This is a genomic window from Streptomyces sp. NBC_00207 (genome assembly GCF_045160965.1).
Taxonomy (GTDB): Bacteria; Actinomycetota; Actinomycetes; order Streptomycetales; family Streptomycetaceae; genus Streptomyces.
Genome location: NZ_CP130715.1, coordinates 338,459 through 393,692 on the forward strand (window position 1 = coordinate 338,459; position 55,234 = coordinate 393,692).

58 protein-coding genes, 1 tRNA gene and 2 pseudogenes (1 of these 61 only partly in view) are annotated in these 55,234 nt (G+C 69.0%); 32 read left to right on the forward strand and 29 right to left on the reverse strand.

The window, feature by feature from the left end; genetic code table 11:
* On the forward strand, positions 1-75 hold the 3' end of the coding sequence (locus OG472_RS01720; protein ID WP_405827179.1) for a hypothetical protein. It extends 87 nt beyond the left edge of the window; 75 of the gene's 162 nt are visible here — the last part of the coding sequence; the start codon falls outside the window, past its left edge; its stop codon occupies positions 73-75.
* A gap of 292 nt (positions 76-367) precedes the next feature.
* Here OG472_RS01720 and tgmC read toward each other — a convergent pair whose 3' ends face one another.
* From tgmC to OG472_RS01735, 3 genes are read right to left on the reverse strand one after another with little or no spacing between them, the layout of a single operon-like run.
* The gene (gene tgmC / locus OG472_RS01725) at positions 368-1,567 is read right to left on the reverse strand and encodes an ATP-grasp peptide maturase system methyltransferase (RefSeq protein ID WP_405940728.1); all 1,200 of its coding nucleotides are present in this window, start codon (positions 1,565-1,567) and stop codon (positions 368-370) included.
* Positions 1,545-2,543 (reverse strand): ATP-grasp ribosomal peptide maturase, encoded by a 999-nt coding sequence (tgmB, locus tag OG472_RS01730; protein WP_405827181.1) that lies wholly within the window; start codon positions 2,541-2,543, stop codon positions 1,545-1,547. Before tgmB ends, tgmC begins: the two co-directional genes overlap by 23 nt.
* Positions 2,544-2,546: 3 nt before the next feature.
* Positions 2,547-2,813, reverse strand: coding sequence for a putative ATP-grasp-modified RiPP (locus tag OG472_RS01735; RefSeq protein ID WP_405827183.1), 267 nt, complete (start codon positions 2,811-2,813; stop codon positions 2,547-2,549).
* A gap of 157 nt (positions 2,814-2,970) precedes the next feature.
* Between OG472_RS01735 and OG472_RS01740 the strand changes: the two genes are divergently transcribed.
* The 4 genes from OG472_RS01740 to OG472_RS01755 all read left to right on the forward strand — a co-directional run bounded on the left by OG472_RS01740 (position 2,971) and on the right by OG472_RS01755 (position 7,821).
* A complete protein-coding gene (locus tag OG472_RS01740) occupies positions 2,971-4,341 on the forward strand; it encodes a Tat pathway signal protein (protein WP_405827185.1) in 1,371 nt (456 codons plus the stop codon).
* A 13-nt stretch (positions 4,342-4,354) separates the two neighbouring features.
* On the forward strand, positions 4,355-4,645 hold the full coding sequence (locus OG472_RS01745; RefSeq protein ID WP_405827186.1) for a DUF6087 family protein: 291 nt from the start codon (positions 4,355-4,357) through the stop codon (positions 4,643-4,645).
* Between the two features lie 195 nt (positions 4,646-4,840).
* Positions 4,841-5,338: a hypothetical protein gene (locus OG472_RS01750; RefSeq protein ID WP_405827188.1), complete on the forward strand. Its 498-nt coding sequence runs from the start codon at positions 4,841-4,843 to the stop codon at positions 5,336-5,338.
* A gap of 233 nt (positions 5,339-5,571) precedes the next feature.
* A complete protein-coding gene (locus OG472_RS01755) occupies positions 5,572-7,821 on the forward strand; it encodes a tetratricopeptide repeat protein (RefSeq protein ID WP_405827190.1) in 2,250 nt (749 codons plus the stop codon).
* A gap of 331 nt (positions 7,822-8,152) precedes the next feature.
* Here OG472_RS01755 and OG472_RS01760 read toward each other — a convergent pair whose 3' ends face one another.
* Positions 8,153-8,347 (reverse strand): DUF6959 family protein, encoded by a 195-nt coding sequence (locus OG472_RS01760; protein ID WP_405834729.1) that lies wholly within the window; start codon positions 8,345-8,347, stop codon positions 8,153-8,155.
* Between the two features lie 665 nt (positions 8,348-9,012).
* On the opposite strand from OG472_RS01760, the gene OG472_RS01765 reads away from it, so the two are divergent.
* The 6 genes and pseudogenes from OG472_RS01765 to OG472_RS01790 form a co-directional block, all read left to right on the forward strand.
* Positions 9,013-9,087: transfer RNA gene (locus OG472_RS01765), tRNA-Ala, on the forward strand.
* A 190-nt stretch (positions 9,088-9,277) separates the two neighbouring features.
* On the forward strand, positions 9,278-9,973 hold the full coding sequence (locus OG472_RS01770; RefSeq protein ID WP_405827192.1) for a hypothetical protein: 696 nt from the start codon (positions 9,278-9,280) through the stop codon (positions 9,971-9,973).
* 550 nt (positions 9,974-10,523) lie between these two features.
* Positions 10,524-11,285 carry a hypothetical protein gene (locus OG472_RS01775; protein ID WP_405827193.1) on the forward strand — a complete coding sequence of 254 codons (762 nt, stop codon included), beginning with the start codon at positions 10,524-10,526 and terminating at the stop codon, positions 11,283-11,285.
* Positions 11,286-11,486: 201 nt separating this feature from the next.
* Positions 11,487-12,253, forward strand: a protein-coding gene (locus tag OG472_RS01780) for an IS5 family transposase (RefSeq protein ID WP_405834731.1) whose coding sequence is annotated in 2 segments (ribosomal slippage) — positions 11,487-11,789 and positions 11,792-12,253 — 765 coding nt in all. Because the reading frame shifts where the segments join, the coding sequence is not laid out codon by codon here.
* A 65-nt stretch (positions 12,254-12,318) separates the two neighbouring features.
* Positions 12,319-13,503, forward strand: a complete 1,185-nt coding sequence (locus OG472_RS01785) for an IS701 family transposase (RefSeq protein ID WP_405940729.1) — start codon at positions 12,319-12,321, stop codon at positions 13,501-13,503.
* An 891-nt stretch (positions 13,504-14,394) separates the two neighbouring features.
* Positions 14,395-14,939 (forward strand): annotated as a pseudogene (locus OG472_RS01790) (IS5 family transposase); the annotation flags it as partial.
* 14 nt (positions 14,940-14,953) lie between these two features.
* On the opposite strand, the gene OG472_RS01795 reads toward OG472_RS01790, so the two are convergent.
* From OG472_RS01795 to OG472_RS01830, 8 genes are all read right to left on the reverse strand, one after another.
* Positions 14,954-15,688, reverse strand: a complete 735-nt coding sequence (locus OG472_RS01795) for a hypothetical protein (protein ID WP_405827197.1) — start codon at positions 15,686-15,688, stop codon at positions 14,954-14,956.
* A 150-nt stretch (positions 15,689-15,838) separates the two neighbouring features.
* The gene (locus OG472_RS01800) at positions 15,839-16,252 is read right to left on the reverse strand and encodes a hypothetical protein (RefSeq protein ID WP_405827199.1); all 414 of its coding nucleotides are present in this window, start codon (positions 16,250-16,252) and stop codon (positions 15,839-15,841) included.
* 259 nt (positions 16,253-16,511) lie between these two features.
* Positions 16,512-18,353, reverse strand: a complete 1,842-nt coding sequence (locus tag OG472_RS01805; RefSeq protein WP_405827201.1) for a hypothetical protein — start codon at positions 18,351-18,353, stop codon at positions 16,512-16,514.
* The gene (locus tag OG472_RS01810) at positions 18,350-18,832 is read right to left on the reverse strand and encodes an ABC-three component system middle component 2 (RefSeq protein WP_405940730.1); all 483 of its coding nucleotides are present in this window, start codon (positions 18,830-18,832) and stop codon (positions 18,350-18,352) included. Before OG472_RS01810 ends, OG472_RS01805 begins: the two co-directional genes overlap by 4 nt.
* Complete coding sequence (locus tag OG472_RS01815; RefSeq protein WP_405940731.1) at positions 18,829-19,875, reverse strand: ABC-three component system protein; 1,047 nt, start codon at positions 19,873-19,875, stop codon at positions 18,829-18,831. The genes OG472_RS01810 and OG472_RS01815 overlap by 4 nt, the downstream gene beginning before the upstream one ends.
* Before the next feature lie 520 nt (positions 19,876-20,395).
* Positions 20,396-22,135, reverse strand: coding sequence for an IclR family transcriptional regulator C-terminal domain-containing protein (locus OG472_RS01820; protein ID WP_405827206.1), 1,740 nt, complete (start codon positions 22,133-22,135; stop codon positions 20,396-20,398).
* Between the two features lie 17 nt (positions 22,136-22,152).
* The gene (locus OG472_RS01825) at positions 22,153-22,839 is read right to left on the reverse strand and encodes an RNA polymerase sigma factor (RefSeq protein ID WP_405827208.1); all 687 of its coding nucleotides are present in this window, start codon (positions 22,837-22,839) and stop codon (positions 22,153-22,155) included.
* Positions 22,833-23,042 (reverse strand): hypothetical protein, encoded by a 210-nt coding sequence (locus OG472_RS01830; RefSeq protein ID WP_405940732.1) that lies wholly within the window; start codon positions 23,040-23,042, stop codon positions 22,833-22,835. Before OG472_RS01830 ends, OG472_RS01825 begins: the two co-directional genes overlap by 7 nt.
* A 402-nt stretch (positions 23,043-23,444) precedes the next feature.
* Here OG472_RS01830 and OG472_RS01835 point away from each other — a divergent pair, with 402 nt between their 5' ends.
* The 5 genes from OG472_RS01835 to OG472_RS01855 all read left to right on the forward strand — a co-directional run bounded on the left by OG472_RS01835 (position 23,445) and on the right by OG472_RS01855 (position 27,701).
* A complete protein-coding gene (locus tag OG472_RS01835) occupies positions 23,445-23,678 on the forward strand; it encodes a hypothetical protein (RefSeq protein ID WP_405827212.1) in 234 nt (77 codons plus the stop codon).
* Entirely contained in the window at positions 23,678-23,938 is a 261-nt protein-coding gene (locus OG472_RS01840) for a hypothetical protein (RefSeq protein WP_405940733.1), read from the forward strand. Before OG472_RS01835 ends, OG472_RS01840 begins: the two co-directional genes overlap by 1 nt.
* Positions 23,939-24,140: 202 nt before the next feature.
* Positions 24,141-24,719 carry a hypothetical protein gene (locus OG472_RS01845; protein WP_405827215.1) on the forward strand — a complete coding sequence of 193 codons (579 nt, stop codon included), beginning with the start codon at positions 24,141-24,143 and terminating at the stop codon, positions 24,717-24,719.
* A 258-nt stretch (positions 24,720-24,977) separates the two neighbouring features.
* Entirely contained in the window at positions 24,978-25,286 is a 309-nt protein-coding gene (locus OG472_RS01850; protein ID WP_405827217.1) for a hypothetical protein, read from the forward strand.
* Positions 25,287-26,837: 1,551 nt separating this feature from the next.
* Positions 26,838-27,701, forward strand: a complete 864-nt coding sequence (locus OG472_RS01855; protein ID WP_405940734.1) for a hypothetical protein — start codon at positions 26,838-26,840, stop codon at positions 27,699-27,701.
* Between the two features lie 796 nt (positions 27,702-28,497).
* Here the strand turns inward: OG472_RS01855 and OG472_RS01860 are convergent.
* The 4 genes from OG472_RS01860 to OG472_RS01875 all read right to left on the reverse strand — a co-directional run bounded on the left by OG472_RS01860 (position 28,498) and on the right by OG472_RS01875 (position 30,025).
* Positions 28,498-28,755, reverse strand: a complete 258-nt coding sequence (locus OG472_RS01860) for a hypothetical protein (RefSeq protein ID WP_405827220.1) — start codon at positions 28,753-28,755, stop codon at positions 28,498-28,500.
* Positions 28,745-28,981, reverse strand: coding sequence for a hypothetical protein (locus tag OG472_RS01865; protein WP_405827222.1), 237 nt, complete (start codon positions 28,979-28,981; stop codon positions 28,745-28,747). Before OG472_RS01865 ends, OG472_RS01860 begins: the two co-directional genes overlap by 11 nt.
* A 118-nt stretch (positions 28,982-29,099) precedes the next feature.
* Positions 29,100-29,690, reverse strand: coding sequence for a hypothetical protein (locus tag OG472_RS01870; RefSeq protein WP_405827223.1), 591 nt, complete (start codon positions 29,688-29,690; stop codon positions 29,100-29,102).
* Positions 29,691-29,806: 116 nt separating this feature from the next.
* Positions 29,807-30,025 carry a hypothetical protein gene (locus tag OG472_RS01875; RefSeq protein WP_405827224.1) on the reverse strand — a complete coding sequence of 73 codons (219 nt, stop codon included), beginning with the start codon at positions 30,023-30,025 and terminating at the stop codon, positions 29,807-29,809.
* Positions 30,026-30,156: 131 nt separating this feature from the next.
* On the opposite strand from OG472_RS01875, the gene OG472_RS01880 reads away from it, so the two are divergent.
* Both OG472_RS01880 and OG472_RS01885 read left to right on the forward strand, forming a co-directional pair.
* On the forward strand, positions 30,157-30,330 hold the full coding sequence (locus OG472_RS01880) for a CsbD family protein (protein ID WP_109779112.1): 174 nt from the start codon (positions 30,157-30,159) through the stop codon (positions 30,328-30,330).
* A gap of 446 nt (positions 30,331-30,776) precedes the next feature.
* Entirely contained in the window at positions 30,777-31,364 is a 588-nt protein-coding gene (locus tag OG472_RS01885) for a hypothetical protein (protein WP_405827226.1), read from the forward strand.
* A gap of 226 nt (positions 31,365-31,590) precedes the next feature.
* Here the strand turns inward: OG472_RS01885 and OG472_RS01890 are convergent.
* Positions 31,591-31,725 (reverse strand): annotated as a pseudogene (locus OG472_RS01890) (IS5/IS1182 family transposase); the annotation flags it as partial.
* Between the two features lie 51 nt (positions 31,726-31,776).
* A complete protein-coding gene (locus tag OG472_RS01895) occupies positions 31,777-32,367 on the reverse strand; it encodes a hypothetical protein (protein WP_405940735.1) in 591 nt (196 codons plus the stop codon).
* Between the two features lie 763 nt (positions 32,368-33,130).
* On the opposite strand from OG472_RS01895, the gene OG472_RS01900 reads away from it, so the two are divergent.
* The 3 genes from OG472_RS01900 (at position 33,131) to tpg (ending at position 36,319) form a co-directional block, all read left to right on the forward strand.
* Positions 33,131-33,421 carry a hypothetical protein gene (locus OG472_RS01900; protein WP_405827234.1) on the forward strand — a complete coding sequence of 97 codons (291 nt, stop codon included), beginning with the start codon at positions 33,131-33,133 and terminating at the stop codon, positions 33,419-33,421.
* A gap of 231 nt (positions 33,422-33,652) precedes the next feature.
* Positions 33,653-35,761: a telomere-associated protein Tap gene (gene tap, locus OG472_RS01905; protein ID WP_405940736.1), complete on the forward strand. Its 2,109-nt coding sequence runs from the start codon at positions 33,653-33,655 to the stop codon at positions 35,759-35,761.
* A 3-nt stretch (positions 35,762-35,764) separates the two neighbouring features.
* Entirely contained in the window at positions 35,765-36,319 is a 555-nt protein-coding gene (gene tpg / locus OG472_RS01910) for a telomere-protecting terminal protein Tpg (protein ID WP_405827236.1), read from the forward strand.
* A gap of 153 nt (positions 36,320-36,472) precedes the next feature.
* Here tpg and OG472_RS01915 read toward each other — a convergent pair whose 3' ends face one another.
* On the reverse strand, positions 36,473-37,324 hold the full coding sequence (locus OG472_RS01915; protein WP_405827238.1) for a LysR family transcriptional regulator: 852 nt from the start codon (positions 37,322-37,324) through the stop codon (positions 36,473-36,475).
* Positions 37,325-37,419: 95 nt separating this feature from the next.
* Here OG472_RS01915 and OG472_RS01920 point away from each other — a divergent pair, with 95 nt between their 5' ends.
* Entirely contained in the window at positions 37,420-38,151 is a 732-nt protein-coding gene (locus OG472_RS01920; RefSeq protein WP_405827240.1) for an SDR family NAD(P)-dependent oxidoreductase, read from the forward strand.
* Positions 38,152-38,276: 125 nt separating this feature from the next.
* Here OG472_RS01920 and OG472_RS01925 read toward each other — a convergent pair whose 3' ends face one another.
* Both OG472_RS01925 and OG472_RS01930 read right to left on the reverse strand, forming a co-directional pair.
* The gene (locus tag OG472_RS01925; RefSeq protein WP_405940737.1) at positions 38,277-39,206 is read right to left on the reverse strand and encodes a peptidoglycan-binding protein; all 930 of its coding nucleotides are present in this window, start codon (positions 39,204-39,206) and stop codon (positions 38,277-38,279) included.
* A gap of 50 nt (positions 39,207-39,256) precedes the next feature.
* Positions 39,257-39,739, reverse strand: coding sequence for a BTAD domain-containing putative transcriptional regulator (locus OG472_RS01930; RefSeq protein WP_405827244.1), 483 nt, complete (start codon positions 39,737-39,739; stop codon positions 39,257-39,259).
* 486 nt (positions 39,740-40,225) lie between these two features.
* Between OG472_RS01930 and OG472_RS01935 the strand changes: the two genes are divergently transcribed.
* The 7 genes from OG472_RS01935 (at position 40,226) to OG472_RS01965 (ending at position 44,681) form a co-directional block, all read left to right on the forward strand.
* Positions 40,226-42,634, forward strand: a complete 2,409-nt coding sequence (locus tag OG472_RS01935; protein WP_405827246.1) for a S8 family serine peptidase — start codon at positions 40,226-40,228, stop codon at positions 42,632-42,634.
* 83 nt (positions 42,635-42,717) lie between these two features.
* Positions 42,718-42,855, forward strand: coding sequence for a hypothetical protein (locus OG472_RS01940; protein WP_405827248.1), 138 nt, complete (start codon positions 42,718-42,720; stop codon positions 42,853-42,855).
* 93 nt (positions 42,856-42,948) lie between these two features.
* Positions 42,949-43,152 (forward strand): hypothetical protein, encoded by a 204-nt coding sequence (locus OG472_RS01945; protein ID WP_405827250.1) that lies wholly within the window; start codon positions 42,949-42,951, stop codon positions 43,150-43,152.
* A 159-nt stretch (positions 43,153-43,311) separates the two neighbouring features.
* The gene (locus OG472_RS01950; RefSeq protein WP_405940738.1) at positions 43,312-43,539 is read left to right on the forward strand and encodes a hypothetical protein; all 228 of its coding nucleotides are present in this window, start codon (positions 43,312-43,314) and stop codon (positions 43,537-43,539) included.
* Positions 43,540-43,639: 100 nt separating this feature from the next.
* On the forward strand, positions 43,640-43,831 hold the full coding sequence (locus OG472_RS01955) for a hypothetical protein (RefSeq protein ID WP_405827253.1): 192 nt from the start codon (positions 43,640-43,642) through the stop codon (positions 43,829-43,831).
* 193 nt (positions 43,832-44,024) lie between these two features.
* On the forward strand, positions 44,025-44,222 hold the full coding sequence (locus OG472_RS01960; RefSeq protein ID WP_405827255.1) for a hypothetical protein: 198 nt from the start codon (positions 44,025-44,027) through the stop codon (positions 44,220-44,222).
* Positions 44,223-44,438: 216 nt separating this feature from the next.
* Entirely contained in the window at positions 44,439-44,681 is a 243-nt protein-coding gene (locus OG472_RS01965) for a hypothetical protein (RefSeq protein ID WP_405940739.1), read from the forward strand.
* Positions 44,682-45,451: 770 nt separating this feature from the next.
* Here the strand turns inward: OG472_RS01965 and OG472_RS01970 are convergent.
* From OG472_RS01970 to OG472_RS02000, 7 genes are all read right to left on the reverse strand, one after another.
* Positions 45,452-45,811, reverse strand: coding sequence for a hypothetical protein (locus tag OG472_RS01970; protein ID WP_405827259.1), 360 nt, complete (start codon positions 45,809-45,811; stop codon positions 45,452-45,454).
* 147 nt (positions 45,812-45,958) lie between these two features.
* A complete protein-coding gene (locus tag OG472_RS01975; RefSeq protein ID WP_405827261.1) occupies positions 45,959-46,426 on the reverse strand; it encodes a lamin tail domain-containing protein in 468 nt (155 codons plus the stop codon).
* A 443-nt stretch (positions 46,427-46,869) separates the two neighbouring features.
* On the reverse strand, positions 46,870-47,265 hold the full coding sequence (locus OG472_RS01980) for a hypothetical protein (RefSeq protein ID WP_405827263.1): 396 nt from the start codon (positions 47,263-47,265) through the stop codon (positions 46,870-46,872).
* 374 nt (positions 47,266-47,639) lie between these two features.
* Positions 47,640-48,326 (reverse strand): HNH endonuclease family protein, encoded by a 687-nt coding sequence (locus tag OG472_RS01985; protein ID WP_405940740.1) that lies wholly within the window; start codon positions 48,324-48,326, stop codon positions 47,640-47,642.
* A gap of 113 nt (positions 48,327-48,439) precedes the next feature.
* The gene (locus tag OG472_RS01990; RefSeq protein ID WP_405827264.1) at positions 48,440-49,315 is read right to left on the reverse strand and encodes an ATP-dependent DNA ligase; all 876 of its coding nucleotides are present in this window, start codon (positions 49,313-49,315) and stop codon (positions 48,440-48,442) included.
* Positions 49,309-49,824, reverse strand: a complete 516-nt coding sequence (locus OG472_RS01995) for a hypothetical protein (protein WP_405940741.1) — start codon at positions 49,822-49,824, stop codon at positions 49,309-49,311. The genes OG472_RS01990 and OG472_RS01995 overlap by 7 nt, the downstream gene beginning before the upstream one ends.
* Before the next feature lie 455 nt (positions 49,825-50,279).
* Positions 50,280-50,675, reverse strand: coding sequence for a hypothetical protein (locus OG472_RS02000; RefSeq protein ID WP_405940742.1), 396 nt, complete (start codon positions 50,673-50,675; stop codon positions 50,280-50,282).
* Between the two features lie 370 nt (positions 50,676-51,045).
* Here OG472_RS02000 and OG472_RS02005 point away from each other — a divergent pair, with 370 nt between their 5' ends.
* Positions 51,046-52,158 carry a Tn3 family transposase gene (locus tag OG472_RS02005; protein WP_405940743.1) on the forward strand — a complete coding sequence of 371 codons (1,113 nt, stop codon included), beginning with the start codon at positions 51,046-51,048 and terminating at the stop codon, positions 52,156-52,158.
* Positions 52,159-52,479: 321 nt separating this feature from the next.
* Entirely contained in the window at positions 52,480-53,394 is a 915-nt protein-coding gene (locus OG472_RS02010; RefSeq protein ID WP_405940744.1) for a hypothetical protein, read from the forward strand.
* A 108-nt stretch (positions 53,395-53,502) separates the two neighbouring features.
* Here the strand turns inward: OG472_RS02010 and OG472_RS02015 are convergent, their stop codons facing one another.
* Positions 53,503-54,129 carry a peptidase inhibitor family I36 protein gene (locus OG472_RS02015; RefSeq protein ID WP_405827273.1) on the reverse strand — a complete coding sequence of 209 codons (627 nt, stop codon included), beginning with the start codon at positions 54,127-54,129 and terminating at the stop codon, positions 53,503-53,505.
* 428 nt (positions 54,130-54,557) lie between these two features.
* On the opposite strand from OG472_RS02015, the gene OG472_RS02020 reads away from it, so the two are divergent.
* The gene (locus OG472_RS02020; RefSeq protein ID WP_405827274.1) at positions 54,558-55,043 is read left to right on the forward strand and encodes a hypothetical protein; all 486 of its coding nucleotides are present in this window, start codon (positions 54,558-54,560) and stop codon (positions 55,041-55,043) included.
* The last annotated feature ends 191 nt before the right edge of the window (positions 55,044-55,234 follow it).

Genomic DNA, 55,234 nt, shown 5'->3' on the forward strand with positions numbered 1-55,234 from the left:
GTGCCGCTGGACGAGCGCTGGGATCCCCTCCGAGAGATCGCGCAAATCCTCATCGACGCCGCCCAGGGCCAGTAGTCACTTCCGGCACCGCCAGCGGTCAACGGTCAGCTCCAAACCATGGCCACAACCTGCCCGACCAGAAACTGTGGCGCATCGACCGCACCGCCGACTACGGCGCCTTCAACGACGCCGCCCGCGGCCGGATCGACCTGGAGCGCTGGATTCCGCAGCTGGTCGGCGGCGCGCCGGTACATGTCCCGCAGGACCGGGCGGGAGCCGACTGGTTCGCCGGCGGCCGCGCGCGTGCGAACCCCGACACGGAGTCCGCTGACCGCGTACGTGAATGGAGATCCTCACCCCGGACGTCTCACGGTCGGGGCAGTGGCAGGCCGGGCATCTGCGGGTGCCGCAGGTGCTGCCCGCCGTCGCAGACGTGCAGGGTGAACGTCTCCGGCCCGGGCTGGCCCGCCGAGTCGTAGGCGTCCAGGACACGCTCGACGCGCTCCCACAGCTTCACCAGTCCGCCCTCGCGCACCTGCCAACCTTCGCCGTGAGGGGTGAGGGCCGCAGCAGAGCCGGTGACAACGTCGACCAGGTGCACCTCCTTACCCACGGTCGTCATCTGCGCGTCCGGCACCGCACTTTGGGCGAGAAACCGCAGGTGGAAAGCCTCCTGCGTGGCGTTGCTGATCCGCTCCGGACTGTGCAGGGTGGCCCGGGCCGTGTCCGGCAGGCCCCTGACCCAGTGGGCGGGGTTGCCGAACGTCGGCGCCGCGTGGGTGCGCGCCGACATGAACGAAACCGTCCCGGGCAGCAGCCGGCCCTCGGCGGTGCCGTCGGCGCCGGCCGTGAGGAGGACGCGGGCGTATCCGTAGAGCCAGCCCGAGAGGGTCAGGAGGATCTTCCCGCCCGGCCGGGTCTGCGCGAGCAGGGCAGGGGGTACCACGCGGAACGAGCAGGCTGCCACGACCCGGTCGAAGGGGGCGTGGGGCCAGTACCCGTAGAGTCCGTCCGCCACCGCGAGGGTTGGGGTGTAGCCCAGGCCGTACAGGGCGTCGGCTGCCTGACTGAGCCGGTGCGGGTCGACCTCGATGCTGGTGACGTCGGCGGATCCGAGGCGTTCGCAGGCGAGCGCGGTGGAGTAGCCGGTTCCGGTGCCGATCTCCAGGAGCGTGTGGCCTTCCTCCACGTCGGCGTCCGCCCACATCCGTACGACGAGCGAGGGGAGCGTGGAGGAGGACGTCGGGGCCCCGCCGTGCCGTACGGCTGGGCGTTTCCAGTCGGGTTCGTCGCTGTCGAACTGCGTGATCAGCGTCGTGTCGGTGTACGCGCCGGCCAGCCAGCGGCCGTAGTCGAGTTCGGCGGTGACCGGCTCCCAGACGGTCAGGCCCTGCTCGTCGCGTTCGTCGGCGGGCAGGTAGAAGCCGGGCACGAACCGGTGACGCGGCACCGTCTCCACCGCGTGGCGCCAGGCCGGGTCGGCCAGCGCTCCGTCCTCGGCGAGGGCCTTCGCCATCGTCTCGCGCAGTTGCGTGGCATCGGTCTCAAGGTCGGCGGGCATCGTCATCGGGTGCCGCCTCCTTCCTGGTCAGGATGTCGGCGAACGCCTCGGTGATGGCCGGCGCATCCGGGAGCCAGCCCCACTGTCCGTTCGGATTGCACTCGATGGCCGTCCAGTGCTCGGCGGCGCTCCCGTCGCCGGTCAGGGCGAAGTCGAAGCAGCCGAAGACCAGCTCGAACGATGCCAGGTACTGGTGGGCCGCGGCGGCGATGGGCGCCGGCACGTCGACGGGGGCGTGGACCAGTTCGTTCCAGTCGCCGCGGCGCCAGTCCAGCGCCCGGTCCGGCGCCTCGATGCGGCTGGCGAAGATGCGCGTGCCGACAACGGTCATCCGTATGTCGCCGGTCTTGGGCACCTCGGCCTGGAACAGGTGGGGCATCACCGTCAGGGAGCTGTCGAAGGTGCCCGCGTCGACGCACTGGGCCCAGATCGCTCCCGCTTGTCCGTCCTCGCCCTGGGGGAGTCCGCGGAACGGCTTGTAGATGATCGGTCCGTGCTCGGCGGCAAACTTGCCCGCCTGCTCCGGGTCGTTGGTGACCAGCGTCGCGGGGATCGTCAGCCCGAGCTCGGTGAACCGCTGCAGCTGGGCGGGCTTGAACTCGGCCCGGGCGACGGCGAGCGGGTGGTTGACGTACAGGGCGTCGTTCAGGCTGTGCAGGATGCCGCCGAGCCCGTGGCGGGCCTCGGCGATGCAGAAGTCCCGCTGCTGGGCGGGCAGCTGTCCGTACCGGGCGGCGTACGGGGTGGGGCGGCGGTAGTACACCGCCGCCACCTCCCCTAACTCCACCTCCCGGCTGCCGGTAGCCAGCCGTCCTCCCCACGCGGGCGCCCTCGTATCGATGCGGGCGGCGAAGGTCAGGGCGGTCCCGATGTCGGCGGGGTCGACGCGTACGACGGGCACCTCACGCTCGTTGAGCTCGGAGATCACCATGTCCGCGGTGACGTCCTCCAGCGCGGTGACGACCAGGATGGTGGAGGTCATCGGTCAGTCCGAGCTGTAGTCGGGGTTGGAGTCGTCCGTGCTCTGCGGCTGCGGGCTCGATCCGTCACTGCCGCCCGACTGGGACGCGGTCGGGGTGGTCTGGTTGGTGCCGTGCTGGCCCATCTCCACCGGCCGGCCGGCAGCGTCGGTGTAGCGGGCCTTCTGCGTCGGCTCGTCCAGCGTCACCGCGGCGTAGGACGGCGGGCCGATCGGCAGCCGGTCGGTGACCAGCCGCATCGCCCACGGAGCCTGGGGTGCAAGCGTTGCCATGCGCATTCCCTTCCCCTGTACTTCGAGCGGCAGCCGGCCGGCTGCCGCCTTAAGAAGAATCCGCCCACCATGCAGGCCCGCACCAGTACCGTAGGGGTCGCGAACCGTGGCGGAAATGCCACGCTCCGTACATACAGGCGGGGAGGGTGAGGCAGCGATGTCCAGCAGGTCCGGCAACCCGCAACTGATGCTGTGGATCGCGGCGACGGGCCTGTCCCACGGGGAGCTCGCCCGGCGGATCGCCGCAGCGGCGAAAGACAGAGGTCACCGCCAGATCGCCCCGGACGCGACCCGTATCCGGCGTTGGATCGACGGCGAACGGCCACGACCACCGGTCCCCGCCTTGCTCGCGGAAGTCCTCTCCGAGGCAGTAGGCCAGATCCTCACACCCGGTGACCTCGGCCTGACCTCCGCCGGACCCGTGCTGGATAGCATCCAGCTCCCGCTGCTGACCGAGGCAGCCGCCCAGACCCTGGCCGGATGGACGCAGATGGACCTGTTCATGAACCGCCGCGACACCCTCAGACTCGCCATCGGCGCGCCGCTGATCCTCGCCGCCGAACGGATGCTCGGCGGCACTGCCCACGCCCTGAGCAGCGACCGCAAGGGCTTCGACACCGACACCGTCACCGCCCTCGAAGAGGTCACCGCCTTCTTCACCAAGGCCGACGCCTCCAAGGGCGGCGGCCTGTACCGCTCGGCGATCGTCGCCCAGCTCGCCGAAGTCGCCCGCCGCGTCCAGGACGGGGTGCCCCGGAGTCTGCGGACCCGGGTGTTCGCCGCAACTGCCGACCTGGCGGCGCTCGCCGGGTGGGTGAGCCACGACAGCGGCCGGTACCCGACCGCGCAGCGGTACTGGAGCTACGGGATCTACGCGGCCGGTGAGGCGGGACAGCCGGACCGCGGGGTGGAGATCGTCACCCGCATGTCGCACCAGATGATCTACCTCGGCCGTCCGGATGACGCCCTGGGTCTTCTCCGGGTGGCCGCGACGAAGGCGAAGCTGCCCGTGACCCGGGCACTCGTCGCCTCGCAGACCGGGCGGGTGCACGCGGCCCTCGGCGACGAGCGCCAGGCGGACAGGCACCTCGGTGACGCCGACGAGTTCCTGGAAGCCGGTCTCGGCGACGACGTCCCCGCGTGGGTGGGCTACTTCGACGCCGCCGAGCACGCCGGCGCCCGCGCGGTCTCCGCCCGCGACCTCGCCGGACTCGGCCGTGGCCGCCAGCCCGCCAGCATCCACTTCGAGGACGCCCTCGCGCTGCGCAGGCCCGGCTTCGACCGGGTCCGCGTCATGGACCGCATCGGGCTCGCCGCCGCACTCTTCGACGAGGGCGAGGCCGAAGCCGGGGCGGCGGCCGCCCAGCAGGCGCTCGATGACGCGGCCCGCGTCGACTCCACCCTCGTGGCCTCCCGGCTCAACACGCTGCTGCACGCGGCCAGCCCGTACGAGACCACCGCCGTGGACGACGTCCGCAACCGTGCCCGGGACCTCGCCGGCGCGCGGCCGACGACTGTCGCGGCCTGAGAACATCGAGCCCATGGCCAAGCACCGCCGCCCCGGACCACCCAACCAGCCCTCCCGTGCCGTCCCCCGTGTCGCTGCCCGCGACCCGCTCGCCGCGTACAACAAGCGGCGCCTCCCACCGATGGACATCTACCGGCGCCACCGGGCCGTGCACGGCGGCGCCGGCCACCTCCGCCCAGAGGAGCCTCGCGTCCTTGAGGAGTGGGACGGCTTCGCGTACCAGGTGATCGGCACCGCTCCCCACCTCACGGCGGCCCAGGAGTGGGTGAACGAACTCCAGACCGACCATGGTCCGGCCGCCTGACGACCGTGCTCGATCTCACCGACAACCACCTGTGCCTCTGCGGCCCGCGGCGACCGACCTCTACGAGCAGATCCGATCTCCATGTGCTGCGGCGGCGTGCAGTGTGAGTCAGATCCGCCTTCCTCGTGAAAGGGGATGTGTACCGCGGCGGTCGGCACTACCGTCACAGACGGTCCTCTATGCGGGGCTGTGCGCATGAGTGGTCTTCAGGGGGTGGGTGGGATGTTGGCGGAGGCGATGACGGCGTTGGCCGCAGCGGCGGGTGCCGGTGTGGTGCAGGCCGCGACTACGGACGCGTGGACCGGGCTCCGGGTGCGGGTCGCACGATGGTTCGGGCGAGGCGACGAACGGCGGGAACAGGTGCAGCTGGAGCGGCTTGACCGCACCGCCGCCGAACTGACCGCGAGCGGCGGGGCCGAGCGGGAACGCGAACTCCAGGAAAGGGAGTGGCGGACCCGCTTCGAGGATCTGCTGGAAGGCCTGGACGATACGGAGAGGGAAGAGGCAGCCGACGAGCTGCGTGCGCTGCTCAGGGAGAGCGCGGTCGGCGGGGTCTCGGCCGGGGCCGGCGGTGCGGCCGCCGGCGGGGACATCAACGTGCAGGCCCGGGACGGGGCGATCGCCGCGGCCGTGCTGAACGGAGGGGCGCGCATCGACCACCGCCCTCCGACGCCGGATCCGTCCCAGGGCTGAACGGACCGGCACTTCCAAGCCCCCCACAGTGCACTCCGTCGGGCGGCGGCGTACACGTTCACGCCGATCGCGGCAGCCTGGCGGTAGGCCGCGCCGACCACGTCACCTATCACGCCGCCCCCCGCGGCGCCGTCTCCTGGCCGCACCAGGTCGGGGTGATCCCCCGGCGGGCCGGCGCGTTCCAGGACCGCGCCGAGGCACGGCGGCTGCGGCACGCTAAGGCGGGCGCAGACATGAACGCGCAGGTTCTGGCCGGTATGGGCGGGGTAGGCAAGACCCAGCTGGCCGCCGATCACGCCCGCCGTGCGTGGGAGAACGGGGAAGTTGACCTCCTCGTCTGGGTCACGGCGGCGACTCGCCAGGCCATCATCGACGCTTACGCCCAGGCCGCCGCCGACATCCTGCACGCGGACCCGACCGATCCAGAGCGGGCCGCGCAGGCATTCCTAGCTTGGCTAGAGCCCAAGCCCACGCCGCAAGCGTGTCGCTGGCTGATCGTCCTGGACGACGTCGCTGACCCCGGGGACCTCCGCGGCTTGTGGCCACCCGCCCACGCACTCGGCCGGACCCTACTGACCACCCGCCGCCGCGACGCCGCCCTGACCACTCACGCCCAGCCGGTCCTGGTAGGCCTGTTCACTCCAGACGAGGCCACCACATACCTTCAGCAAGCTCTGGCCGCCCATGGGCGACGTGACAACAATTCGACTCTCGGGGCGCTCGCTGCTGACCTCGGACACCTTCCACTCGCCTTGTCCCAGGCCGCCGCATACCTCATCGACACGCACCTGGACGCTGCCAGCTACCGCGTCCATCTGGCCGACCGCGCACGGCAGCTAGCCGACTTGCTTCCGGAGCCTGGGACCCTGCCCGACGACCAGCCAACTAGCGCGGCCGCCGCCTGGTCCCTGTCATTGGACCGAGCGGACCAGCTGCGCCCCGTCGGCCTGGCCCGCCCCATGCTTCAGCTCACCGCGATGCTCGATCCCAACGGCATCCCCCAGGCGGCTCTGACCAGCGAACCGACCCTCAGCCACCTGGCAGCCAACCGGACCACCCAGCACGACCGCGGATCTACACCGACGCCCCGCGCAATCACCGCAGAGTCGGCGATCGGCGCCCTGCGGATCCTGCACCGTCTGAGCCTGATCGACCACACCCCCGACGAACCTCACCAAGCAGTACGGATCCATCAGCTCATCCAACGAGCCACCCGTGACGCTCTCGACCTCGATCACCAGAGCCGCCTCGCGCGCACCGCGGCCGACGCACTGACCGCAGCCTGGCCTGAGGTCGAACGCGACACCGAACTCGCCCGCGCCCTACGCGCCAACACCACTGCCCTGATTGCGTGCTCCGAAGACGGCCTGTACCGCCCCGATGTCCACGTGGTGCTGTACCGCCTTGGCCTAAGCTTCGCAGAAGCTGGCCAGGTAACATCCGCCCGTCAACACTTCCAGCAACTCACCACCACCACTACCCACCACTTGGGTCCGGACCACATCAATACCCTGACAGCCAGGTCCAACCTCGCCCACTGGCGGGGTGAGGCTGGAGACCCCACCGGGGCCGCAGCCGAGTTTGCCGCCGTGCTGAAGGACCGCCTACGCGTACTGGGCCCAGAGCACCCCGACACCCTCACGACCCGAAGCAACCTCGCTATCTGGCAGGCGAGGACGGGGGATCTCGCCGGGGCCGTAGCAGCGTGCACCGCCATGCTGGAAACGTCACTGCAGGTGCTGGGCCCGGACCACCCCCACAACCTCAGCACCCGAAACAACCTCACAAACTGGCGAGGGGAGGCTGGGGATCCTGCCGGGGCTGCAGTCGAGTTCGTCGCCCTGCTGGAGGACCGCCTGCAGGTGCTGGGCCCAAACCACCCCGACACCCTCCTCACACGAGCGAACCTCGCCTCCTGGCTGGGGGAAGCGGGGGATCCAGCCGGGGCCGCAGCCGCGTACACCGCCGCGCTGAAGGACTTCGTGCGGGTGCTCGGCCCGGACCATCCCCGCACCCTTACCACCCGAATCAACTTCGCGAACTGGCGAGGGGAGGCTGGGGATCCCGCCGGAGCCGCGGCCGAGTGTGCCGCCGTGCTGGAGGACCGCCTGCGCGTACTTGGCCCGGACCACCCAGATATCTTCATGAGCCGAGTCGGCCTCGTCTACTGGCTGTGGAAGGCGGGGAATCCCGCCGGGACCGCAGCCGCGTGCGCCGCCGCGCTGGACGACCGCCTGCGGGTGCTGGGCCCAGAGGCCCCGCATGCCAACACCGCCCGAAACACCCTCGCTATCCGGCAGGGACAGACTCGGGACCTCGCCTGGGCCGGACCCGAGTTCGCCACCGCGGTGAGGGACTTCCTGTCCCTCGTGCTAGCCCAGGCCACCCCGACGCCCTCACCACCCGAAACAACCTTGCCCATGGCGAGAGCCAGGGATGAGGCTCGAAATACGGCTGGCGATCACCCGCAGAGCGGGAGATGACGCCACGTCCTCAGAAGTTGGTCGTCCGTGTGGGAACCCACCCTCTACAAGCCGATGCCGTACAGCGGGTTCAGTTCCTCGTCGAAGGCAGCGGGCCGTGCCGGGTCGGCAACCGCGTCGCAGCGCGAGTGCCGCACACAACGACAGAGCCGACCCGCACCGCCGGGCCGGCCCTGTCCTCATTCCCGGCCGATAGCCCCGCACCCCTCCGTGAGTCGACTCACGGACCCGCTTTGCCCCCATCCGCGTAAACCCCGGCATGCAGCCGACGGTCCGTGTTGCCTGGGCCGGCTGTGTCCTGCCGCGATGAAACGATCCGGCAGGCTGTCCCCTACGTGCGGGGTGCGCAGGGGCGCTCGATGCCGTGAGCCTTCAACGCGCTCTCGTAGCGGTCCAGAAGTTCGTCGATGCTGGCCAGGAGGAGCGTGGCTGCCTCGTGTGCGTCGTCGGCATAGCCCTGGGCGCAGGCTTCCACGATTTCGGCAACGTCGCTGCGGATGATCGACAGCGAGTCGCCCTGGATCAGTACTCCCGGGAAGCGGCGTGGGGCAGGCGTACCACCGTGTCGTTGCCTGGATCGGTGAGCAGTTCGGCCTCAATGAGTTCCATCAGGTCATCCAGCAGCAAGTGCCGGACCCCATCCAGCCGTGATCGTCACGGAAGCGGGGGTCACGGCCGGTCACTCCCCCGTGGGGCGCTCGCGGGCCTTCCGGATCGAGGGCAACGGCTCAGACGTTCTCGACGGCAGTGGTAACCCGGGTCGTCCTACGGACGGGGCGGTAGGACACTGCGGGCGGGACATTCACCCGACACCACTGAAGTCGGTCCAGTGCCGGGTCCCTCTCGTTGCAGGGCTCGGAGACCGAGCGCCACTGCCCATCGCAACCGGCCTCGACCCGCCAGGCGACCCGGCGGTCCGCCTCGGTCTCTTCCCCGCCATCGTCATACGCGCCGCAAGACTACGACCGCTCGACCACGCCCAGTTCGGCACGCACGTCCCTCTCCGCGCACTCGCCAGCTGCCTCGCATACAGCTCCGCCAGCGCCGTCGCGCCGCCGGGGAAAACAGGCAGCCTGCGGTCCTGCCGGCCGGGTACGGCCATTGCCCTGCGCTGGACGGCTGCGAACGGGAGGCTCGAAAACCGCTACGGGGGTCCGGGAGGGAGCGCATAGGGTGCGCGTACCGCGGCGGGGGAGCTGTAGCGCAGAGGTAGACGCGCCCTCTTGGCAAGAGGGGAGGACGCCGGTTCGAATCCGGCCGCTCCCCCTGCCGTGCAGTACCCGCGAAACGGCCGGCGACGGGTTGAGGCCGCCAGGCCGGGTGCAGCACCCGACCCGACACGGTCGCGTGACCGCCAGTGCGGGCGCATCGGCAGTCCGGCCCGATCGCAGGGGCCGTCCCATCGCCTCGTACGCTCCTTCCCACCATCCGCTCCTCCTCGCTGAAGAGAGTCTCCGTGCACACCGCTCACCGCCTGCTCGCCGCCGTCGCCCTGACCGGTGCCGCGGCCCTCGGGCTCACCAGCTGCCTGTCGACCGAACCGTTCCCCGGCCAGCAAGGCTCCCGGGTGCTGAACGACGCCGCGACCGCGCTGCGCGGTGCGTCCACGTTCACCATGAGCGGGAAAGCGTCCAGCCAGGGGCAGGTGAACCTGTCGGTCAGCGAGACCGGCGAGTGCAAGGGCACCATCGAAGCCCGGGGCGGCGGCACCCTCGATGTGGTCCGCACCCGGAATCACACCTTCCTCCGGGGCGACGAGACCCACATACTCGCCAAGACCAAGGACATGCCCGAGGACCAGGCGAGCCAGGCCCGCAAGGACATGACGGGCCGCTGGATGCGCATGGAAGCCACGGCCCCTTCCATGAAGGGACTGACCAATCTGTGCGACCGCGACGGCCTGCTCAAGGAGATCTACAGCATCCAGGGCGCGGAGAAGGGCGCACTGACCAAGATCGACGGCCAGGAGGCGGTCACGATCAACACGCCCGAAGGAGTCTTTCTCGTGGCCACCAAAGGTGAACCGTTTCTGCTCAAGGTGACCACCAGCGGCCCGAATCCGATTGATCTCGTCTTCACCGGCATCAACAAGCCCGTACAGGTGGACGTCCCGGCCGACAAGGACGTCTACAACCTGGACGACAAGGGCTAACCTCCGGCCTGGCGTGCCCGTGCCGCGGCCGACGGCCGGACGCGGCGAACGTCCGGTCCGGATCTTCCGGCCGGCGTGGGGCACACCCGGCCGCAATGCGGCTCCTCGCGCAGTACCCGGTGGGGTGCGAGGAGGTTGAAGGGCGCGGGTGGCAACTCCAGGCGAGAGCCTGCGTCGTCCCCGGTATACCGGCCGCCGCAGGAGCAGAAGCTGCCCTCGTACGCGTAGCAGTGCCGGAAGTGCCTGCCGTGCGGGTGGCCGGGAATCGTGTCCACGGGCTACGTCCCTTCAAGCGGTTCGTCATCACGATGTCGAACTGGGGGTGAGCGGTCGCCCTCGCGCGGGCCCGACGCTCGCCCGTCCCGGGCGACTGCGGCCGCCGACGGGGCACGGCAGCTGTCGGGAGGCGGGGCGGCCCCGGCCGTACTGCGTCCCATGGATGGGGACCGGGGCCTGTCCCGCGCGCTCCATTCCGGCACGGGCCGGGATGGAGCGTAGCCCGCCGGGGACCGTGGTTCCCGGGGTTTCGTTCACACATACGATGCCGGGCATGATCGTCGCTTCTATCGACCCGACCTCGCAGGCTTTTGCCGTCGGCGAGGTCCTCGGGGTCATGTCCGCCGCCGCCATAGCCATCGGCGTGCTCTGGTGGCTGACCCGCTCCTGGCGCGCGCAGTCCACCCCGCCCGGCAGCGATCGGGCACAAGCTGCGCGGGGGAAGAGGAAGCGGACCTGGTTCATCGCGGGCGTGAGCGTGTTCATCGCGGCCGTTGCCAGCGTGAAGGCCGCCGCCTCCTACGACCCCGAGCCCCGCGCCATCGAGGCGCTCGCCGCGGACGGCACCGAGGAGTACCCCGTCATCGTCCTCCCGGAGCTCTTCGACCGCTTCCGCCTCCTCAAGGGCGAGGACGCCACCCGCGCCGAGACCGAGGTGCTGGCCGGCCGGAAACTCCCGCACAGCCTCCGGACCGGCTACTACGACCAGGACGCCGACGGGACCTACGACCTCTTCGTCCTGGTCAACAGCGCCGACTGGGACCCCAAGGTCGCCGAGTCCAAGGCGACCAAGTCCATCTCGCAGGAGTTCCGCAACTACTTCGCCGGCGCGAAGGCCCGCGACGTGGCCCGCTTCGACGCCGGCCGGCACGGCGGCGGCCTCGCCTGCGGCCACGTGACCGGACCCGACGGCGACCAGACCCTCTGCGCATGGAGCGACGCCGCCAACCTCGTCGGCGTACGCCTCGTCCGGGAGACAGACCTCACCACCGCCGCACGCACCACCCTCGCACTGCGCGACGCCGCCAGCAGCTGACCTACGTACTCCGCGATCCCCAGCATGCTGCGGTACGCATCCGCGTCACCCTGCGGGGGACCTCTGCTTGCCGTTTGACCTCTGACTGCTGTTTGGGTGCCCTATGTGGCGTCTGAGTAAGAAACCATCTCAATTGGCGACTTGGGTAGGCTGTGGGCCGTGGTGGGGATCGTTGAGCGGCTGGTGCCGGATGAGTTGTGGATGCTGTTCCAGCGGGTGGTGCCGGAGGCGCCTTCGCGGCCGCAGGGTGGTGGCCGGCGTCGGCACGGCGACCGGGAAGTGCTCGCCGCGATCGTGTTCGTGGCCACGTCGGGTTGCACGTGGCAGCAGCTGCCGACGGCCTCGTTCGGGCCGTCGGGGGCGACAGCCCACCGGCGTTTCACCGAGTGGACGAAAGCCAGGGTGTGGGCCAAGCTGCACCGCCTGGTCCTCGACGACCTTGGCGCTCGCGGCGAGCTGGACTGGTCCCGTTGCGCGATTGACTCCGTCAACATGCGGGCTCTGAAAAGGGGGACCTGACAGGTCCGAATCCTGTCGATCGGGGCAAGTACGGATCGAAGATCCACTTGATCACCGAGCGGACCGGTCTGCCCCTGTCCGTCGGAATCTCGGGCGCGAACCTGCACGACAGCCAGGCCCTCGAACCCCTCGTTCGTGGCATACCGCCCATCCGTTCACGCCGCGGACGCCGACGCCGCAAGCCCGCCAAGCTCCATGCGGACAAGGGATACGACTACGTCCACCTGCGACGATGGTTACGCGGACGTGGCATCAAGCACCGCATAGCCCGCAGGGGCATCGAGTCCTCGCAGCGACTGGGCCGTCACCGCTGGACCATCGAACGCACCATGGCCTGGCTCGCCGGCTGCCGCCGCCTCCACCGCCGCTACGAGCGCAAAGCCGAGCATTTCCTTGCCTTCACCAGCATCGCCTGCACCCTCATCTGCTACCGAAGACTGACCAAATGAGATGACGTCTAATACTGCAACGGTGTTTGCCGTGACGGTTGGGCAGGTCGGTCGTTGTTCAGTTCATGGGTGGGGAACTTGTTGATGCCCGGTTGTGGGCTGGTGAACTGAAGGCTTTGCATGAGCGGTTCGTGCATCGTTTCTCCAGGTCGGAGCCACGTGAGTCGGCTCTTGCCTATATGCGGGGGCTGATAGCTCCGCTGGAGCGGAAGAACGGCTGGACGCTTGCCGAGGAAGCCGGCCATGGCGGCCCGGACCGGATCCACCGGCTGCTGAACCGGATCGACTGGAACGCCGATGAGGTCTTGGACGACGTGCGGGACTACGTCATCGAGCATCTCGGCGACCCGGAAGCGGTGCTGATCGTGGACGACACCGGGTTCCTGAAGAAGGGCGTCCGTTCGGCCGGGGTCCAACGCCAGTACTCCGGAACCGCCGGCCGGACAGAAAACTCCCAGATCGGAGTGTTCCTCGCCTATGCCGGCGGCCGGGGCCGCACATTGATCGACCGCCGCCTGTATCTGCCCACCTCATGGACGGATGACCGGGAACGGTGCCGGGCTGCCGGCATTGAGGACACGGTCGCCTTCGAGACGAAGGTGGTGATGGCCAAGGCCATGGTCCGCCGGGCGATCACAGGCCGGATCCCGTTCCGCTGGGTGACCGCGGACGCCGCTTACGGCTTCTCCAAGGGCTGGCGCACGGAGCTCGAGCGGGCCGACGTCTTCCATGTCATGGCCACCACCCGGCACGACACCGTCGTCACCCGCTGGGCGATCGACCACCCCGTCCACGACCTCTTCCCCGGGCTGCCAAGGCAGAAATGGAAGCGTCGTTCCTGCGGCAACGGCGCCCACGGCCCGAGAGTCTACGACTGGGCCAGGGTCGAGGTCCGGCCCTGGCACCGCGAGGACCGCCGGCACTGGGTCATCGCCCGCCGCAGCGTCCGCCGGCCCGAAGAGATCTCCTACTACATCGCCTACTGCCCTGCCGAGACCACACTGGACGAGCTGATCCGCATCGCCGGCAGCCGGTGGGCGGTCGAGGAATGCTTCCAGACCGCGAAGCAGGAGTGCGGCCTGGACGACTACCAGGTCCGCCGCTACGACGGCTGGCACCGCCACATGACCCTGGCCATGGCCGCACACGCCTGCCTCACCGTCCTGCGGGCCCGCGAACTCGACACCGGGAAAGCAGAAACGGATCCTCCCAGCTCATACCCCTCACCCTGCCCGAAGTCCGACGCCTGATCGGCCGACTCACCCGACCCCGCCCGAGCATCGACCACATCCTGCACTGGTCACACTGGCGCCGGCGACGACAGTTCCAGGCCCGCGTCAGCCACTACAAACGACGCGGCCACACACCACCAGAAACTACCCAACCGTCACGGCAAACACCGTTGCAGTACTAAGACGGCGCGCTGAGCGTCTTTCAGCGGGTCTCCCGGCGGAGGGGAAGCGCCGAGACGCGCTCACGGCCCACCACAAGAAGGGCACGAAACCTCGGCGCACCGGATAGACGACGAGGTCAAGGACACAAAGCAGAATCTCGGTGTCGGCTCGTCACGACACTGAGGCGCCGGTGAGAGCCTTGGGCTCATGGCTGGAGACAACACGCAGCATCAAGGCGACCCACAGGGGCAAGTGACGCCTGTTCGGGCCGAAGTCGAACGCGTGCTTGTCGAAGCGGAGCGTCGAGAACGCAGCGCCCACCAACGAGTGCGCCTTTGGGGCGTCATGGACATCGCGCTCGGCTTTCCCGCTGCAGTGCTCGCCGGCATCTCCGGAGCTGCCGGATTGGCATCGCCGGATGCCCGTGTCCCTGCAGCACTGCTTGCCCTCGTTTCCGCTGGCCTCGCCGCAGGGGCAGGCTTCCTCCGCAGCGATGCAAGACGCGCTGAGAACCGACGCAGTCGGCTGGCGTGGGCTGAGGTCGAAGCGGGAGCCCGCCTGCTTCTCGCATCGGAGACTCAGCTGGATCGCGAAGCCATCCAGGAAGCACTCCGGAACCTGCTCGACAGCCGGACAAGAGCCATCGCAACCCACACAGATAATGGCCAAGGTGGGTCGCCCTAATGATCCAGCAGTATGCAAGCACCGATCATGTTCGACGCTTACTCGACAGCGGACGTTAAACGACAAGCTCATCAGCACGCAGCCGGGGCCCGTCAAAGGGGGCCCCGGCCAGCGAGCCGGCCGACCATGCCCTGGGACGCTCCCGCGGCGGGCTGACCACCAAGATCCACCTCGCCGCCGACAGCCGCTGCAGGCCACTCGCGTTCGTTCTCACGCCGGGCCAGGCCGGTGACGCACCCGCATTCGTGCAGGTCATGACCTGCTTACGCGTGCCCCGGCGGACCGGCCGTCCCAGAATCACCCCGGACGTGGTCCTGGCGGACAAGGCCTACTCGTCTCGGGCGATCCGGCGTCATCTGCGGCGCTGCGGAATCCGGGCGGTGATCCCGCAGCCGGCCGACCAGGCCGCCAATCGCAAGCGGCTCGGTCGCCTCGGCGGCCGCCCGCTGGCCTTCGACCGCGAGGCCTACAAGCAGCGGAACGCCGTCGAACGCTGCATCAACAAGCTCAAGCAATGGCGCGGCCTGGCCACTCGCTACGACAAGATCGCCACCGTCTACCTCGCAGCACTCCACCTCGCCGCCATCTTCATCTGGTCAGCCAGGTGATCCGAAGACACGGCCTAGCTGCAATCCCACATGAACCGGCCTTCGAGATGGTCGGAGCTGAGGAAGAGGAAGCCGCTTCCGTAGCCGAAGTTGAGGAAGAACGGGTCCTCCTCCATCTCGCCCCGGTCCTCGAACTGGCAGAGGAACAGCCAGGAGTCGTCGATACCGGAAGCCTGGTAGTTGGGGTAGATGGCCTCGCCCCCCAGAAAGTCCTTCGGCCATTCCCTCTCGGGGAACTCGGCCCTTGGCCCCTCGTCCTGCCAAGGACGGAAGCAGGCGGCGGCTTGGTTCGCCGCCTCGTCGAGTTCTGGCGGCATCGGAGTCAGGTCTGTCAGCCATTCGACGGGAACCTCTTCGTAGTCTGGACCCCACCGCCACAGGGTCCGCCCCTGTGTGTTGGGGGAGCCGATCGACGCGAAGGTCGGTATCCGCCCACCCGGCTGCATCAGGACGACGGCCTCGCCGTCCTCGGGGGTGTCGCCGCCCATGACCACGCCCTCCTCATGCAGAAACAGGTACGCGAGGCGCACCTCGTCTCCTGGCACCCGGAACTGGCCGATGAACACCAGGGGCTCGCCCGTACGCGGATGCACCGGCCAGGCCGGTGCATCCAGCCAGACTGGCTGCCCGCCGAACTTCGATACCGGTTCCATGACCGGCTCGGGCGCAGCCCGGAAGGACATCCGCAGCCGCGGCAAGAAGGCTGCATCGTAGGGGCCCGCGGCCCGGCCCGTCGGCTCGGAGATCACGCCTGCGACGCTACGGCACCCCGCCGGCAGCACCCACCTGGGCCGACTTTCTTCGGATCCTGCTCGACCAGCAAGATCCGAAAGAGACGGCCTAGGAGCGTGGGTCCGGCACCCGCGAACCCCGGCCGACATCCCCGGGTGACGGTCAGCTCAGGCCACTCGTCCCGTGTGTGTTTCGACGAAGCGACGCAGCTCCTCTCGCGGATCGGGGCCCAGCCCGTCGCTCCAGGTCTGGTTGGTCTGCACCCCCGCGGGTATTCCGGCGAGCAGCATGTCGCGCATGGCCGAGGCAGCCGCCCGCTTCGCCGCCGTGACGCGGTGGCGGCTCTCCTCACTTCCGTCGTCCGCGGCCAGCACCTCTGTCAGCTGCCGCTGCCAGGCGCCTACCTTGTTCCAGGCGTACATCTCCCCTTGTCCCGAGCCCATGTGCTGAAGACCGACAAGCGTCCATCCCTGACTTTCCGTCAAGGGGGTGCTGACCGAAACCCATGCGGTGGCCAACTCGGCTGCTTTCCAGGCTAGTTCAGCATCTGCGTCGGTGTTCTCGCCTCTGACTTCACTCATGAGTCGACCATAACACCAATATCGTCATCCCGACGATAAGGGTGTCTGTTCGGTCCTCGATCGCCCCCACCGCCGCCTGCCTGAGCGCAGCGGCCGGGCCCCGGGCCGACGCCGGTACTGACCGTCTTCACACGCATGGGTAGCCATCGCCCCGCGGCGGGTGGAAGCCAGGCGAGGAGGCACGGGAAGACCAGCTCGCCGCGCTCCGGTCTTACCGGCGCGCCACCGGTGACGCGGCCGCCGAGCGGCCGCGTCACGTTCATCCTTGATCTGTGGGTGGGAAGAATCCGCGGCGAGCCGAGCCATCGACGCTGAAGGCATAGACGGTGGCGCGGTCCATGATGACCTCCGGAGGGGTGTTGTTCTCGATGACGATGACCTGACCTGGAGGGTGGTCGAGGAGATCCCTGTAGAAGCTCTCCACGACGTCGTAGGTCATCAGCTCCGGCTTGGCCTCCTCCGGGTCCTCAGGCCGGCGGTAGGTCAGAACCGGGGAGTCGAGTACGACGAAGCCGGGGTGGATGAGCCCGCGAGCGATGTTGCGCCGTGCCAGGGACACCGCGAAGGCGGCGTGAATGATGGAGCGCATGCCCCGCCCACGACTTCTACGAAGTCGTCCATCGACCGAGATTTCGGCAGACGTGGGGTCGTATGTGGCTGCGTTTCTCCCGGGCACGCGCCACGCTTCCAGGGTCCGATGGATCGTCTGCTCGAAGTCAACAACGTCGACGGCCGGGATGCCGTCTGCCCTGGCTGGCGGCGGGGTGGGAGCCATGCTGGACAGGGACGCCTTGAGGTCCTCGAGTTGCTCGATCTGGGCGTGCACGGCGAGCTCGCGTTCTACCTGTGAGCGGGCGGTCAGCAGCTCGGTGGTGTCGGCGTTGAGTGGCACAAGACGCGCGTCGAGGCTGCGCAGGTCGTTGTCATTGTTTGCACGCCGTTCGTGCTGGAGTACGTGTTCCGCATCGAGTTTCTCGGCTTGGCTTTCGAGATCTTCGATCGTGGTGAGCAGATCGCTGTTTAGGTCAGCGGTTTTCCGCATCTCTGCCGACACTGCGGCCGCCAGTTGGCTGGTCTCGGCGAGCTGATGCTGCAGATGCTGATGCTGCGGTTCGGCGCCGCAGAAGACGCATGTACCAGTCTGGAAATAGCCAAGGAGGGTTCCGGCTTCGCCCACCATCTGCAGGCGATCCATATCCGATTCGTACTGCTGGCGCAGCAAGGCAAATCGGGCGAGGAGTTGCCGGACTTCGTCGGCTCGCTGGCGGTTGGTGTCGGCTTCAGCGTCCGCTTCCCGTCGGTAGCGCACAAGGTCGGATCGGGAAGCGGCAAGCTGCCCGACGGCGGCAGTGGCCTCGCTGAGGGAGAGCTGCAGGCGGGTCAGCTGTTCGCGCAGTTGCGTCTGGTTCGCTGAGATCGTGAGTTTGCTACGGCTCTCGGCGATCAGTTGCTCGAGTACCTCGATCTTCCCCTTGCCGACCTGCTTCTGCAGCTTGCTGGGGGCGGTGGGGGGTGCCGGTTCCTCCTGTCCACTAAGGAGCAGTTTGAAGACCGACTTCTCCTTGGTCTCGTTCTGGGGAAGTCCAGTGCCGAAAACTGGTGATCGTTTGTCTGCCATGCGCGTGTCGTTGATGACGGCCAGCCTGGCAAGGTCTCGGAAATTGAGGGGAACGACCACCCCTCGCGAGTTCTGCAGAATGCGGCGTCCGTCGATGCCGAGAACGCCGAGCAGGAAGCGGGAGATGTTGTTCTTGGATTTCGCGTTGTGCTTGAACTGGAGCATCGCGTCCGCTGGCGCGGAGGTGATCTCGCGCAGGTCGTGGTTGAACACGTCAATGACGGTGCCGCCCAGTGTCCGGGAAAGGGTCAGGATCTGTCCGTCGCTCGCCCTCAGGCCCAGAAGGATGCGGGTGTAGCCCTCGCCCTCCGGGATGGATTCCAGCTTGCTGGCGCCCAGCATGTAGTCGATGGCCTCTTCAACGTACGACTTGCCCCTGTCGGAGGCGCCGTAGATCACGGTCAGTCCTGGACCGAATTCCACGGCGGCGGGGGGCCTGCCCATCCCTAGAAAGGTCAGGTGAACCAGCGTCAACCTGTTCACAGCACATCACCTTCTCCCGGACGAGGAGTGTCAGCCCGTAGGCGTCCGGACCAGCGTTGGGTGATCTGCTTCATGCCGTCGCGAACATCCGATTCTTCATGCATGTACGTGCTGGCCAGCCAGCCCGCCCGCTCCGTGAGCTGGCTGACGTACGGGGATTCCAGAACGTGGAGGAAGCTCCCCGCCTCCTCAGTGGCGCCGTACAGGAAGCCGTCTTCTGTGGCGGTCATGTCAGCGAGGCCAGCGCGCATGAGCACCACTAGGCCCTGCTCGACCAGGTGCCGACGCATGCCGAGTTCGCCAGGGGTGGCGGGTAGGTCTGGGTGGAGGCTGGTTGGGCCGCCGTCGAGGTCGCCGCTGTGCAGCATGGCGTGGTCGAGGTAGACGATCTGGGCAACGTCGAGGCGGCGGGGGAAAGTTTCCGCAAGAATCACCAGGGCTCGGATACCGACTTCCAGGGGACTGTTGAGAGGGTTCACGGGGAGGACTCCTCTTTGCACCAGGTCAGTCGGTCGTTGTTCGCCAGGCGGTGGCACATCCCCTTCAGGTCGATCACCTTCACGACCGGGGCGAGGATGTTGTGTGGGTTCGGCTTGTGGGCCGCAGCAGTAGTGAGGACCGCCTTCAGCCGGTCGTAGCCGTCGTCGTAGTGGTCGTCTTCGATTTCGATGACTGCTTCGTACAGGTCTTCCTCAACCGCCTCGTAGGTAGCATCGGGGACGCTGTCACGAGCGAATAGCCGCAGTGCCTCAGCGTGGAAGAACGCCTCCCTCTGCCGGGCGAGGTGGGGTTTGACCTTCTCGTGCTCGCGGGCTTGCTGGAGTGTCTCCAAGCCGAGGCTGTGTTTCTCGTTGTAGACGTTCAGCAGCTTGCGCACGTAGACGGCCTCGTGTGGTGCTTGCTCCCGCGGTGCCGGGTTAGCAGCCGGCCGCGGCTTGAGCGGTTGAGCGAAGCGCCGTACGTGGTGCGGGGTCGTGGCGTGCAGTTCGAGGATGTTGTCGATGTCCGGGGCTTGGAACATGGAGAAGTCCGTGTCGTGCGCGAGTTTCCCGACTGCCTCGCGCAGCACAGGGTCCAGGTCCGTCCCGAGTTTGGAGCCCTTTTTGTCCCAGGACTCGAAGAACGCCTTCTTCAGTTTGTCGGGATTGATGAGGAGCCGATCGAGCGTGATGCCGATTCTCGGTGCTACGAAGACATAGCGGGTGGGAAGCTCGTACTCTCCCTCGATCTTCGCCGCGAAGATCTTGACCACCTCCGCCCACGCGTCAGCGGGCGCGAGCTGTCGACCGTAATGCTTGCACTGAAAGCAATGCCACTCGCCAGCGGTGCCCTGAGGTGTCAACGTGGCCGCCACGTCGGCCCCACGGTCGCCTGCGCCGCCCATACGCTTCACCCGGAGATACGGACGGCCCTCATGCGACCCGAGGGCACGCACCCACTCGACCGTGAAGTCTTCCCAGTCATCCGCATTGAACAGATAGGCCAGGGTCTGCTGCGGTGTCGCGACCGAGGAGCCCTGCATAACCACGACTGCGGGCGATTTTGGCTCGGGAATGTTCTCAAAGACCGGCCTCGTTCCGTCCCGGCCTGGCTCAAGCGATCCTGCCACAACCCACCCCCGGACCCGACCGTTCACGCTAGATCACGCAACGTAGTGATATCACCCGGATGACCCATCAGGAAGCCCGCAGACGGCAAACAGGCTCTGTTCGCGCATGCCTCGGCGGAGACAGCCCAGAAAGCACCGATGCCCTCGCGCCATACTCCACCGCGCAAACCGACCCCGCTGTCCTGAGCCCCCGTCAACGGACCCCGGCAGCAGCAGCCCTGCGAAACATGCCCCCACCCTTACCGGCGCTACGCAACAGCCGGCCACGGCCACACCCGCCGCGGGCGTGGCTGCCGCTGTCGCGGAGCCAGCGCCCGCGGCCAGGCGACATCGCGCCGCCCTGCAGTCCCACATCGGTGAAAGGGGCGGCCAGGTCCCCGCCGCCGGTGTTGTGCTGCTGGGCTGGCGAGGCCAGTGAGGCCCCGGTTGCTGGTCAGGGCAAGGCACGGCGTGCTTCGGGTGGGTCCTCTCTGAATGTCGATGTTGTGGCGTGTGGGCTGGTGTCGGTGAGGAGGTGGGCGAGGAGGAGGCTGGCTGCGCGTTCGCTGAGGACGCGGGCGGCGGTGATGAGGCGGGGGTATTGGCGTGCGGGGAGGGAGAGGGCGACGCTGGAGGCGTGGCCGGGCAGGCCGAGGGAGTAGGCGACGCATACCTCGTGCCTGGAGTATTCGAGGAGGTCGAACTGCGCGGCATGGGGGCCCGGCTGGTCGAGCGCTTCGATCAGGGCGCGGCTGCTGGTGATGGTTCGGTCGGTGAGCTGGATGGACGGGTAGCGGGTGAGGTGGTCCATCCGGGATTCGAAGTCGAGCTGTGCGAGGAGGCTTTTGCCGACGGCGCTGGCGTGTCCGGTGTCTTTGAACGGTGCCCATTCCCGGACGGGTGGTGCGGCTGGGCTGTGGCAGGCGACCTGGATCTCGATCTCGCCGTCGGTGTAGGTGCTGATGTACACGGCGGCGCCGAGTTCGTCGCGGAGCTCTTCCAGGGCGCGCTCGAGGAGACGTTGTTCGGGATCGGGCTGGGTGGCGAAGTCCATGACCGGGCCGGTGTGGTGAGCGCCGGCGATGGTGTCGACGAGACGCTGGGCACGCAGCCAGTCCAGGAGCAGCGCGGTGTTGTTCATGGACATTTTGGCTCGGTGGGCGAGGGTGCGGGTGTCGATGCCGTCGGCGGAGCCGATCAGGAGCAGCAGGTCCCTTGCACGCTGGGTGGTCTGCCATTGGATGGGTGGCTGGGTGGGGGTTTGGCGGTGGCGTGCCATGTCGGTCAGGAGGGCTGGGCGCAGGGCGTTCGCGGACCACCACGGCTCTCCGGCCGCGCCGGCCTCGCCGTCGGCGTTTTCGGCTGCGGCTGAGCGGGGCGCGGCCGATGCGGGGGCCGCTGCGTTGTCGGGGTGCAGATCGAGGACGGGTGGCCGCGGGTCGGTGGCGGGCAGCGCGGCCAGGTGTGGTCGTCCTCCGTCGGGCTGGCTGGCTGCGTCGGTTGGCTGTGTGGGTCCGTAGTCGGTGGGGACGTGGGGGGCGGGGACGAGGAACAGCCGCGGCTGCGCCCCGGCCTGCGATACGCCCTTGTCCCGGTCTGCCCCCGGCTCTGCGGCTTGTGCGGTGGTGCGGGTGCGGCCGGTGTCGTGGGGCGGGTCGGCGGGTGCGGGGTGCAGGACGTGCTCGGGTACGCCGAGCCTGGTGCGGACCTCCTCGAAGTAGGTGGGGTCCTCGCATTCGGGTGCCTCGCGCGTGGGTCGGCGGTGGGCCAGTCCGGCCAGAAGGCGGCCTGCATCTGCGTGGCCGTGCCGGGCCGCCTCCGCGACGAGGAAGAGCGCCTCGTCGGCCCAGTCCTCTCCGGCGCGCAGCGTGACCACAGCCATCCGGAACATCGCACCCGGGTGCCCGGCCTCCGCCGCCTCGCCCAGCCAGTTCGCGGCCACGGCCAGCTCGCCGCGCCCGAGTGCTTTGGATCCCATCCGGTAGAGCGAGTTGGCCCGCTCCCATCCGTCCCGGTCCAGCCCGTACAGGCCGCTCAGGGGGCCGAGGTCTCCATCGGGGCGGTCCCAGTGATCGGGAGGGCCGGCGAGCTCCGCCATCAGCTCCACGAGCCCGGTCGGCGCGGGGAAGTCACGGGCGTCGTCGTTACGCACGGGCCCGGCCAGCGCCGGGAGGTCGCGGCTGTTGTCGTTCAAGCGGCTCACCACCACCGTCACCTGTCCTTCTTCCTGCGTTGTGTGGTCTTCCGATGCCCGTCGCGAATGAAGGCGCCCAGTGCGTCCCTCAGCTCCACCACGGCGTTGTGTCGCTCCCGGTGAAGGCGGTCACTGCGTATCCCAAGTGCGGCCGCAATCTCGATGTCGTCCAGGCCCTGGCTCTGCAGCCGTACGACCTGGCGGCGCCGGCTTGAGGGCATCGCCTCGATGGCGGGAAGCACCAGATCATGGAGCGGGTCGACATCCCCGACCGCCACTCGCTCAGGCAGTGGCGCTGTCGTGGCTGTGGCCTGCATCTGTTGCCCGGCCAGCTCCGCCCGCGCTTCCGCACTGAGGTGGTCCATCGCCAGGTTCCACGCCGCTTTGCGCAGGTAGGCCGGGAGATTGACCTGATCGTCCAGCAGACCGTCTCTTACCCGCCGCGCCACGTTGAACAACGCCTGCTGGGCTGCGTCCTGGCACGCCTCCAACGACAGCTTCCCCCCGACCTTGCCCCGCAGGACCAGCGGCTCCCGCTCCAAAAACTCCGCAGATTCGGCGGCGAGCCGCCGCGCGAGCGCGGACTGCGCCCAACCATCTGCGTCCACCGCGCCCCCGGCCTCCGCACCCAAGCCGACCGCCGTCAACTGCTGCCTCGCGTCCGGATCCGACGCCGGCTTCTTCGGTGCTTTCCCTGCTACCACGGGGCGCGCTCCTTCGCCGAGGACCGCGCCACCTGCGCGGGGACGGCCACCACGCACACCGTGACGGCCGCCGCCAAGGAGGAGGCCACCTCCAGCCGCACCGCGGCCGGACCGGCAACCTCGACCCGTACCGCCGTCAACACCGGGCCGGCACCCGCCTCCAGAGGCAGCACCGCGTCCGTGTCTTCAGGGGCGGATGACATCGCATCCACCCGGGACCGCCGTCCCCGGTACAGATGCAGCAGGGCGACCACCGCGGAAACCACCGCGCCCACAGCCGGGGGAATCCCGGTCCAGTCCAAGGACGGCATCTGAGTCGTTCTCCATTTGGTTTGGTACGGACGCTGATCGCGTCCACGCATCCCAGACGGCCGACCCGCCCCACTTCTCCCTCCACCACCCCCCACATCACCCATTCGAGTGACAACAGGTGGCGGTTGTGCGATTCGAATGGCCAGGAGGCGCCGGTGCGGCGCGTTGCCGCGCCGGGACTTCGGCTGCGTCCGGATCCCCGCCGGGCCTCGTTTCGCCCTTGCCGGGGTCCGGCGGCTCGTCCCGGCGATACCGTGGGGGCAGACGCCGAACGACTGCCCAGGAGCACACCGATGAGTCAAGAGCCGGCCCCCGCCAGCACGGTGCGGCAGCCACTGGAGCCCGCGGCCGCCGACGCGGTGCGCGCCTACGCCGCCAGGACCCGCGAGAACGCCGACCGGCTCGCCGGCGTCCTCGAGGACATCGCCGCCAACGGCCTGCCGTCGGTGGAGGAGTGCACGCCCTGGGAGGAGCTGCGCGAGGCCCATCTCGCCCGCCTCGCCGCCCAGCGTCCGGCCGTCGCCTGATGGCCCCGCGACGCGCCCAGATCGCGTTCAGCGACTCCGCCGCCAAGCAACTCGAAGACCTCACCACCGAACGCGAACTCCACGCCCTGGACCGCACCCTGGTCGCCATCTCCGTGAACCCGGAGATCGGCGTACTGATCCCCGCCGACGGCACCCGGCCCGAGCTTCGCCAGTACACCGACGAGATCGAGGACGTCCGCGTCCTGTACTTCATCACCGCACTGCGCACCGTCGTCGTGGTCGCCTACATCGAAACCTGACCAGGCGCCCGCGGTCACATCCCCGAGCGCGCCGGGCTTCCGGCCCGTCCGCAGCGATGGTCTTGGCGAGAGTGGAGGGGCAGCCCCGTGCTCCGAGTAGTGACCCCGCGGGCCTACTCCTCCAGACACCCGGAGCCCTACCCTGAGGATCCTGAGTCCCTGACACCCAGCCAGGACGGCAACGGCATCCGGGGGATGGCGCATGAGCGATGGCGGCGTGCTGTTCATCCTGATCGTCATAGCGATCGTCGTCTTTTCCTGCTGGGACGAGATTCTCACCTGGCTGGCTGACCGTGACGCCGGTGGCAACGGCCGGGAACGGGAGAAGCCCGCTCCCGTAGTGCTCTCTGCGGAGCAGCAGATCCTGTTAGCGCAGATTTACGCCGCCTCGGCCGACTTTGCCCGCCGTGCCCAGGCCAAGGGCATCGCTCCGCACCACCTGCACTTCCCCATCGGAGAGGGCCCGGTACCGATGTGGAGCCTGATCGAGGACGGGTGGCCCTCGATCGGCGTCAACGGCATTCCCTACCACTACGACCTGGACGAGTCCGGGATCGTTCGCCTGCGTAGTCCGGCCGAGGTTTGGAAGGGCTTCGACGAGGGAGTCGGCAAGTACCAGAAGGTCCTCAAGCGGACGCTCGCACGCAAGGGCGTACGACCGCAGCCGCGACAGAAGAAGCCCTCCGGAACCACTCAGCCAAAGCCTCGTCGGGGCGGCAGGCGTCGCCCCCCGCCCAGATCCGACGACCCCCCAAGCCTCTATAACAGAGACCCCTTCTAACCGGCGTCCCCTCTCTGCCGCAGGCCTACCGACCGGCCCAGGGGATGAAAAACAGGTACGAGCGGTTGACGATGTGGCCGAGGCCGTCGGTGTTCAGGCGGATGTCGTAGCCGAAGCCGGTCAGCATCAGCTCGACTACGGATCATGGCGAGAGGGTGATCGTGCGGCCTGGTGCGGATGCGTCGGAATGCGGGCTCGGGGCCCCGTGCCGAAGATGGGCGCAGTCCCCCGCCCCCGCATCGTCAGGAGCCGATCCCCATGCTGCAGCGCACACTGCACAAGGACCGCACCGAGGTCACCTTCATCCTCCCCGCCGACACCCCGCCCGGAGACGTCAGCGTGGTCGGCGACTTCAACAACTGGCAGCCCGGCGTCCACACCCTTACGCCGTGCCAGGACGGCAAGCGGGCCGTTACGGTCGAGCTGCCCTCCGAGGCGCCCACTCGTTCCGGTATCTGGCCGCCGGGGACTACTGGTTCAACGACGAGAACGCCGACGGCCAGGACGGCCCCAACAGCCGCCTGCACACCTGACCGGCCCAACCGACGTGACGTACGGCGCCCCTGAGCGTTGAGTCCGCAGCACGTGTGCCGCCAGCCCATCCACCCCGGGCCGGAATCCGTGTGACGGCCCCGCCACCTTCCCGGCAGCGGGGCCGTCGTAGTCTCCCTGGCCGCTCTGCCAGGTCATGACGGAGCGGACACGCCCCGCCTGCGGGAGCACGCCGGGTGCCCGGCGTCCTCAGATGTCGGCGGTCCACACCTCAGGGCCGCCCCCCTCCCACCGGATCGGCCCGTCCTCCGACAGATCCACATCCTCCAGCCCGGCCCGTCGTAGGAACTCCGACACATCCGCGGGCGTGAACGCCCGGGCCCAGGTCCGCGTCCACACCGAGCGCGTGCGCCGTGACTTTGCGCCCGCCCTCGGCGACACGGGATGGATCACGATCTCCGTCTGGTCCGCCATCCATCCAGAGTGCGACAGCCCAGCCACCACGGCATCCGGGCGCTGAACAGCAATGGAGTAGCTCCGTGTGCGGGCCGCGAGAGCGCATTGACTTGACGACACCTCAGAACTTGTGGATAGGCGGGTGTTTGAGGAAGGAAGGCCGGGTTAGACGCGTGGACATCGGAAGCGCACACCTGGCGGGTGGGCTTCCGGAGCGGGCTCCGCCGCATGACGCCCTTCCCCGTTGACGTCATGCGGCAGACCCGCCCGCACGACGGGCTGCCGCCCGGATCCGTACGGCACCCGGACACCCCCGGCGCCGGCGCTCAGACCGCCGCCCCCGGGCAACGGACCCGACGGCAGCAGCCCGCCGCGTGATCAATGTCGATGCCCCGAAACACACCCCAATCCGCACATCAGCGGGCCCGGCGATCGGGGGCAATGCCCAAAACATTCAGAAAATTCCTGCTTGCTGTCAATCGCATACGCGAGGATGAAAGTCACCCCTAAGTCACCCCTGCGGGGACAGCAGCGCCCGTTGAGGGGCCGTTGCCGGGCCGGCGCTCGGCCTGCTTCCGGGCGTGTGAAAGGGGTCGTCCCGCGAAAGGAGTGCGGCCCGGGCCAGGCCTGGTTGTGGGCAGCGATCGCTACCAAGGGCCATCTGGCCTTCCAAGTGGGGGCGTGACACGCTCGTGGAGTAGCCAGCCTGGTCTGGTGAGAGACCCCGTACTGCCGCATGGTCATCCGGGGTGACCGGTGGAGAGTTCGGGTGGTCTCGCTTGGCTGTGCACGACGTCTACCGTCGTGCGCTTGACGGCCTCCTCCGGGAGCCGACCGTGATGGGCTCCGACCTGAACGGCGGAGAGACGATGTGCGCCACGTTCGATGCCGATGTCACCGTGGATCCCGGCCGGACCGTTGTATGCGTGACGGGCGACCTGGACATGGACAACTGCCCCCACCTGGCCTTGCGGAATCCGGGCCGCCGGGACGGACCGGGGCGCCGGGAGGCGGGCGGACCGGGAAACGGGGAGACTTAGGGAGAGCGTGACGCCTGACCGCTGCGGCCCGGTCCGCGGCGGACGGTCCCGCGCAGGGGCCGGACCATCGACCTACGTCCGCGCGCGCCCCGGGGGGTGGGTGCCACGGCCCTGTCCAGGAGTTCCCATCGTGACTTTGACCCCACAGCGATCCGAACGCTCTCGGCGCGCGGCCCGACGGGCCGCGCTCCTGCTCGCCGCCGCGGCGCTGCCGGCGGTCCTGGTGGTGCCCGCGGCGCCCGCCGCAGCGGCGCCCGTGACCAAGACCTTCACCGCCGGCGCCAACCAGCGGTTCGTCGTCCCGGCCGGCGTCACCCGACTGACCGTCACCGCCACAGGCGAGCCGGGACGGTCGGCCATCGAGGGCGGAGCGGGCGGGACCGGCGCCACCGTCACCGGCACCCTCACCGTGGTGCCCGGCACCGCCTACTACGTCAACGTCGACACGGGCGGCGGAGCCGTCACCGGTCAGCGCCCCGGCGGCAGCGGCGGCGGTGCCAGTGACGTCCGCACCTGCAGCTCGGCGCGCGCGAGCTGTGCCCTGACCGGCGTTCCCGGCACCGACCCCCGCCTCATCGTCGCCGCCGGCGGCGGGGGCGGCGGACGCGGCTCCAGCTTCACCGGTCCCGTCCGCGAGGCCACCGGCGGAGACGCGGGCGACACCGGGAAGCCCGGCGGCGAGCGACCGGACAGCGGCGGCGGGGGCGGCGGCGGAACCCAGACCCTCGGCGGCAAGGGCGGAGCCGCCTGCCCCGAGGGCTTCAGGCCCGGCACCGACGGCACGCCCGGTACCGGCGGCACGGGAGGTGGCGGATTCGGCGGGGGCGGTGGTGGCAGCGGCTGGCACGGCGGCGGCGGAGGCGGAGGCTGCTTCCTGGTCACCGCCGCCGCCGGGCCCGGCGGCGGCGGAGGCGGGTCGAACCTCGTCCCGGCGGGCGGCACTTCCGGCCCCGCCACCGGATCGGCGCAGGTGTCCATCACCTACGGTTCCTGAACCGTCGTCCGTGGGGTGCAGAGTACCGGTTTCGTAGCAGCGCCCGACAAGGCCAAACTCCACCCCGTGTCAAGGACAGCAAGGCCGGGCACCGCCTTCGTGTGAGCGAGCGCGAGGCCCCTGAGCGCCGTGCTAGCGGGCATCCGACCCGCTGCCCCCGCACCGCCACTGCCACGAACGCGGCCCCCGGCTCGGCACCTTCATGCCCTCGCGCAGACATGGAGCAGCAGCAGGGCATCGGTGCCGGACCGCCCGCCCGATCACCTCCGTCGAGGCCCTCCCCTGCGCCAACTGATACTCCTCGACAGCTGCGGCGAGCTTCTCGGGAATCTCCCGCCGGTCCACCACACCCTGCGGGAACGAACCACCGAATATTTGCAGCCGCGACCACCCCAACGACCGGCCGGCCTTCCGCAGCGCCGCGGATCAGATCTACCCCGCCCAACTCCTCCGCCTCTTCCACACCGGGGCGAGCTCGTACGACCCGCCGAAGCCACCCCCACCCGGCAGACACGAACGACGCAACAACGGCACCAACACAGCGACAAGACGCTCATGACGCGGATCACCCGCAAACGACGGCATCCCCCGAGCGGAGCAGCCCGACCGGTTCGGCGCCACCCCTGCATACTCGGCATGACCTCCAGACCGACCGGCCCCAGGCATACAGGCGCCCGCAGCGGGGGCCAGGCCGCCTGACCAGGTGCGGCCGTCAACACCACCCGACGGCCGCACCACGCAGCAGACGCAGCAGCGCCCCGGACCCGAGCGGATCCGCGGCGCTGCTGTTCGGTGTTCAGGCTTCGACGTACGCCACGATCGTGATCGTCCGCAGGGCGGTCACGTAGTAGATGACCCGTACGCCGTCGATGTCGTCCGCGTAGTCGCGCAGCAGGGTGCCGGGGACTTCGGTGCCGAGTTCCGGGTTGACGCTGATGGCGACGATCGCGCGGTCCAGGCGGTGCGTCTCGTTCGCGGTGAGTTTGGTGAGCTGGGTGAGTGCGGGCTCGACCATGACGACGCGCGAGCGGCGCCCGGAGGGGTCAGGCGACACGGGGCTGCCCGTCGACGAGGCGGGCGAGGTGGGCGTCGCGGGCGGTCTCCCACAGGACGCCGGTCTCCGGGGCGGGGTACCCGTTCGCGGCGATGTCCTCCAGCACCGAGGCGAGGACGTCGACCTTCGCCCGCTGCTCGGCCGCGTACGCGAGGACGGACGCGGCGGCGTGCTCATCGAGGGGCAGGCGTTCGGGGACGGGCGCGGTGGCCGGCTGCTGGCTCATCCGAGGCTCCTGGACTGTCATCTGGCGTGGTGTCACCACGGTATCGCCCAGCCCGCGGACCGGGATCCGCTCTAGCGAAACCGAAAGGCCAACAGCGTGGACGCTGCGGTGCGTGCCGTTACCTGTCCTGTGCGGTCAGGAGCAGGACCAGGGCCTTGGAGTGGGTCGTCCCGAGCGCGGTGGCCACCGCTTCGGCGGACATGCCGTCGTCACACAGCGCGCCGGCGGCCGCCCGGCCCACCCTGGCGGCGATCCGCTCCAACACACCGGCAGCGCGCAGCGCGGCCAACGGCGCGTCCGCGGCCGTGGCGGTCAGCTGCTCGGCCATCTCGACCAGGAGCGCGGCCAGCGGCTCGGGCAGCGGTACCGCCTTGTCCCGGACGACGGACAGGTGCGCGGTCCAGTCCGCGAGCGGTCCGGCGAGGTCGACGTCCGCTTCGTACAGCGGCTGGTCCCCGATCGTCGCCCAGTCCAGCGGGTATTCGGCGGCGCCCCGCCATCCGCACGCGCACACCGCCCGCAAAGCCTCGGCGCGCGGGCGGCGGGCCCGGCCGTCGTAGGCCGACCAGTGCGTGCTCGACAGCACGTCCGAACCGCTCCCGACATCGAAGTACACCGGACCCGGCTCGCTACCGCCGACGAGCACACCCACCGCGCCCGCGTGCGCATCCCCGAAATCCACCGTCCACCAGTCCCAATCCACCAGCACACCGCCCTCTCCCACGCACCCGCCGACGAGCCGGCCGGATCCCGTCTGCGACCCTGCCCCGTCCACGCACGCGGCCACACCCGGGCTGACGTGACACGTATCTGTCGGCAAACGGCCTAGTCGACCGTCGTCCTGGCCGTCTGCCCGACCGCGGCCGCCTGTGCGGCCGACAAGTCAGTGCAGCGGATCCCGCCGCCGGGGTGCCACTCCAACGTCGGCGCCACCGCGTCGCCGTGCTCGGCGCACCAGGAGACGGGGACCATGCCGCCGCAGTCGTGCCGCGCGCAGACGCAGCCCTCGCCCGGACGCGCGTAGGCGATCCCGTGGCGGACCACTCCGCCCGCCGGTCCTGACGCGGCGGAGCCGCGGAGGCGCGCCGCCTGTCGCAGCCGACCCGTTTGCGAGAGCCCCCAGCGGCCATACGGGGTTGCGTAAGGCGTGTCCACCGAAGAGGGAGTGATCAGCTGTGTCTGGTGAGCAGAAGGCCGAGGCGAAGGGCGAGCAGGCCAAGGGCAAGCTCAAGGAGACCGCTGGCCGCTTGACGGGCAACGAGCGGCTGACCGCTGAAGGCCGCGCGGAGCAGGCCAAGGGCGATGCCCGCGAGGCCAAGGAAAAGATCAAGGACACCTTCAAGCACTGATCGTCCTGCCGCAGGGCCGGGACCGCAGGATGGTCCCGGCCCTGCCGTGTGTCCGCTTCGCCTACGTGACTACACCCTGCGCGCCGTACGGCCCGTACCCGCCGCGACCTCGGTGATCGCGGCGGCATGGGCCCCTGCCACACATCCCCGAGGAAGAAGCCCAAGCGCTTGGCGTCGATGGGGAAGACGTCGTGGACGTCGCCGCCGAGCCGGCCGTGCTGGCTCCGCCACGTGGCGGAGCCGTTTGTGCAGGTAGCGGGCGGGACGCGCATCTCGGACTACTCGCCAGGCCGGCAACATCCCAGTGGGGCACCGTGGTCGCCATCGTCGCCCGCGCGGTAGTGGCGAAGGCGCGGCCCCAGGACTTACGGGTGTTGGTGCGCGAAAGCAGTCGTGGGTGCAGGCGGGAGTGCAACTGAGTGCACCCTTCACGCGTCCTCCCCTCCGTGACGAGACATTGGATAGCGACACGGCCCGGACGGGTCCTGAGCGCGGGCACGGCCGGGCTGGTACTGGCCGCGGTCCTGCTGTGGAATGTCCCGTTGGCCGGGCAGTGGCGAGGGGAGCCCCCGCTCACGCAGCTCCTGCCGCAGTCCCCGCCCGGGCCGGGGCCCTGGGAGAGCGCCCCCACACGCGAAGACCTGTATTTCTCCGAGCCGGGGCTCGACGAAGACGAACAGAAATACCGGCGCTTCGAGCTCCACGGCCGCGCCATCCTGCGCCACGGCTTCTCGCAGAGCGTCAAGAGGTTCGACTCCCCGACGTGGGCCTGGCTCGCTGTCCGCCGGTCTCCGGCCCAGGACAAGCCCTGGTCCTTTCCGCCGGTCGAGCTGGCCGGCAGCCGGAAGGCGGACGACCAGTCCTACACCTGCCTCCTCTACAGCGACTCGGTGTACGGGTGCGAACGCTGGTACGGCCAACTCCGCTACGGACAGTACGTGGTCGACATCGCTGTCAGCGGCGGGGAGCAGGCCCAGGCCCTCGACCTCCTCCAGGAGGCCGTGCTCGCCACCGACGCCCTCATGCCTGCATGACCAAGACGTGGGTCGCCTCCGGCTGCCCCGTACCCGTCCCGCTCGTCGGTACGGTCCTTACGGCGTGGTGGGCGAGAGCGGGGACGCAGGCCAACACGCCCCGACCTCAGTCGCGCACCACGTCGTTAGTGGGGCGGGGCGCTCAGGGAGCCAGATGAGGCGGAGGTGACCCCACCGCACCACACCATCGATTACTGGCCATTCCACCGAGAGTCATTGAGCGTTTTCAGCGTTGCCTCTCCAGGGTGAGGACTGCTGCGGCGATTGACGTCATGCGGTTGGGGCTTACGCGGGACCGACGGAAGATGCGCCAGGACTTCAGCCGCGCGATCCCGCGTTCGACGGGTGCCCGGGCCTGGGCCTCCCCTTCCCGGCCCGAAAACCGACAAGGCGGACGCTGGGGTGCCGGCCGTTACCTGTCCTGCGCGGTCAGGAGCAGGACCAGGGCCGTGGAGCGGGTAGTCCCGAGCGCGGTGGCCACCGCTTCGGCGGACAGGCCGTCGGCCCTCAGCACGCCGGCGGCCTCCCGGCCCACCCGGGCGGCGATCCGCTCCAGCACACCGGCGGCGCGCAGCGCGGCCAACGGCGCGTCCGCGGCGGCGGCGGTCAGCTGCTCGGCCATCTCGACCAGGAGCGCGGCCAGCGGCTCGGGGAGCGGAACGGCGGCGTCGCGGACGACGGACAGGTGCGCGGTCCAGTCCGCGAGCGGTCCCGCGAGGTCGATATCCGCTTCGTACAGGGGCTGGTCGCCGATCGTGTCCCAGTCCAGGGGGTACTGAGCCGCGCTGCGCCATCCGCACGCACACACCGCCCGCAGGGCCTCCGCGCGCGGGCGGCGGGCCCGGCCGTCGTAGGCCGACCAGTTCGCCGTCGACGGCACCTCCGAACCACTCCCGACATCGAAGTACACCGGACCCGGCTCGCTGCCACCGACGAGCACACCCACCGCGCCCGCGTGCGCATCCCCGAAATCCACCGTCCACCAGTCCCAGTCCACCAGCACACCGCCCTCTCCCACGTCCCTGCCGACAGGCCGGCCGGATCCCGTCTGCGACCTTGTCCCCTCCGCGCACGCGCCCACACCCGGGCGGCCCCAACAACCAACGCGGTTGGATACCGGGCCTCGTACATGTGAAGGCGTCGGCTGCGCCATCCGCTGGGCAAGGCGGCGGCGACGCGCGTCGGCCTGATCATCGCCAGCGTGCTCCTCATCGAACTCGGCGCCGCCCACTGATCACCACCCCGGCCACGCACCGCCGGCTGCAGGAGCGGAGGCGATCGCGGGAGCGGACGTGGCCGCCAGGGCGGCCGCGACTCCGGCCGTCTCACCGGACTCAGGAACAGCACGGGGGCTACCGGCCGCGACCCCGCTCCCCTGGCCGCTCTCCTACTCACCCACCACCCGCTGCACCCGGCCTTGACCGCCGGGTGCGCGGCAGCGGATCGCCGCCCGGGTGAGCCGGGAGACCGCCGGGGCGCTGTGCGCCGACTGTATGTCCGCCGAGGCGGTGGCCACTGCGCTCGGGACCACCAGTTCGGCGTCTCGCTGGGCATGATCCGGTGGGTGGTGAAGCGGTACGGGATCTTGGCGTGGTGGAAGCGCGCGGTACAGGGTCGGCTGTTCGGTACTTCATCGCGGCCGCTGAATGGTCGTGCGGGGTAGGGCCCAGGTCTCGGCGGATCGGGGGCTTCCTGCTGTCTGGCGTGCGGGTCCGACACGCTTCCGCGTCCAGCTGCGGCTCACCTGCCCGTCCTACTCTTCACGCATGGCTCTGTGGATGGCCTGGGCAGTGAGGTCGGTTGCCGAGGCGGGGGGAAATATGGACGGCATTGAGGGAGCCGTGGCCGCTCTCGACAGGTCAGTGCAGCGGATTCTGGACCGAGACCCGGCCATGACCGGCACGCCGGCGACGGCTCTACGTGCGTCGGCGCGCGACATCCGCACACGGATGCTCGGTGAGGGGCGGGCGGCCGTTGAGCAGGGAGAGCGCTGGTCGGCCGAGGTAGGAGAGGTGAAAGTGCTCCTCGTCCCTCGGGACGACGATTCCCTCGCCTGAGCTTGCCTGGATGCGCCGGTCCTGCCCGGCGTGGCTCGGCTCCCGGCCGCCGGCGCGCGCAGCGGGCCGGAGGGCGGCGCTGAATTCCAAGCGCGCGCCGTTTGCGCCCCAACAACCGGTGCAGTTGGGGAACAGGCCGCACGACATCCCGAAAACGCAAACATCCCCGATAGGGTTAAATCCAACATCTAGGTGAGGTTAATTTTGCTAGGGTTCGGGGTGGAGGTGGGCATGCCGAGCCAGGAAGAACTGTTCGACGCGGTGGACGCACTACTGGAGGGCGAGCCGCAGCTGCCGTCTCCGGCGGAGCGTGCGCGGCTGCGTGAGGCGGCTGGTGTCACGCAGGCCCGGCTCGCGGCCGCGTTGAAGTCGACGCCACAGACGGTGAAGAACTGGGAGAACGGCCGCTCCGAGCCGCGCCCGCCGCGCCTGCAGGCCTATCTGCGGCTGCTGGACGGCTGGGCCGAGCGCTACCCCGCGCCGGCCGCCTCCGCGCCCGTTCCGGTTCCCGTGCCCGCTCCGGTTCCGGAGGCGTTCACCGGCCCTGTGGAGCAGCCCACCGAGCCGGCCGGGCGCGCCACGGCCGCCATCGCCGCTGCACCGGTTCCGGTCGTGAAGGCGGCCAAGCCCTCGGCGGCGTCGCGCCGCCCGGCGAGGAAAGCCGCCGCGCGGGCGGCCGTTGACCCGCGGTTCCCGCACGGCCCGCTCGTGGTCCTGGACGGTGACGGGAGCGCGTACGGCGTGGACGGAATCGTGCTGGACTGCCCGGCCACCACCATCCCGGGGCTGGTGGAGTGGACGCTGAAGGAGTCCGGGCTCGGTGCCGCGCGCCTGAACCGCAACGGCAAGGACTCCGACCCGCTGATCGCCCTCACCGAGGCGGCTGCCGTGAAGCTGGGGCTGCCCGCACGGCTGGAGGGCCACGAGCAGCGCCGCTCCCTGCGCCTGGGGGATGACCACCCCCTCGTCAAGCAGATCGCCAAGGCGAAGTGGAAGCTCACCAAGCGCGGCTTCGGCCCCTGGGCGCGCATCTACCGTCCGGCGAAGGCCGGGCAGCGGCAGTGCGTGCAGCTCGCGGTCCTGTCGTGGGACGCGCTCGATGCCCGGTCCTGGCCCGGCGTCGCGGGCATGGAGCCGGCCGACATCGCCCGCGTGCTGGGCACGTACGCGGCCCGGGTGATCACACCGCGCGGCTCGACCGCCGTCTCCGGGCTGGAGCTCATGACCGCGTTGCGGCCGCCGACCCGTGCCGTGAAGAACGAGACCACGGGTGAGTGGGAGTCCGCTTACAACCCGGGCTCGCTCGGCACCGAGCCGATGGACCCGGCGCCTCCGGAGGCGCCCGCCGAACACCCGGTCGCGCAAGGCTGGACCGGCGGGGTTCTGGACGAGGAGGCCTACCAGTGGGTGCGCGAGGTGGACCTGCTCACGGACGAGGAGTGCCTGCTGCCCTACGCGGTCGGCCTGGACATCAACACCGCCTTCCTCGCCTCCGCCGCCCGCCTGGTCGTCGGTCTGTCCGCACCCGACCACTTCCACCGCCCGGCCTTCAACAAGAAGATCCCCGGGTCCTGGCTGGTGGACCTGTCGCACATCGAGCTGGACCCGCGTCTGCCGTCGCCGTTCACGCCGTCCGGGCAGCGGCCCGAGGGGCCGGCCTGGTACCAGACGCACACCGTCGCCTACGCCCAGGAACTCGGCTACGACGTCGCGCCGATCGAGGCGTTCCTGCGCAGGGAGACCGGCGCGTACCTGGACCCGTGGCACGACCGCCTCAAGACCGCCTACCTCGACACACTCGCCGACCTCGGCGTGAGTGCCCAGCTGGACGACCGGCAGTTCCTCGCCGCGATGGAGCGGCACAAGCAGGTCGACCCCGCGATGGCGGCCGTACTCGCCGCGATCAAGGCCACGGTCAAGGGCGGGGTCGGCAAGCTGCGCGAGCGCCCGCAGGGACGGCACTACCGCGACGGCGAGCGGTGGCCGGCGCTGGAGCGGCCGACCTGGCGCCCCGACATCCGGGCCGCGGTCATCTCTAAGGCGCGGGTCAACATGCACCGCAAGATGGCCAACGTCGCCAAGGCCACCGGCCAGTACCCCCTCGGCGTGCTCTCCGACTGCGTCGTCTACGCGAGCCCCGGGCCCTCCCCGCTCGACTTCCTGCCCTACAGCACTTCCGGCAAGCCCCTGCCTGGCTCCTTCCGGCTCGGGCCCACCCCCGGCGCGGCCAAGGTCGAAGGCGTACAGGAGATGGCGTGGGCAGTGGACCTGATGGAGAAGGGCCTCAACCCCGCCCGCCACATCAAGGGCGGCGACGCCGTCCTGGACGAAGGAGAGTAGGCCGTGGGAGACATTGATGACGCTCTGGAACGCGCCGGCCGCGAGACGTTCACACGGGAGCCGCCCACGACGTTGAAGGGCCGCATCAACTTCCTGATGGGGAAGCTGAAGACCACCAGGGCCGTCGCGGCCGAGCTCGGCGTCAGCCAGCGCTCCATCGAGCGCTACCGCACCGGCGCACGCAAAACCCCACCGAAAGCGATCACCGACCGCATCGACACCGCCGTACGCGCCCGATGGCAGCCCGTGGTCCGCGGGCGCCGCCGCAAACAGGCAGCCACCGCAACCGGCATCACCATCGAGACCAGAGCCCGGTTCGGGTACACCGCCCCGGTCGGCACCACCGACGACGGCCGCATGCGCCGGCTGACCGTCCACCTCCCACCCGCCTACGCACAGCGCCTCTTCGACGCCCAGCAGCAAGGCGCTGGGGATCCGAACCTGCGCGCGATCGTCGCCGAAGGCCTCCAGGACATCTATTTCAAGGACGGCGGCACCCGCGCCGACCACCTCGAAGTCGAACTCACCGACATCGACTACATCGACGTCTCCTTCTAACGCCTCCCGCCCGTACCGCCTACCGCGCCTCAGCGGTGAGCCGAAGCACGATAGTTGTCACCGAGGCAGACGTGTTGTCACCAGGGACGCCGGACGGGGCGCGCAGAACTGAGCCGGGCCACGAAAGGTGGAACCTGGCCAGGCATGTTGGAACTACTGGAGACGTGTCGCAGTCCGGACTAGGTCGGCGACGGCTCTGGACCGGCTGTGCGGTGGCCAGGCGATCACGGTGGTGACTTTCGGCGCGTCCAGCACGGGCACGGCGGAGAGGTCACCGGGCAGTTGGGCTCGGCACGACTCCGGTGAGACCGCGCAGGCCCGGCCGAGCGCGACGAGCTGCAACAACTGTGCGTGGTCGCGGACCTGCGGGCCGGGGCCGGGCGGGTAGGTGCCGTTGGGGTCGGGCCAGCGTGGCAGGGGCAGACCCGGCAGCCCGGCGATGTCGGCCATGTGCACATGGGCCCGGACAGTGAGCGGATGCCCGGCCGGCAGGACCACAACCTGGCCCTCCGTGCTGAGTTCTTCGGTGTGGAACCCGGCCGTCGAGTCGAACGGACGGTGCAGCAGCGCCACGTCGGCCCGGCCCTCGCGCAGGAGTCGTTCCTGCTCGGCCGGGCCGCACAGGATGACGTCGACTGCGACCGCGCCGGGTTCGGCGGCGTACGCGGCGAGCAGTTTCGCCAGGAGTTCTCTGGACGCGCTGGCTTTCGTCACCAGGACCAGGCCGGGTCGGCCGGTCGCGGAAAGGGCGGCGCGGCGGGTCCGGCGCTCGGCGGCGTCGACCGCGTCGAGGGCGGCCCGGCCCTCGGCCAGCAGCACCGAGCCGGCCTCGGTCAGGGTGACGGTGCGGCTGGTCCGATCCAGCAGTGTTGCCCCGAGCCGGCGTTCGAGCTGCTGGATCGCCCGTGACAGGGGCGGCTGCGCGATCCCGAGCCGCTGCGCGGCGCGCCCGAAGTGCAGCTCTTCAGCGACAGCGACGAAGTAGCGCAGTTCCCGGGTCTCCATCCGGCCACGCTACCCCGGATCAATACCCGGACGGTATTGTTGCCCACCCGATCGGTCTTGGACCCCCGACGGAGTCCGAGGGCAGCATGGTCCCCATGAGCGAACGAACGATTGCGCTGGTCACCGGCGCGAACAAGGGAATCGGCTACGAGATTGCCGCAGGCCTGGGCGCCCTCGGCTGGAGCGTCGGCGTCGGTGCCCGCGACGATCAGCGCCGTGAGGCTGCGGTGGAGAGACTGCGCGCGGCCGGCGTCGACGCGTTCGGCGTACCGCTGGACGTGACCGACGACGCGAGCGCGACCGCCGCAGCACGGCTGATCGGGGAACAGGCCGGGCGCCTCGACGTGCTCGTCAACAACGCCGGTATCGCCGGCGGCATGCCTCAGGAACCTACCCGGGTCGATCCCGCCACCATCCGGACGGTCGTGGAGACCAACGTGATCGGCGTCATCCGCGTCACCAACGCGATGATGCCGCTGCTGCGCCGCTCTGCTTCACCGCGGATCGTAAACATGTCCAGCAGTGTCGGCTCCCTCACCCGGCAGTCAGGAACCGCTGCTGAGCAGACGACGGGTCCGATCGCCGTGGCGTACGCGCCGTCGAAGACGTTCCTGAACGCCGTCACCCTCCAGTACGCCCGGGAGCTGGCCGGCACGAACATCCTGATCAACGCCGGCTGCCCCGGCTACGTCGCGACCGACCTCAACGGCTTCCGCGGCGTGCGCACCCCCGAACAGGGCGCGGCGATCGCCATCAAACTCGCGACCCTGCCCGACGACGGCCCGACCGGCCAGTTCTTCGCAGACACCGGCGAAGTGCCCTGGTGATGTGCACGGGGGTCATCACCCGCCAGGTGAGGCGGCTTCGCCCGCGCGTGAATGGCAATTCACCGCAGGTTGCAAGCAGCATGACCATTTGGTGCCAATAATCGTGACGAGGCTTTTCCCCGCGATCAGGGGAAGTGGCCGGCACCGGCGTCGTCAAGCTGGGTTGCCAGGGCGTCGATGGTCTCCTGCGGGACGTCGTCGATGCTCTGGATCGCCGGGGTCTGGGTAAGTCCGTTCGCGCTCTGGAACGATTTCAGGGCGCTGCGTGTTCCAGGTCCGATGGCACCGTCGAGGCCGTTGGGGTTGAACCCCAGCGTCTCCAGCGCCGTCTGGAGGCCGACCACGAGGTTCAAGGGGACGGGGAAGTTCCCGGAGCGCATGTTGGCAGCGAGGTTTTGCGTGGGGTCGTAGACGAGCTGCGTGAAGTCACCGGGAGGCGGGGCCGCCATCCAGCCGGCCAGCGTGAAGAGGAGGGCATTGCGCACATTGCGGGGTATCACCCCAGGGTTTCCCGCTTCCGTCATCTTGCACTCGCGTGCCATGGCCAGCCAGTCACCGGTTGATGCGGCGTTCTGGAACTTCGGGAACTTGAAGAAGGGCCCCATGGCCCACGCCATGCTCAGGAGGCCGAGCTGACCATCGGCGGGCCAGTCGTCCAGGTCAGCGAACGGAGCCCTGCTCTTCAATGAGGTCTCGAAACTGTCCAGCTTGTTCGTCACGAGCACATCGATTTCCTTGTCAGACACCCTCAGACGCGTGATCGCCTTCTTCTGCGCAATGCTGGCGAAAGCAGTGCCGCTGAATTTCACCGTGTTGTATTCTGCTTTGATCTCGGCCTGACTGGCCAGCGCGGTGGTGTCCTTGTCGAACCAGGCGAGGGTGAAAATATCGGCCAAGGGGACTGGATTGCTCCCGAAGTTCTCAGGGTCGTCGGCATCCAGCAGGTTGCCTACCCCAGTGGACACCAGACTCTTGACATCTAGGTACATGAAATTGAGGCGGCCTTCCAACGGTTCGCTGAACGGCAGGAACGCGGCTCTCACGCTCGCATGCATCTCTCGCTCCTTTTCGAAGGTCCTGTCCGGGAAATTTTTCCGATGGTCGTCTACATGGGCATCAGGTCTTCCACCAGCTGAGTCATCTGACGCGACGGGGCAACGCTGAGCTCGCGGTCGAGAAAGGCCCGGTACTCCTGATAGCACTTGAACGCGCTCGCTACGTTGCCCTCCGCAATGTGCACCTCCATGACGATCCGGTGCGCAGTCTCCCGTACCCGATCGATCGCGATCACGGACAGCGCCGTTTGCAGTGCGGGCAGGTATTGCTGCGCCAGCTGAAACTGCTGCGCCAGGGCTTCCAGGGCATGCAGCCTCAGCTGGTCCCACCTCTCGCGCTCGAGAAGCAGCCAGCTGTCCGACCACCCGGTCAAGAGTTCTCGGGCCAGTTCGTCGACGAGTGCGTCGGCCACCCGGTGTGGTAGGTCCTGCCCTGAGAGGACTTCTTGAGCGAGCTTCCCCACGTCGTGCAGATCGACCAAGACAGGCTGCGACAGCCGCAGGCAGCGGTCGACGCTGTCGATCAGGTTCACAGACCTGGCACGTCTGGCTTGACACAAAGCCGATCGCAGGTTGGCCGCGGCCCGCTGGGGCGTGCAATCGGGCCAGAGTTGCTCAGCTGCAGAGCTGCGCTGGGCTCCGTCCCTCTGAAACGCCAGGAAGGCGAGCAAGCGTTGGGCCCCCAGGGGGAGGCAGATGCCGCTCCCGGCGTCAGTGAGGTCGAAAGTACTCAGGAGCTGAAGTCGTACATCACCACATCGTGACACATCCACCACTGTGCAGCGTGCCACTGCCGAGCGCATGTGCGCGCCCAGCTCGTCCGCCACACCCCCGCCTGACGTTTCTTCGCAGGTCAAATCCGCTTCACCAGCCGAACACCGGCGTAAGAAACGCGGGAGCAACGTCTGAAGAACGAAACCCGGACGTTCCAAACGACAAATGCGGGATGGGTGTTGGCCACCGTTGTGGCCAACAGCACGTCACTCGGCCGAACACTGGCGAACGGCAAGGGGTGAGCGATGGAAGCGCGGTCGGTTCTGTTTGGCCTTCAACCGTACGAGACAGTGGGCGATGCCAATGTCTGCATCGCCGTGCTCGACGGACCAGTCGACCTGTCCCATCCCTGTTTCGACGGCGCGGATCTCACACGGGTGGACACCCTCGTTGGGGAGGCGGCCGGGCAAGGCCCGATGTCGCTGCACGGGACCCATGTGGCGAGCCTGCTGTTCGGCCAGCCTGGGAGAGCCGTCGTCGGTATCGCGCCGCGGTGTCGCGGGCTGATCCTTCCGGTCTTCCGGGACAACAGGGAAGGCTGGGTACCCCAGCTGGACCTGGCACGAGCCATCGAGCGGGCCGTCCACGAGGGCGCACACATCATCAACATCAGCGGTGGCGAGCGTACGCCGGACGGCCGAGCAGACAGTCTGCTCGAACGCGCCCTAAGGCTGTGCGAGGACAGCGGTGTACTCGTGGTGGCAGCAGTCGGCAACGACGGCTGCGACTGCCTCCAGGTACCGGCCTCCATGCCGTCCTCGCTCGCTGTCGGCGCGGCGGACTCGGAGGGTGAGCCGCTGAAGATCAACAACTGGGGCGGCGCCTATCAGGCAAACGGTGTACTGGCCCCTGGCCAGAGCATCGTCGGGGCAGCACCGGGCGGCGGACTCGCTTCGTTGACCGGAAGCAGCTTCGCCACACCCCTGGTGTCCGGAGTCGCCGCCCTGCTGCTGGCCGCTCAGCTCCGCGAAGGGCACCCGGCGGATCCGTACGCCGCGTCCCGGTCCATCCTCGCCTCCGCATCACCCCCGGCCGACGCAGATCCCGAGCCTCGTCGGTACTTCAACGGCCGACTGGACGCAGCTCACGCGCTCCATCTCGTCACCGGACGGGCGAGCACGGCGGGGACGCACGCCGCAGCTGAGCCCGAAACGCCGCCTCGCCTCCCGGACGGGCGGCAGAGCGGGGGTCTCCTGCCAGCGCAGGGGCTCGTCGCCGCAAGCGAACCATCGCCGCAGACGGCATCCACGTTCGAGTCGAACAAAGGAGTCAGCATCATGACCACCAATCAGGTGAACAGCGCCGACCAGGGGTCGGCCGACACCGTACCGGCGTTCGGAGGTGGGAGCGACGCCATGGGTGTGGGCGAGGCGATACAGGAAGCCGGCGACTCCACTGGCGGGCGAGCCGCGGGGAGCGGCGGCCACGACCTGATTGCGGTGTCGGGGAATACCGGTGCGGCGCAACCGGAGACCAGGCAGACCGCGCACGAGCCACCTCCCGGTCCCACGGCCGTCACCCACGGCAGTCCCGACACCGGGCTCCGTCCGTCGTGCGGCCCCGAAGAATCGGGGGCACCTGAGGGCGGTCCTTCGCCAGGTTGCGCGTGCAAGGCGAACGGCCATCGCCCCATGGTCTTCGCACTGGGCACCGTAGGTTTCGACTTCCAGACCGAGGCGAACAGGGACAGCTTCCGGCAGCTGATGAACGCGACCCCCGGGCCCGAGCACGAAGGCACTCCAACCAGGATCCCGGCAGATCCGTACAACCCGTACCAGCTGCGCACCTACCTCTCGCAGAACCCATGGGCGTCGGACAAGCTCACGTGGACCCTCGTCATGGACAGCACACCGATCTACGCGCTGGAGGCCGAGAGCCCGGCCGGTATGGACTGGAGCGAGCCGCCGGTCCTCGATCCGCTCTGGGACGGAGATCAGCTGCTGGAGGAGAAGCAGCTGCAGAAGGTCATCCAGCAACCGGAGAAACTCGCCCAGATCCTCATGAGGCTCTCCTCCCCACCGGTGAACCGTGTCTACAGGATGTTCCGGGACGCCATTGTCGGCCAGGCCGTCGGCACGGACGATCTAAATTTCGTCTCCCGCGTTTCGATCCCGGGCGTACTGACTGACCGGACGGTCCAGCTGTACTCCGGCGAAAGGCTCCCTGTCGTAGAGGTCGATGCCCGCGGAATCTACACCTGGAACGAAACCGAGCTCGTCAGATCGATCACAGACCAGGTGAGGAAGGACACCGATAAGAGAAAGGTGGCAATTTCGGATCTCACCGTCCAGAAAACGATCCGGGCCCTGCTCGACAAGATCTACTACCAGTTCCGGAATCTCGGACAGAGCTCCGCCGATCGGGCCCTCAACTACGCAGCCACCAACGCGTTCATCTTCGGGCAGCAAATCAGCGAAGGTCTTCTGTCCGCCAAGCACGTCCCAGGGCCGGAAGACCGCTTCTACGCGCTGGACACCATCAACGTTTCGAAGAGCCCGTACTGCCGCAGCGACTCGGACTGCCAGCTCGTCAGAATCGTCTTCTTCGACCCCGAGGACGAAAGGCGGTCGAAAGTCACCTTCATGTTCACGATCGACGTCAGCCGTGTCATACCCATCCCGCTGGCGCCGCCCCGCGTCTTCCTCGGCGACTGATGACTGCACCAAGGCTAGGAGGCCGAGCAATGAACGATCGACGCAACCACCCGAGATGTACTCCTCCGGTCCAGACACGCCCCGTGAACCGGCAGATGTCGACCCTCCCGGCGGCGGAGCAAGCACTGAAGGGCTTGGCCGCCGCAGCAGCCGTCTCGCCGTGCGACAAGCTCACCGGGATGGCCCGCGAGATGTGCTACTACGCGCGCTCCGGCGGCTGAAGGCCTGGCCCCATACAAACGGCCCGCGTGCCGGCTCCACACAGTATTTCCCGTCGGCACTGCGGGTCGGCACGACAAGATCAAGGAGTCATCATGACCATCGCGATGGAACAGGGTGTGCAGCCCAGGTCTGCTGCGCTGCACATGCCGCCGCAGGCGCTCCCCGTCGACCGAACGACGATGCTTACCGCCCACCTCGCCGGCAAGGCCCTCGGAGTCGAGGCCGCCAAGAGTGGAGCACAGATCGGTCATGACATCGGCGGGGCGATCGACGCCATCATCAAAATCTTCAAGTAAAACGGTTGCCCCTTACCCTCCGGCTCACCCGGCCCGTAAGGGCGGGCAGAGGTCCGGCACCCACTGCGGACCGCAGGCATGAGGCGTCGCGCACGGCTTCGGCGCCTCGCGCCTCCCACCAGGCTCTCAAGACGAGCCGAACCGAATGGAGGAAAGGTGATGAAGAACCCGAACACGGAAGAGGGACTCCGGAGCAATCCCGTGCTCCACATGCCGCAGCAGGCGCCCCCGATCGACCGGAGCTCCGGCCGGACCGCTGGCGCGGTCGACGGCACCTCGGGCGTCGAGCCCAGCTATTTCCCTTGGCTCGATGACCTCCTGAAGCCGCACACGCCGTACCTGCCGCCGGTGCCGCCGGTGCCGCCATGGCTGGACGTGCTCGGCTAGCCATGCCGCAGAGCCGTCCCATCACACCCGACAGCGGCCACGGAAGGCAACGCGCCGCAGGTGGAGTCCACCACACGGCGAGAGGAGAGGAGGGCAGCAAATGAACCGCCAGCACACGGACGTCGAAGCATTCCGGACCGGGCCGAATCTGCACATGCCACAGCAGACACCTCCGGTCATTCGGGATGCCCCCTCGACCACAGCGCACCTGGACGGCTCGGACGGCACCTCGGGTGTCGAGCCGAGCTTCTGGTGGGTCCCGTGGCTCATCGACACGTTGACCGGAGACTGAGCCGTCGCCCCCGCATGAGCCCTGACGAGATTCCCTGCCGCGGCTGCTCAAGCCGAGCCCGGCTCGAGCAGCCGCGCAGGCGGCCGCAGTCCTGCCGACGGTGACCTGTCGCCACCGGCAGGAGCAACCTGGACCGTCGCCCCGCTCAAGCACGGCCGCTTCCAGAGCGGCTCGACAACGGTGAGAGGAAGCCATGCGACTCAATCTGCCGGTCCAGAACGCGATCGCGCGTCAGCAGGACCGCTATCTTCCGTTCTTCGTGCACCTGCTCGACCTCCTCAGCGACAGCGGAAAGGTCGTCGCCCACCTGCACGGCAAGCGGGACGGACTCGCTGATCACGACCCGGGCGATCCAAGCCCTTGGCTGTGCCGCAGCCGACGGCGCAGGTGAGGGCAGTACCCGGACCTCGGCCAATGCCGGCCGGCCAACGCAGGCCGGCTGACTCAAAGGGGCGTCACCCGCAGGGGAAACCATGCGGGTGACGCCGGTTGCCATCGGGTGCCCGCCGGTGAGGCCAGGTGCGGGACCTCCCCACGGGTGCGTATGGCGGCCCCGTAAGTCGCGGTCGCAGGGTGCAGTGCGCTAGGGGCTTCTCTGGCCCTGCGGGTGGGGCAGGCGGCGCTCGGCGTCCAGCTCCTCGCGGAATGCACGGCGCTGCTGGTGACCCTCAACCCGGTCCCCGGCCCCGCCGTCGAGACGGTGCCGGCGACCGCGGAACCCACCGGGGCCGCAAGCTTCCCCCAGGGGCAAGTCCACCCGCAGGAACTGCCGAACGCCGAGCCGTACCGGACGGCTCCCTTCCACGAGGAAGATCAATACGGGTACGAGGCGTACGGCTCCGGGTACTGAACCCCCAACCCGCCCACCTACGACACGCTGTTCGCGTACGACGTTGCGGGCACCCAGCCTGCCCCGCACGGCTACCACGACGACGCGACCGCGCGCCCCTGCCCGCCACACGACGCATGCGTCTACGAACCGTGGGCCGCTGCGCCTTACGCCACGAGTGCCTACGACGTATGGGGCTACGACGGGTCCGCTGGCCCTCTTCTCACCCCTGCGAACGCCGAACCGTCCCTGCACACCTCGGCCGCCTCGCACGCTCCTCTCCCCCACCACGAAGACGAGAACGCGCAGCAGCCGGCCCCGGCCGAGCCGAACCACACGGCTCCCCCGCGCTCCAGGGCGGGAGCGGTGCCGACTCTCGCACTGCTCGCCGTCCTCGTCGGCACCCGCATCCTGTGAGCTGCGGCGCCCGGCGGGAGGCCCGGCGCGGCACGCAACAGGGAGGGCAGCGCGCCATCGACCCGTGGCGGTGCCAGAGACGCACGTTGCCCGGGCGGGGGAAGACAGTAGGAGGCCCCGACCGGCCGGGGGGAGGGCCGAGTCGGGGCCGCGCCCCGACCGGCGGGGGGGGTGCCGGGCGGAGCGGTCAAGGGGTGGGGCGGGAAAGGGTGGTCGCCTCACGGCGGAGGGCTCTGCAGGGCTTCAGCCGAACGATCTTCCCCACAGGCACAGGTCGGGCCCGGGGACACAGTCCCTTCCCGCACCCCACAGATACATGAACGGTCAACCAAACCGGAATGTTCCCACCTATAAGAGGTATACCGCCGCCCCGGTCAGAAGACGACGGGAACACGCAGACCGAGAGCAACCGCCGCACGCCGGCAACCCGCGCGAACGGCAGAAAGCTCCGCACGCACATCCGTCGCCGCACGCCCCGCCGCAGCCTTGGAGGATCTGGCGGCCGCCGTGTGCAGTTCGGCCCGCGCGGTCGCGCCGTCGCCGGGGAGCACCGTGATCTCGGCGGCGTCCGCGACCGCGCCGACCAGCCGAGCCACTTCGGCCGGCCCGGACACCGACCGGTGAACGTGAACGCCGAGCATCCCGGGCACCCACTCGGCGAGGGCGCCCCGGATGTCCTCGCACAACCCGCCGAGACCCGTGTGCGGGCCGTCGGGCACGATACCGGCGCTCATATCCCCATGGTCTCCGCCACCACCGACATCCCACTTCGGTGCCGCAGCTTGCCCAGCAGTGCGGGCCGTCGCCCCGTGAGGCGACGGCCCGTGCGGTCATGTCACGCAGGATCCCCGGCATGGTGCGGGGCCTGCGTGTGACGGGTGTCAGCGGCGACGGCCCCAAGTCTCGGTGTCGACGGTGCGGCCGCGGTCGTCGCGCAGGGTGGCGGTGTCGGAGTTGTTGTCCCAGACGTAGTTGCGGCGGTCCTGGAAGAGGTCGGTACGGGTGTCGCGGCCGTTGCCGGTGTGGATACGGATCGTGTTGCGGGCGCCGATGCGGACGTTGTCGAAGCGGTAGCGGTTGCCGTCGCTGTCGCGCAGGGTCCAGCCGCGCAGGTTGATGGCGTCGCGGGTGGTGTTGGTGATCTCCACCCACTCCAAGTTGAGGGAGCGGTTCGAGCGGTCGTCGCGTCCGGGGCTGTCGGCCTGGACCCGGCTGATCTCCACCCGCGGCCGCTGGTGGTGACGGTCGCCGTCGTGGGCAGCCGCCGGCAGAGCGGCGGCACCGACGACGGCGCCGGCGGCCAGGACGGTGGCGGCGATACGGCGTACGGAGGAAGAAGCAGAAGACATAGGTGGCGCCCCTCAAGAACAGCACCCCACCAGCCGAAACACGGTGGTGAAGGCGCTTTCGGAGTCGGCCCGGATGAGCCGAGGGCCACACTCTCGACCCGGCACAGACCCCACGACAGCCCCTGCCAACGGCGGTTACCAGACGTGGACATATCCGTCACAGTCGCCTGCCGGATGCACGCATTCCGCCCGAACATGCCCCTGACATTCACTGACCGCTACACCCACCCGCCCCACAAACCGGACATCAGGGTCAACACACTCCGGCGCACCACCAGGCGCACTCCTCACCCGCCTCACCCACCCAGACCAGTCGGTCAAGTAACAGCCGTTCTGCGGAATTCTTCGCACGCGAGTCCGTAATTCGCACACGCTTCTCACATTGCAGCAGGCCTCGCAGCCCTCGCCCGGACCCGTGTAAGCCCGACGCCGGCCGGGTGCCGTCATCCGTCCTGCGCGGTCAGGAGGAGCATCAGGGCCTTGGAGCGGGTGGTCCCGAGCCCGGTGGCCACCGCCTCGGCCGAGACGCCGTCCTCCGCCAGCACGCCGACCGCCTCCCGCCCGACGCGCGCGGCGATCCGCTCCAGCACGCCGACGGCGCGCAGCGCGGCCAGCGGCGCATCCGCGGTCGTGGCGGTCAGCTGCTCGGTGATCTCGACCAGGAGGGCGGCCAGCGGCTCGGGTAGGGGTGCCGCCTTGTCGCGGACGAGGGACAGGTGAGCGTTCCAGTCCGCGAGCGGCCCGGTCAGATCGACGTCCGCCTCGTACAGCGGCCGGTCGCCAACGGCCGCCCAGTCCAGCGGGTACCCGGCAGCACCCCGCCACCCGCACGCACACACCGCCCGGAGCGCCTCGGCGCGCGGACGGCGGGCCGGCCGTCGTAGGCCGACCAGTGCGTCGTAGAGGGCACGTTCGGGCCGCTCCCGACATCGAAGTACACCGGACCCGGCTCACCACCGCCGACAAGGACACCCACCGCACCCGCGTGCGCGTCCCCGAACTCCACCGTCCACCAGTCCCACTCCACCAGCACACCACCCTCCATCGCGTTCCCGCCTGCCACCCTGCTCCGCCCGTGCTGTCGCCCACACCCCTGCCGGCCCGACAACGCATGCCGTTGAACGCGTCCGGCCACGTAGCGGTCACGAGCAGCTGAGGAGCACGACAAAGGGCCGCCACCTGTCGAGGCGGCGGCCCTCACCTTCCGGCTGTCCTACGGGGCGGGGGTGAACTCCACCTCCGTGCCGCCGCAGCCCGCCGCGATATCGAACAGCCGGTCCCGCTCGGCCTCGTCGACCGCGAGACCCCACCGGAGCTTGGTCGCGGTCCACTCCGCGCCGTACCGGCACAGCGCATCCGGCGCCGGCGGCAGCCACTCCGCCGGATCCTGATCCGCCTTCGACCGGTTCGACCGGGCCGTCACCGCCACCAGGGAGGCCGGCTGAACCTGGTCGTTCGCATACGCTTCGCGCCTTTGTGCGGTCCACGAACTGGCGCCCGAATCCCAGGCCTCGGCGAGCGGGACCATGTGGTCGATGTCCAGGGCCCCGGCCGGCGTCACCTCACGCTCGTCGTAGTAGCTCCACCAGACACCCCCGGTCAGGGTGCAGCCCGGCCCGATCTCCGGGTACACGACCGCCTCGGCCAGGAGCACCTCGGCGCGGGTGTTGCAGCCGTCGGCCGGGATGTCGCCGGCGTTCCAGTGCCGGAAGGAGGTCCTCTGGTAGCCGGTGCGGTCCTCGACCGCGACCGGCAGCGCGGACACCGCGACCCCGATCGGCAACACCTGCGGCACGACGGCCGGGGTGGCGGGTGGTGCGGCCGCGTGGGCGGCCGTGGGCAGGGACAGGGTCAGGGCGAGGGCAGCGGCCGCGACAGCGGACCGCTTCGTGATCATCATGGGCCGGTTCTACTGGCCACCGCACCATCACCAACAGACCAGCCCGGCCCGGTTCACCCGCCCGCGCACACGGTTCACCGGGGAAACGCCACTGCACCCGCCCCCCGCCGTGGTCAGCCGACGGCCGCCGCCGGACCCTCACCGAACCTGGGTACGTCTTCGGGCCCCACGTCCAGGCGCAGGCGCTGGAATCGGAGTGGGTGGCGGTAGATGCCGCCGTGGTCGATGGCGCGGTCGGCGCTGACTTCGGCGCCGAGGGTGGGGTGGACGAGGGTGGTGTCGAGGACGTCGCGGCTCCCCCACGCCGCCGAGAACTTCGCCCCCGTCCACGGGTGTCCGGGCGCGGCCGCGGTGAGGTGCTCGGCGACCTTCCGGGCGGCGTCCGGGCGCAGCGGTACGGTGCGGCCGACGGCGCGCAGCCGGCCGTCGGTGTCGTGGCGGCCGAGGACGAGGAGCTGCGGGCGGGTCAGGGTGCCGGTGATCGCGCCGACGATCGTCTCCGTGGTGTCCCGCCTTCTGATCTTGGTCCAGCCGCGGTAGCCGGGCAGGTAGCGGCTGTTCAGGGGCTTGATCAGGATCCCCTCCACCCCGGACACGTCCGTCCAGGACTCCAGCCATTCCCGCGCCTTGGCCAGGTCCGTCGTCTGCGGGCAGAGCGTCCACGGGGCCGTCAGTGCGTGCTCGGAGAACAGGTTCTCCAGCAGTGCGCGCCGCTCGGCGTACGGGCGGGTGAAGAGCTCCTCGCCGTCGTGCTGCAAGAGGTCGAAGGCGACGAAGTAGGCCGGCCACTTCGCGGCGAGGGCCAGGGCGCCGCGGGCGCGGGTCGCGGCCCGGCGCTGCAACGCCTCGAACGACAACCGGCCGGCCTCGGTGTCCCAGACGACCAGTTCGCCGTCGAGGACCAGGCCGTGCGGCAGCTGCGCCTCGGCGGCTGCCACCAGGTCCGGCCATCGCTCCTGGACCAGCGCTCCGCGGCGGGGGCCTACCAAGTCCCTAGAGAACTAACGCGGTCGCCCCACCCATATTGGTGGAGATTCCGCTCTGCGTGGTAGTAATCACCTGTTGACGAGTATGGCAGGATCTTCGACCATGACTGGCCCGTATAGTTCACATGTTCGAAGAGTTCGGTTACCTGGGTTCCAACCATTTCGAATGACGATATTTCGTCATTGTCGCCGCCCAGTTTTGTGCGCCCGTAATTCTTTTTCACGTTGAACAAATGGCCCTCCAAGTTAATGTGTTGAAAGAAGCCGGTCAACGGGTTGGGTGAGCCAAGCAATGTACTGGATGTTGAGGCGTCGTCGACCCTGGGAAGGAATCGCCTGCCGTGCAGGTACTGCTCAAGGCGTGTGACCTGCCGCCGGTATGCGTATAGCTGCCGATCGTCGACGGCCAGCATGTGGTCACCGGTCAACGACGCCACGAAGTGCAACTCCTGGCCATTGAAGCGCACAATGTCTTCGGGGTCGTACATCGTGCCGTTGAGGATGAATGGCACCTCTGGGACCCTCTGCACAATCGCTTTGACCAGGTCCTGTGGTGTCTCGTCCGGGATGTCACCATTACCACAGATATCGGGCCATCATCTGCGGCACGGCGATCACGGAGCGTACAGCCGCACGATCTGACGCCGATGTTCCTCGACCCCCGTCCACCGCGGCGTGAAAGCCGGCGGCACATCCCCACCTGGGGGGTGCGGCGGGCCGACCTGGAGGCCCCTTCCCCGGTCGTCGCCGAGGAGGCGTCTACCGCTCCGTCTACCGCCGCCCGACCTGCACGTCTACCAGTCCATCTACCGCCCGGTCTACGGCCATCTGCGCCGGAGGAGGGCCACATGAAGCAGCAGGAACTCACGGCTGAAGTCGCTCGCGAGGCGCGGATACACGGCGGCCGGGGCTACCCCACCGACCCGCACCCGAGGGGGAGGCGAAGGTGTCAACTGCAAGCCCACATTTAGCTCAGATCGTCGAACTTGTAGGAGACCGTGTAATCGCCGCCGTAGCGGAGGAATTTCACCTCGCGGATTTTGCTCCAGAATGAATCGAACCAGTCGAACGATGCAAGGTCTAGGATCGCTGTTTCTATGTCGCCTGAGAAGGTCCCTGCATGTTCGAGTGAAATTCCCCAGCTAGTCGAGTCTGAGCCGGGAATGAAGCCAGGACTGAAGAAGTCAAAGTTGATCCGATCACCGGCCGATAGCCACCAAGTACCACGAGTGTGCGTATCGAGGAGTAACGTGATGTCCTCAGAACCAGCCAAAGCATCGCTCGTGGTTTGATCGCACTTCAGTGAGAGCAGGTGAATGTTTAGCATCTTCCGGCCCCGCATGTCTCGGCGCGATGCGCACATCTAGCACTTTGTAGTTTAGTTCGCCTCCTAGGCATCCGCTTGTTGATCAGCGTCACTGGCCCAAAAACTCGGCGCGAGCGGTGCGCCAAAGCCCAGCCTGCCCGTGGTGGCGGTTCGACCGTTGCCTGCTCTGAACCTCAACCTAGCTTGATGTCCACCGATCATGGCTCACCATGGGCCGCAGATCTGGCATGCCCGGAAACGATCACCCTCAGCGCGAAAGGCTCACCGCCAACTGGCTGAGCGCAACACAGGCGGTCGAACGGCTCACTGTCCCTGCAGCCTGGCGCGGGCCTTCTCCAACTGCTCGACCGTGATGGCCCCGCTGTCCGGCAGGCCTGCGTCCGCCCATGCGGCCTGCGCGCGGGGAATGGCGCCTGTCGGGGTGCTGCTGGAGACCGCCCCGGCCACCGATACTGGGGAGCTGGTGTCGGTGGTGGACGCGTGGGCGGCGATCGAGAAGGCCGTCCCCCGCGAGAAGCTCGCCGAGGCCCTGGCCGTCATCGCCGAGGTCGTCCCGGACGAGGAGGGTGATGAGGACGCGGAGTGGCGGGCCGCGCTCGCCACCCGCTACGGCACGGTCCGCGGTTTTATCCGGCTCCTGGTCGATGTCGTGGACTTCGGCGCCGTCGAGGCCGGCGCCCCGGTGGTGAAGGCACTTCGCCAGCTGCCGCACCTGATCCACCGCAAGAAGCTCCCGGCCGCGGAGGTCGAGCGGGATCTGGTGACCGGCTCGTGGCAGCGCCTGGTCTTCGCTGCACCCGGCAGCGAGCCGGGCCTGGCGGACAAGGCGGCGTACTCGTTCTGCGTGCTGGAGCACCTCCACCGGGCCCTGCGCCGACGGGACGTGTACGCGCGGAGCGGGGACCGGTGGGGCGACCCGCGCGCCAAGCTCCTGGCCGGGGACCGGTGGCAGAGCGCGCAGCCGACCGTGCTGAGGGCGCTGGGCCTGGAGGCGGAGCCCGCCGCGCACCTCGCCGAACTCGCCGGGGCGTTGCACGGGGCCTACCACCAGGTGGTGGCCGGGCTGCCGGCGAACAGCGCGGTGTCGGTGAAGGACGGCAAGCTGGTGCTGGACCGGCTCGGACCGGCCGGGGAGCCGAAGCTGATGCCCGCCTTCCGTCAGCTCGCCAACAACATGCTGCCCAAGGTCGACTTCCCCGAGCTGCTCCTGGAGGTCGCCGATCTGACCGGCATGACGTCGGCGTTCACCCACATCTCCGGGGCCGACCCCTCGATGGAGGAGTTCGAGCTGAGCGTCTGCGCCCTGCTCCTGTCGGAGGCGTGCAACGTGGGGCTGACCCCGGTGGTGAAGCCGAACGTTCCCGCGCTGACGAGGGGCCGGCTGGTCCAGGGAGGCAGCAGCATGAGCGAGCAGACCACCACCAAGCCCTGCCCGCAGGTCGCCACCTGGGCTCCCAGCCAGACCGGCCCCTGCACCCGGTGCCACATTCTCTGCACTAGTCAAGGCGAGCCGATCTGAACGGCGTCGTAGCCAGTCGGCGCCAGTAGGTGGGCGGCGGTTACCGTACGCGAGAGCCACGGCTGCCGGACATGAACGACCACTCGGCCGCGTCACCCCGGCCCGTGTCCCGGGCGTGTCAGTGGCCTGCGGCATGATGCGGGAGAGGTGACGGCAGATCCGATAGGGATTTCAGAGGCCTTCCCGAACGGGGGCGTTGTGCACAAGCTGGTCTCAGATGGGGTAGGAGTCACGGAGGATCCGCAGCTGCACTACGAGAGGTGGCGGTGGGGCGGAAGACTGCCGAGTGAGTCGCTGCGCCGTGTCCGCGAGAGCAACGTCTTGGGGCTGCTCGACTTCGACAGTGACCTGGTCCACGACCTCGGCGCCGCGGATCCCGACGTCCAGCGTGCCGTGGCGGTGCTTGCCGCTCAGCGGGCCTGCGAGGTGGCGGGCCTGACCGATGTGCTGTGGGTCGCTGGGGCGCTCGCCGCGTTGACGCAGGGGCATCCGCTACCGCCGCCTTTCGACGACGCGGCCCGGATGCGGGAGGCTCTGCGGTCCACCCCTCTCGAACCGGGCCCGGATGTTCTCGGGGCAGTACCGCCCCAGCGGCGGCCGTACTTTCCCCAGCCGCCGGCAGGGTTGATGTGGGTCAAGACCGCAGAAGAGAGCGACGGGGAGACGAGCTACGAGCTTGAGCGGCTACCGGGCAGCCAGGCACCGATGGTGTTCACCGAGCTCGTGTTCCCTGCCAGCACACCGCAGGTCCGTGGGCCCATCTCACAGCCGCATTTCGCTCTCCCCGCCGTACTCGCTGCTGCCGAACCCGACCCGCTCAAAGCAGCTCTGGATGCGGTGTGGCATGCGCTGAACACGTATGGAGAGCACTACCCGAAGTTGTTGGATGAGATCCGGTCGATCTGGGGCGGGCGGATGTCCGTACCGGATGCAAAGACATGGCCTGCTGATCTGGGCCGACGAGTGCGGAGCGGACGAGGGAGCGTGCCGATGGTCAACTACCGGGTGAAGTGGGTACGCGCGAGCGACGGCAAGGCCATGGCGTCCGCGGTGAGCTACGACCAGCCCAGCGCCGAACACCGCAAAGCAGATCTCGAGGCGGAGGGCGCCACGGACATCAAGATCGTGAAGGGTACCCCAGGGGCGGGGACCGCGGACATGACGGAACTGTGCCGCGCCGCGCACGGCGTCACCAGCCCTACCGTGGCCGCACTCTGCCACCAGACATACGGGTGACCGAGCGCGCTAGTTAGCCCGAGTGGCCAAGTAGCGCGCTCAGCCATGTGTGGCAGCGTCCGGGCCGGCGCCTCTACGGCTTCACCCCAGCAGGGCTACGGGGCCCAACTAGGCAACTGGCGCTACTGGCACAGCTGGCACGGCTGGCACGACCGCCGTGCGCCCCGCCGGCAGGAAGTGCCCGTTCGCATGGTTCTCACCCCGGGGGCGTACGGGGGCCTTCTCCAGGAGGAGTGAGCCGACGTGGTCGTTCAGGTTCACGGCCTGGGGCTTGTAGTTGTACAAGTACATGCCCTGCTCCGTGCGGCTGTAGGAGGCCAGGCGGCCGCCCATGTCGCTCGTCACGTCGAGGCTGGGGATCTCCTCCCCCGGGGCAAGGGCGATGATGTCGCTGGACTCCTCGATGGTCCACTCGTTGCGCAGGGTCACGGTGTAGAGCTTGGTGTTGTTGAAGGCCGAGCGGCCCTTGTGGGCGGGCTGCCTGTCCTTCAGGTTGTACTCGACCGTCTCGGCGGCGCCGTTGTTCCCGAACAACCAGATACGGGCGGGGCCGGAGGCGTTGTACCTCTCGTGTTCGTAGAGACACAGATGCGCGGTCGGGCAGGCATCCAGGCCCTGGGCGGTCTTCACCCGGATCTCTGGGGTGGGAGCGGGGGCGGCGGTGCTGTTGCCCGCCAGGGCCAGGGGCAGCGCGGCAGCGGCGAGGACGCCCGTCAGCACGATACGGATCTTCATGCCGACCTAACCGGACCGCGCCGCTCACGGACACGGACAGCCAGCAGACGACACCGCGCTAGCGCAGGCCAGCCGCCCAGAACGCTGATCCGCAGCCACCACTGTGACTGAGCGTCGTAGTTGGCCAGTCTGAGCCTCGCGGCTTGGGCACACGCTCGATCGTGGTCTTCGAGTGGCGCCCACGCTGCGCTGACCTGCACAGGTCGCTGCTCAGACTGTCAGTCACACCAGGGCGGCCTTCAGCCCGGCTTGGCAGGCCGGACCGGTCCCGCGACACAGGCAATAGGCGACTGTCAAGACACGAGATTCCGGGCCATGACCTCGCAGCCGGGTCTGGGGCTCAATGGAGGCACGGACAACGACGCGGTGACCACTCCACCGCCAGCACTTCCGACCCCCACTCCGAAGCCCTCAAGGACACCTCTGCCATGTCGATCACGTCCCGCCGCCTCGCCCCGCTCCTGATCGCCACCACCATCGCCACTGGAGGCCTCGCCCTCAGCAACACGGCGAACGCGGCTCCCGTCCCTACCACCGCCAGCGTCACCACCGACAGCAACAATCCCCTCCTCGAAGCCTTCCGCAAGAGCGGCAACCTCACCAAGATCGACAACAACAACACCGCCAACGGCGGCGACACCCAGCCCCCCAACGGCGGAACCCAGCCCCAGCCCCCCAGCAACGACGAAACCAAGCCCCCCACCGGCGGCGCCGGCGGCACCGACCATCAGCCTGGCGACGGCATCCTCGGCGGAATCGGCGGCAGCGCCGGCACCGAGCACAAAAACGACGGCGATCCCAACGCCGACGGGCTGAACATCGTCATCTACGACGACTCCCCCCTCGGGGGTCACTACCCCTCCGAGAGCCGTACCGACGACGCACGCCCCGGCCCCGTCATCACCGATGACTGAGCGTCGTAGTCAGTCACACTGAGCATCGCGACTTGGCTACGCGCTCGGTCGCGCGGTCTTCGAGTGGCGGCCAGCCTGACCTGTAGGTCATTGGTCAGACTGGCCACCTATCGCGCTCACTGGCCAACTACGACGCTCAGTCACAACCACCGCGATGACGGAAGCGTGGCACTCGCGGAGAAAATCGAACA

What these genes read in the sequence shown, in the direction of transcription:
- tgmC (WP_405940728.1), bottom strand. Translation starts at nt 1,567, where the DNA reads ATGACGATGCCCGCCGACCTTGAGACCGATGCCACGCAACTGCGCGAG.
- tgmB (WP_405827181.1), bottom strand. Translation starts at nt 2,543, where the DNA reads ATGACCTCCACCATCCTGGTCGTCACCGCGCTGGAGGACGTCACCGCG.
- OG472_RS01735 (WP_405827183.1), bottom strand. Translation starts at nt 2,813, where the DNA reads ATGGCAACGCTTGCACCCCAGGCTCCGTGGGCGATGCGGCTGGTCACC.
- OG472_RS01740 (WP_405827185.1), top strand. Translation starts at nt 2,971, where the DNA reads ATGTCCAGCAGGTCCGGCAACCCGCAACTGATGCTGTGGATCGCGGCG.
- OG472_RS01745 (WP_405827186.1), top strand. Translation starts at nt 4,355, where the DNA reads ATGGCCAAGCACCGCCGCCCCGGACCACCCAACCAGCCCTCCCGTGCC.
- OG472_RS01750 (WP_405827188.1), top strand. Translation starts at nt 4,841, where the DNA reads ATGAGTGGTCTTCAGGGGGTGGGTGGGATGTTGGCGGAGGCGATGACG.
- OG472_RS01755 (WP_405827190.1), top strand. Translation starts at nt 5,572, where the DNA reads ATGAACGCGCAGGTTCTGGCCGGTATGGGCGGGGTAGGCAAGACCCAG.
- OG472_RS01775 (WP_405827193.1), top strand. Translation starts at nt 10,524, where the DNA reads ATGATCGTCGCTTCTATCGACCCGACCTCGCAGGCTTTTGCCGTCGGC.
- OG472_RS01785 (WP_405940729.1), top strand. Translation starts at nt 12,319, where the DNA reads ATGGGTGGGGAACTTGTTGATGCCCGGTTGTGGGCTGGTGAACTGAAG.
- OG472_RS01800 (WP_405827199.1), bottom strand. Translation starts at nt 16,252, where the DNA reads ATGAGTGAAGTCAGAGGCGAGAACACCGACGCAGATGCTGAACTAGCC.
- OG472_RS01815 (WP_405940731.1), bottom strand. Translation starts at nt 19,875, where the DNA reads ATGCAGGGCTCCTCGGTCGCGACACCGCAGCAGACCCTGGCCTATCTG.
- OG472_RS01830 (WP_405940732.1), bottom strand. Translation starts at nt 23,042, where the DNA reads ATGTCATCCGCCCCTGAAGACACGGACGCGGTGCTGCCTCTGGAGGCG.
- OG472_RS01835 (WP_405827212.1), top strand. Translation starts at nt 23,445, where the DNA reads ATGAGTCAAGAGCCGGCCCCCGCCAGCACGGTGCGGCAGCCACTGGAG.
- OG472_RS01840 (WP_405940733.1), top strand. Translation starts at nt 23,678, where the DNA reads ATGGCCCCGCGACGCGCCCAGATCGCGTTCAGCGACTCCGCCGCCAAG.
- OG472_RS01845 (WP_405827215.1), top strand. Translation starts at nt 24,141, where the DNA reads ATGAGCGATGGCGGCGTGCTGTTCATCCTGATCGTCATAGCGATCGTC.
- OG472_RS01850 (WP_405827217.1), top strand. Translation starts at nt 24,978, where the DNA reads ATGCTGCAGCGCACACTGCACAAGGACCGCACCGAGGTCACCTTCATC.
- OG472_RS01865 (WP_405827222.1), bottom strand. Translation starts at nt 28,981, where the DNA reads ATGAGCCAGCAGCCGGCCACCGCGCCCGTCCCCGAACGCCTGCCCCTC.
- OG472_RS01900 (WP_405827234.1), top strand. Translation starts at nt 33,131, where the DNA reads ATGGCTCTGTGGATGGCCTGGGCAGTGAGGTCGGTTGCCGAGGCGGGG.
- tap (WP_405940736.1), top strand. Translation starts at nt 33,653, where the DNA reads ATGCCGAGCCAGGAAGAACTGTTCGACGCGGTGGACGCACTACTGGAG.
- OG472_RS01915 (WP_405827238.1), bottom strand. Translation starts at nt 37,324, where the DNA reads ATGGAGACCCGGGAACTGCGCTACTTCGTCGCTGTCGCTGAAGAGCTG.
- OG472_RS01920 (WP_405827240.1), top strand. Translation starts at nt 37,420, where the DNA reads ATGAGCGAACGAACGATTGCGCTGGTCACCGGCGCGAACAAGGGAATC.
- OG472_RS01925 (WP_405940737.1), bottom strand. Translation starts at nt 39,206, where the DNA reads ATGCATGCGAGCGTGAGAGCCGCGTTCCTGCCGTTCAGCGAACCGTTG.
- OG472_RS01935 (WP_405827246.1), top strand. Translation starts at nt 40,226, where the DNA reads ATGGAAGCGCGGTCGGTTCTGTTTGGCCTTCAACCGTACGAGACAGTG.
- OG472_RS01945 (WP_405827250.1), top strand. Translation starts at nt 42,949, where the DNA reads ATGACCATCGCGATGGAACAGGGTGTGCAGCCCAGGTCTGCTGCGCTG.
- OG472_RS01950 (WP_405940738.1), top strand. Translation starts at nt 43,312, where the DNA reads ATGAAGAACCCGAACACGGAAGAGGGACTCCGGAGCAATCCCGTGCTC.
- OG472_RS01955 (WP_405827253.1), top strand. Translation starts at nt 43,640, where the DNA reads ATGAACCGCCAGCACACGGACGTCGAAGCATTCCGGACCGGGCCGAAT.
- OG472_RS01960 (WP_405827255.1), top strand. Translation starts at nt 44,025, where the DNA reads ATGCGACTCAATCTGCCGGTCCAGAACGCGATCGCGCGTCAGCAGGAC.
- OG472_RS01970 (WP_405827259.1), bottom strand. Translation starts at nt 45,811, where the DNA reads ATGAGCGCCGGTATCGTGCCCGACGGCCCGCACACGGGTCTCGGCGGG.
- OG472_RS01975 (WP_405827261.1), bottom strand. Translation starts at nt 46,426, where the DNA reads ATGTCTTCTGCTTCTTCCTCCGTACGCCGTATCGCCGCCACCGTCCTG.
- OG472_RS01985 (WP_405940740.1), bottom strand. Translation starts at nt 48,326, where the DNA reads ATGATGATCACGAAGCGGTCCGCTGTCGCGGCCGCTGCCCTCGCCCTG.
- OG472_RS02000 (WP_405940742.1), bottom strand. Translation starts at nt 50,675, where the DNA reads ATGTGCGCATCGCGCCGAGACATGCGGGGCCGGAAGATGCTAAACATT.
- OG472_RS02005 (WP_405940743.1), top strand. Translation starts at nt 51,046, where the DNA reads ATGGCGCCTGTCGGGGTGCTGCTGGAGACCGCCCCGGCCACCGATACT.
- OG472_RS02015 (WP_405827273.1), bottom strand. Translation starts at nt 54,129, where the DNA reads ATGAAGATCCGTATCGTGCTGACGGGCGTCCTCGCCGCTGCCGCGCTG.
- OG472_RS02020 (WP_405827274.1), top strand. Translation starts at nt 54,558, where the DNA reads ATGTCGATCACGTCCCGCCGCCTCGCCCCGCTCCTGATCGCCACCACC.